The 57,524-nt window shown below is 71.5% G+C and carries 51 protein-coding genes (2 of these 51 running past the window's edge); 32 read left to right on the top strand and 19 right to left on the bottom strand.

Going from position 1 to position 57,524, the window contains the following annotated elements; all coding sequences use genetic code 11:
• The 5 genes from rimO to C1N81_RS16175 all read left to right on the top strand — a co-directional run.
• Positions 1–170, top strand: partial view of a 30S ribosomal protein S12 methylthiotransferase RimO gene (rimO, locus tag C1N81_RS16195; protein ID WP_394429714.1) — the final stretch only. It extends 1,291 nt beyond the left edge of the window; 170 of the gene's 1,461 nt are visible here — the last part of the coding sequence; its start codon lies beyond the left edge, outside the window; its stop codon occupies positions 168–170.
• Complete coding sequence (gene pgsA, locus C1N81_RS16190; protein ID WP_394429712.1) at positions 167–1,168, top strand: CDP-diacylglycerol--glycerol-3-phosphate 3-phosphatidyltransferase; 1,002 nt, start codon at positions 167–169, stop codon at positions 1,166–1,168. Before rimO ends, pgsA begins: the two co-directional genes overlap by 4 nt.
• The gene (locus C1N81_RS16185) at positions 1,165–1,734 is read left to right on the top strand and encodes a CinA family protein (protein WP_394429710.1); all 570 of its coding nucleotides are present in this window, start codon (positions 1,165–1,167) and stop codon (positions 1,732–1,734) included. The genes pgsA and C1N81_RS16185 overlap by 4 nt, the downstream gene beginning before the upstream one ends.
• Before the next feature lie 109 nt (positions 1,735–1,843).
• Positions 1,844–2,224, top strand: coding sequence for a helix-turn-helix domain-containing protein (locus C1N81_RS16180; protein WP_361076938.1), 381 nt, complete (start codon positions 1,844–1,846; stop codon positions 2,222–2,224).
• Positions 2,225–2,376: 152 nt separating this feature from the next.
• Positions 2,377–2,841: a Dps family protein gene (locus C1N81_RS16175; RefSeq protein WP_394429708.1), complete on the top strand. Its 465-nt coding sequence runs from the start codon at positions 2,377–2,379 to the stop codon at positions 2,839–2,841.
• 661 nt (positions 2,842–3,502) lie between these two features.
• Here the strand turns inward: C1N81_RS16175 and C1N81_RS16170 are convergent.
• From C1N81_RS16170 to C1N81_RS16160, 3 genes are all read right to left on the bottom strand, one after another.
• On the bottom strand, positions 3,503–4,279 hold the full coding sequence (locus tag C1N81_RS16170) for an SDR family NAD(P)-dependent oxidoreductase (protein ID WP_394429706.1): 777 nt from the start codon (positions 4,277–4,279) through the stop codon (positions 3,503–3,505).
• A gap of 50 nt (positions 4,280–4,329) precedes the next feature.
• The gene (locus C1N81_RS16165; protein ID WP_394429705.1) at positions 4,330–5,136 is read right to left on the bottom strand and encodes an Fpg/Nei family DNA glycosylase; all 807 of its coding nucleotides are present in this window, start codon (positions 5,134–5,136) and stop codon (positions 4,330–4,332) included.
• A gap of 71 nt (positions 5,137–5,207) precedes the next feature.
• Positions 5,208–9,962: an ATP-dependent helicase gene (locus C1N81_RS16160; protein ID WP_394429703.1), complete on the bottom strand. Its 4,755-nt coding sequence runs from the start codon at positions 9,960–9,962 to the stop codon at positions 5,208–5,210.
• Between the two features lie 88 nt (positions 9,963–10,050).
• On the opposite strand from C1N81_RS16160, the gene C1N81_RS16155 reads away from it, so the two are divergent.
• Genes C1N81_RS16155 through C1N81_RS16145 form a run of 3 tightly spaced genes read left to right on the top strand, consistent with a single transcriptional unit; the run spans position 10,051 to position 12,000 of the window.
• Positions 10,051–10,911, top strand: a complete 861-nt coding sequence (locus C1N81_RS16155; RefSeq protein ID WP_394429701.1) for an AraC family transcriptional regulator — start codon at positions 10,051–10,053, stop codon at positions 10,909–10,911.
• Positions 10,912–10,921: 10 nt separating this feature from the next.
• Complete coding sequence (locus C1N81_RS16150; protein ID WP_394429700.1) at positions 10,922–11,695, top strand: AzlC family ABC transporter permease; 774 nt, start codon at positions 10,922–10,924, stop codon at positions 11,693–11,695.
• A complete protein-coding gene (locus C1N81_RS16145; protein WP_394429698.1) occupies positions 11,692–12,000 on the top strand; it encodes an AzlD domain-containing protein in 309 nt (102 codons plus the stop codon). The genes C1N81_RS16150 and C1N81_RS16145 overlap by 4 nt, the downstream gene beginning before the upstream one ends.
• Here C1N81_RS16145 and C1N81_RS16140 read toward each other — a convergent pair whose 3' ends face one another.
• On the bottom strand, positions 12,001–12,951 hold the full coding sequence (locus C1N81_RS16140; protein WP_394429696.1) for a hypothetical protein: 951 nt from the start codon (positions 12,949–12,951) through the stop codon (positions 12,001–12,003).
• 80 nt (positions 12,952–13,031) lie between these two features.
• On the opposite strand from C1N81_RS16140, the gene C1N81_RS16135 reads away from it, so the two are divergent.
• The 4 genes from C1N81_RS16135 (at position 13,032) to recX (ending at position 16,653) form a co-directional block, all read left to right on the top strand.
• Entirely contained in the window at positions 13,032–13,226 is a 195-nt protein-coding gene (locus C1N81_RS16135; RefSeq protein WP_394429694.1) for a DUF3046 domain-containing protein, read from the top strand.
• Between the two features lie 60 nt (positions 13,227–13,286).
• Complete coding sequence (locus C1N81_RS16130; RefSeq protein ID WP_394429692.1) at positions 13,287–14,534, top strand: AI-2E family transporter; 1,248 nt, start codon at positions 13,287–13,289, stop codon at positions 14,532–14,534.
• 181 nt (positions 14,535–14,715) lie between these two features.
• Entirely contained in the window at positions 14,716–15,834 is a 1,119-nt protein-coding gene (gene recA, locus C1N81_RS16125; RefSeq protein ID WP_394429690.1) for a recombinase RecA, read from the top strand.
• A 3-nt stretch (positions 15,835–15,837) separates the two neighbouring features.
• Entirely contained in the window at positions 15,838–16,653 is an 816-nt protein-coding gene (gene recX, locus C1N81_RS16120; RefSeq protein ID WP_394429688.1) for a recombination regulator RecX, read from the top strand.
• Between the two features lie 48 nt (positions 16,654–16,701).
• Here recX and C1N81_RS16115 read toward each other — a convergent pair whose 3' ends face one another.
• From C1N81_RS16115 to C1N81_RS16080, 8 genes are all read right to left on the bottom strand, one after another.
• Positions 16,702–17,118, bottom strand: coding sequence for a rhodanese-like domain-containing protein (locus C1N81_RS16115; RefSeq protein ID WP_394429686.1), 417 nt, complete (start codon positions 17,116–17,118; stop codon positions 16,702–16,704).
• Positions 17,115–17,687 carry a cupin domain-containing protein gene (locus C1N81_RS16110; protein ID WP_394429684.1) on the bottom strand — a complete coding sequence of 191 codons (573 nt, stop codon included), beginning with the start codon at positions 17,685–17,687 and terminating at the stop codon, positions 17,115–17,117. Before C1N81_RS16110 ends, C1N81_RS16115 begins: the two co-directional genes overlap by 4 nt.
• 103 nt (positions 17,688–17,790) lie before the next feature.
• Entirely contained in the window at positions 17,791–17,862 is a 72-nt protein-coding gene (locus C1N81_RS16105) for a putative leader peptide (protein ID WP_355703528.1), read from the bottom strand.
• A 114-nt stretch (positions 17,863–17,976) separates the two neighbouring features.
• The gene (locus C1N81_RS16100) at positions 17,977–19,635 is read right to left on the bottom strand and encodes an FAD-dependent monooxygenase (protein WP_394429682.1); all 1,659 of its coding nucleotides are present in this window, start codon (positions 19,633–19,635) and stop codon (positions 17,977–17,979) included.
• A 216-nt stretch (positions 19,636–19,851) separates the two neighbouring features.
• Entirely contained in the window at positions 19,852–20,796 is a 945-nt protein-coding gene (locus tag C1N81_RS16095; protein ID WP_394429680.1) for an amino acid ABC transporter permease, read from the bottom strand.
• Entirely contained in the window at positions 20,793–21,440 is a 648-nt protein-coding gene (locus tag C1N81_RS16090; protein WP_356491110.1) for an amino acid ABC transporter permease, read from the bottom strand. The genes C1N81_RS16095 and C1N81_RS16090 overlap by 4 nt, the downstream gene beginning before the upstream one ends.
• Before the next feature lie 113 nt (positions 21,441–21,553).
• Entirely contained in the window at positions 21,554–22,471 is a 918-nt protein-coding gene (locus C1N81_RS16085; RefSeq protein ID WP_394429678.1) for a glutamate ABC transporter substrate-binding protein, read from the bottom strand.
• Positions 22,472–22,517: 46 nt separating this feature from the next.
• Positions 22,518–23,297, bottom strand: a complete 780-nt coding sequence (locus C1N81_RS16080; protein ID WP_394429676.1) for an amino acid ABC transporter ATP-binding protein — start codon at positions 23,295–23,297, stop codon at positions 22,518–22,520.
• Between the two features lie 263 nt (positions 23,298–23,560).
• Here C1N81_RS16080 and C1N81_RS16075 point away from each other — a divergent pair, with 263 nt between their 5' ends.
• Entirely contained in the window at positions 23,561–24,247 is a 687-nt protein-coding gene (locus C1N81_RS16075) for a response regulator transcription factor (protein WP_394429674.1), read from the top strand.
• Between the two features lie 21 nt (positions 24,248–24,268).
• Complete coding sequence (locus C1N81_RS16070) at positions 24,269–25,702, top strand: sensor histidine kinase (protein ID WP_394429672.1); 1,434 nt, start codon at positions 24,269–24,271, stop codon at positions 25,700–25,702.
• 13 nt (positions 25,703–25,715) lie between these two features.
• On the opposite strand, the gene C1N81_RS16065 is transcribed toward C1N81_RS16070, so the two are convergent.
• Positions 25,716–26,711 carry a TAXI family TRAP transporter solute-binding subunit gene (locus C1N81_RS16065; protein WP_394429670.1) on the bottom strand — a complete coding sequence of 332 codons (996 nt, stop codon included), beginning with the start codon at positions 26,709–26,711 and terminating at the stop codon, positions 25,716–25,718.
• A gap of 168 nt (positions 26,712–26,879) precedes the next feature.
• Here C1N81_RS16065 and miaB point away from each other — a divergent pair, with 168 nt between their 5' ends.
• Complete coding sequence (miaB, locus tag C1N81_RS16060) at positions 26,880–28,412, top strand: tRNA (N6-isopentenyl adenosine(37)-C2)-methylthiotransferase MiaB (protein WP_394429668.1); 1,533 nt, start codon at positions 26,880–26,882, stop codon at positions 28,410–28,412.
• A 47-nt stretch (positions 28,413–28,459) separates the two neighbouring features.
• Entirely contained in the window at positions 28,460–29,218 is a 759-nt protein-coding gene (locus C1N81_RS16055; protein WP_394429666.1) for a class III extradiol dioxygenase subunit B-like domain-containing protein, read from the top strand.
• 91 nt (positions 29,219–29,309) lie between these two features.
• On the opposite strand, the gene C1N81_RS16050 is transcribed toward C1N81_RS16055, so the two are convergent.
• Entirely contained in the window at positions 29,310–29,564 is a 255-nt protein-coding gene (locus C1N81_RS16050) for an antitoxin (RefSeq protein ID WP_394429665.1), read from the bottom strand.
• Positions 29,565–29,587: 23 nt separating this feature from the next.
• A complete protein-coding gene (locus tag C1N81_RS16045; protein WP_394429663.1) occupies positions 29,588–29,905 on the bottom strand; it encodes a hypothetical protein in 318 nt (105 codons plus the stop codon).
• Between the two features lie 197 nt (positions 29,906–30,102).
• Between C1N81_RS16045 and miaA the strand changes: the two genes are divergently transcribed.
• The 6 genes from miaA (at position 30,103) to hflX (ending at position 38,117) form a co-directional block, all read left to right on the top strand.
• Positions 30,103–31,041: a tRNA (adenosine(37)-N6)-dimethylallyltransferase MiaA gene (gene miaA, locus C1N81_RS16040; RefSeq protein ID WP_394429661.1), complete on the top strand. Its 939-nt coding sequence runs from the start codon at positions 30,103–30,105 to the stop codon at positions 31,039–31,041.
• Positions 31,042–31,148: 107 nt separating this feature from the next.
• Positions 31,149–31,616, top strand: a complete 468-nt coding sequence (locus tag C1N81_RS16035; RefSeq protein WP_394437987.1) for a hypothetical protein — start codon at positions 31,149–31,151, stop codon at positions 31,614–31,616.
• 43 nt (positions 31,617–31,659) lie between these two features.
• Positions 31,660–32,565 (top strand): diaminopimelate epimerase, encoded by a 906-nt coding sequence (dapF, locus tag C1N81_RS16030; protein ID WP_394429659.1) that lies wholly within the window; start codon positions 31,660–31,662, stop codon positions 32,563–32,565.
• 140 nt (positions 32,566–32,705) lie between these two features.
• The gene (locus C1N81_RS16025) at positions 32,706–34,838 is read left to right on the top strand and encodes a RelA/SpoT family protein (RefSeq protein ID WP_394429657.1); all 2,133 of its coding nucleotides are present in this window, start codon (positions 32,706–32,708) and stop codon (positions 34,836–34,838) included.
• A gap of 87 nt (positions 34,839–34,925) precedes the next feature.
• Positions 34,926–36,398, top strand: coding sequence for a M1 family metallopeptidase (locus tag C1N81_RS16020; RefSeq protein WP_394429655.1), 1,473 nt, complete (start codon positions 34,926–34,928; stop codon positions 36,396–36,398).
• 195 nt (positions 36,399–36,593) lie between these two features.
• Positions 36,594–38,117, top strand: a complete 1,524-nt coding sequence (gene hflX, locus C1N81_RS16015) for a GTPase HflX (RefSeq protein ID WP_394429653.1) — start codon at positions 36,594–36,596, stop codon at positions 38,115–38,117.
• Positions 38,118–38,247: 130 nt separating this feature from the next.
• On the opposite strand, the gene C1N81_RS16010 is transcribed toward hflX, so the two are convergent.
• Both C1N81_RS16010 and C1N81_RS16005 read right to left on the bottom strand, forming a co-directional pair.
• Complete coding sequence (locus C1N81_RS16010; RefSeq protein ID WP_394429651.1) at positions 38,248–39,462, bottom strand: trypsin-like serine peptidase; 1,215 nt, start codon at positions 39,460–39,462, stop codon at positions 38,248–38,250.
• Between the two features lie 200 nt (positions 39,463–39,662).
• The gene (locus C1N81_RS16005) at positions 39,663–40,886 is read right to left on the bottom strand and encodes a trypsin-like serine peptidase (RefSeq protein WP_394429649.1); all 1,224 of its coding nucleotides are present in this window, start codon (positions 40,884–40,886) and stop codon (positions 39,663–39,665) included.
• Between the two features lie 529 nt (positions 40,887–41,415).
• Here C1N81_RS16005 and C1N81_RS16000 point away from each other — a divergent pair.
• The 5 genes from C1N81_RS16000 to C1N81_RS15980 all read left to right on the top strand — a co-directional run bounded on the left by C1N81_RS16000 (position 41,416) and on the right by C1N81_RS15980 (position 50,296).
• Positions 41,416–42,894: a diaminobutyrate--2-oxoglutarate transaminase family protein gene (locus C1N81_RS16000; protein WP_394437985.1), complete on the top strand. Its 1,479-nt coding sequence runs from the start codon at positions 41,416–41,418 to the stop codon at positions 42,892–42,894.
• 105 nt (positions 42,895–42,999) lie between these two features.
• Positions 43,000–45,162 (top strand): IucA/IucC family protein, encoded by a 2,163-nt coding sequence (locus C1N81_RS15995; protein WP_394429647.1) that lies wholly within the window; start codon positions 43,000–43,002, stop codon positions 45,160–45,162.
• A gap of 76 nt (positions 45,163–45,238) precedes the next feature.
• Positions 45,239–46,090 (top strand): GNAT family N-acetyltransferase, encoded by an 852-nt coding sequence (locus C1N81_RS15990; protein ID WP_394429645.1) that lies wholly within the window; start codon positions 45,239–45,241, stop codon positions 46,088–46,090.
• Between the two features lie 56 nt (positions 46,091–46,146).
• Positions 46,147–48,258 carry an IucA/IucC family protein gene (locus C1N81_RS15985; RefSeq protein WP_394429643.1) on the top strand — a complete coding sequence of 704 codons (2,112 nt, stop codon included), beginning with the start codon at positions 46,147–46,149 and terminating at the stop codon, positions 48,256–48,258.
• Between the two features lie 40 nt (positions 48,259–48,298).
• Positions 48,299–50,296, top strand: a complete 1,998-nt coding sequence (locus C1N81_RS15980; protein WP_394429641.1) for an ATP-dependent DNA helicase — start codon at positions 48,299–48,301, stop codon at positions 50,294–50,296.
• A 124-nt stretch (positions 50,297–50,420) separates the two neighbouring features.
• Here the strand turns inward: C1N81_RS15980 and lexA are convergent, their stop codons facing one another.
• Complete coding sequence (lexA, locus tag C1N81_RS15975) at positions 50,421–51,206, bottom strand: transcriptional repressor LexA (protein WP_394429639.1); 786 nt, start codon at positions 51,204–51,206, stop codon at positions 50,421–50,423.
• Positions 51,207–51,756: 550 nt separating this feature from the next.
• Here lexA and nrdR point away from each other — a divergent pair.
• Both nrdR and C1N81_RS15965 read left to right on the top strand, forming a co-directional pair.
• On the top strand, positions 51,757–52,305 hold the full coding sequence (nrdR, locus tag C1N81_RS15970) for a transcriptional regulator NrdR (RefSeq protein ID WP_394429637.1): 549 nt from the start codon (positions 51,757–51,759) through the stop codon (positions 52,303–52,305).
• Between the two features lie 136 nt (positions 52,306–52,441).
• Complete coding sequence (locus tag C1N81_RS15965; protein WP_394429635.1) at positions 52,442–55,345, top strand: vitamin B12-dependent ribonucleotide reductase; 2,904 nt, start codon at positions 52,442–52,444, stop codon at positions 55,343–55,345.
• 115 nt (positions 55,346–55,460) lie between these two features.
• Here C1N81_RS15965 and C1N81_RS15960 read toward each other — a convergent pair whose 3' ends face one another.
• Positions 55,461–56,000: a TerD family protein gene (locus tag C1N81_RS15960; protein WP_394429633.1), complete on the bottom strand. Its 540-nt coding sequence runs from the start codon at positions 55,998–56,000 to the stop codon at positions 55,461–55,463.
• A 94-nt stretch (positions 56,001–56,094) separates the two neighbouring features.
• Between C1N81_RS15960 and C1N81_RS15955 the strand changes: the two genes are divergently transcribed.
• From C1N81_RS15955 to C1N81_RS15945, 3 genes are all read left to right on the top strand, one after another.
• Positions 56,095–56,292: a hypothetical protein gene (locus C1N81_RS15955; RefSeq protein ID WP_394429631.1), complete on the top strand. Its 198-nt coding sequence runs from the start codon at positions 56,095–56,097 to the stop codon at positions 56,290–56,292.
• Positions 56,293–56,326: 34 nt separating this feature from the next.
• On the top strand, positions 56,327–56,932 hold the full coding sequence (locus tag C1N81_RS15950; protein WP_394429629.1) for a YdbC family protein: 606 nt from the start codon (positions 56,327–56,329) through the stop codon (positions 56,930–56,932).
• Between the two features lie 88 nt (positions 56,933–57,020).
• Positions 57,021–57,524, top strand: the 5' portion of a protein-coding gene (locus tag C1N81_RS15945) for a histidine phosphatase family protein (RefSeq protein ID WP_394429627.1). Its footprint extends 156 nt past the window's final position; 504 of the gene's 660 nt are visible here — the first part of the coding sequence; it begins with the start codon at positions 57,021–57,023; the stop codon falls past the right edge of the window.

Here is a 57,524-nt window from a genome sequence, read left to right as displayed (position 1 = left end):
GGATCGTCGGCCGCGCCGCCCACCAGGCGCCCGAGACCGACGGGCAGGTGCGGCTCACGGGCGGCGCGGGACTGAGCGTCGGCCGTATGGTCGAGGCAAAGGTGGTCGGGACCGAGGGAGTGGACCTCGTCGCGGAGCCGTTCGACGGGCTTGAGGAGGCGGGCAGATGACCGGAGTCCCGGCATCCGCCACGGGCGGGACCGGCACGCCGGCGCCCGGCGGCAAGCTGGGCGCTGCGGCCGTCAACGAGGCCAGCCTGTGGAACATCGCCAACATCCTGACCATGGTGCGGCTGCTGCTCGTGCCCGGCTTCGTGGCGCTCATGCTCGCCGACGGCGGGTACGACCCCGCGTGGCGAGCCTGGGCCTGGGCGGCGTTCGCCGTCGCCATGATCACCGACATCTTCGACGGGCATCTGGCGCGGACGTACAACCTGGTCACGGACTTCGGGAAGATCGCCGACCCCATCGCCGACAAGGCGATCATGGGCGCGGCGCTGATCTGTCTCTCCTCCCTCGACGACCTGCCCTGGTGGGTGACGGGCGTCATCCTCGGGCGTGAGCTCGGGATCACCCTGCTGCGGTTCCTGGTGATCCGCTACGGGGTCATCCCGGCCAGCCGCGGCGGCAAGATGAAGACCTTGGCGCAGGGCACGGCCGTCGGCATGTACGTCCTGGCGCTGACCGGGCCGCTGGCCACGTTCCGGTTCTGGGTGATGGCGGTGGCGGTCGCCCTGACCGTGCTGACCGGGCTCGACTACGTACGCCAGGCGATCGTGCTGCGGCGGGCCGGTCTCGCGGAGGCGGCGGCCGCGGCCGCGGTCTCCCAGGCGGCTGTCGCGCAGGCGACCTCGGGGCACGCGGCCGGGGCGCCGGGCGCGGGGCCGGGGGTCGTGGACCCGGAGGCCGTCGAGCAGGCGGCTGTGGAGTCGGTGGTCGCGGATTCGGTGAGCGCGGAGTCGGTGAGCGCCGAGTCTGTGGGCGCCGGTCCGGCCGGTGGGCAGCAGGGGGCCGCTGAGGCGGGCGCGGCTGCTGTCGAGCCCGTCGCCGAGCCGGCCGTCGCCGAGTCGTCTGCCGCCGAGCCCTCTGCCGCCGTCGAGCCGTCGGCTGTCGCGGAAGTGCCGGCCGTCGCCGAGCCGGCTTCGTCGTCGGAGGCGGCCGAGAAGTGACGGACGAGGCTGTCGAGGCGCTGCGGCTGCTGACCGGGCGGGGGGAGACCCTCGCCGTGGCCGAGTCGCTGACCGGTGGCCTCGTCGCGGCGGAGCTGGTGGCGGTGCCCGGGGCGTCGAAGGCCCTGCGCGGCTCCGTCACGGCGTACGCGACGGAGCTGAAGCACCAGCTGCTCGGCGTCGAGGCGGACCTGCTGGCCGAGTACGGGGCCGTCCATCCGGACGTCGCGCTGCAGATGGCGGCCGGGGTGCGCGAGGCGCTCGGCGCGGACTGGGGGATCGCGACGACCGGCGTCGCCGGGCCCGAACCGCAGGACGGACAAGCCGTCGGCACCGTCTACGTGGCGGTCGTGGGGCCCGGAAAAAGCGGTGCGAAGGGCACACGGAATTTCGCTGGTAGCCGCAAAGTGCTGGAGCTGCGGTTGAACGGCGGGCGCATGGAAATCCGTAGGGAGAGTGTACGCAGCGTGCTCGGCCTGCTCACGGAAGAGCTGGTCGGAGGGCATTCCGGCGAACGTACTGAGAATGCGCGGGCACAGGATACGGAACAGAACGGGGGGTTTTGATGTTTGCAGCCCTGAGTGAACACGACATCGCTCCCCGCACGGCCGCGGCACGAGGCGGTACGGTGGGGCGTGAAGGATGCGGCTACGCGGTCCGAGGAGGGAGCCACCGATGATTCTGCTCCGTCGCCTGCTTGGTGACGTGCTGCGTCGGCAGCGCCAGCGCCAGGGCCGTACTCTGCGCGAAGTCTCCTCGTCCGCCCGAGTCTCGCTCGGCTATCTCTCCGAGGTGGAGCGGGGGCAGAAGGAGGCTTCCTCCGAGCTGCTTTCCGCTATCTGCGACGCGCTTGACGTACGGATGTCCGAGCTGATGCGCGAGGTGAGTGACGAGCTCGCTCTCGCGGAGCTGGCCGAGTCGGCAGCAGCGGTCCCGTCGGAGCCGGTGCGCGCACCGGTCCGTCCGATGCTCAATTCTGTCTCCGTGACCGGCGTCCCGCCGGAACGGGTGACGATCAAGGCGCCTGCGGAGGCGGTCGACGTCGTAGCGGCGTGACGTCTCGCGCTGCGCGCGGTGAACGGGGAAAGCCCCGGCCGGGAAACCGGCCGGGGCTTTCTTTTTTCGTCTCGTGTGTCCGTAATGGTGCATGTGTGCCATCGTGGACGGTGATCTCGTGAGGGTAGCCGCGAGAGTGACGGAGGTACACCGTGAAGAGTCCGCTGTCCGATGCCGACCTGACGACCGTGGCCGAGGCGTTGCAGGGCGCGCTCGTGGACCTGGTCGATCTCTCGCTCGTGGCGAAACAGGTCCACTGGAACGTGGTCGGGCCCCGGTTCCGTAGCGTGCACCTCCAGCTCGACGAGGTCGTGGACAGTGCGCGTCTGCACTCCGACACGGTGGCCGAGCGGGCCTCGACGCTGGGCGTCCCGCCGGACGGGCGGGCCACGACGGTCGCGGCGAGCAGCGGGATCGCCGCCGTCGCCGAGGGCTGGGTCAAGGACACGGACGCCGTCGGGACGCTCGTGGAGGCGCTCGGCGCGGTGATCACGCGGATGCGGGAGCGGATCCGGGCGACCGGTGAGGCGGACCCGGTGAGCCAGGACATGTTCATCGGCATCACAGCCGATCTTGAGAAGCACCACTGGATGTTCCAGGCGGAGAACCGCGGCTGAGACCGGCATGTCATTGGCCGCCCGCCGACGGCCCGGCGGGGCGATCGTCGGGCGCACGCTTGTGGGGCCCGGGGACAGGTGGAGGTGAGCGGTCGTGGTGAGGCGGCTGCCGCGGTGGATACCGGGCATAGTGCTCGGCGGGCTGTGGTGGTGGGCCGTCCTGCGACTGGCGCTCACACCGGACGCGGGGGTGTTCGAGGGGGCGGTCACCTTCGGCGGCTGGGGTCTCAGCCTGCTGCCGGTGCACGCGTTGCCCAAGGGGCGGGCGGCGGGGGTCGCGGGTGGTTCCGGGCGCCATGGGGCACGGTGGGTACGGGCGCGGGCCAGACGGGCGGGGCGTGACTTCCGGACGGGGGTACGGGGGCGGGGAGAGGGGGGAGCGGGGCGGGTCACCATGGGATTGCGGCGCGGCCGTTCGGGCGGGGGGTCTGGCTCGTCGTGAGGGGCTAGGCGTTCGGGGGCTGAGGGGAGGCCGGGGCGGGTCATCATGGGATTGCGGCGCGGCCGTTCGGGCGGGGGGTCTGGCTCGTCGTGAGGGGCTAGGTGTTCGAGGGCTGAGGGGAGGCCGGGGCGGGTCACCACATTCCGGCGCCGCCGTTCGGGCGGGGGTCCTGCTCGTTGTGAGGGGCGAGGTGGTTGAGGGTGGGGGGAGCGGGGCGGGTCACCATGGCATTGCTACGCCGCCGTTCGGGCGGAGGATCTGGCCCGTTGTGAAAGCCGAGGCGTCGGAGGCCAGGTGGAGCACCGCGTGGGCGATGTCGTCCGGGGCGCCGACCCGGCCGAGCGGCGCCATGCGCACCATCAGGGATTCCGTGTGGGCCTGGGCGCTCGCGTCGTGGCGGGTCGTCATCGGGGTGCGGATCCAGCCCGGCGCCACCGCGTTGACGCGGATGCCGTGCGGGCCCACCTCCGTGGCCAGCGTCTTGGTGAGCTGGACGACGGCTGCCTTGGCGGCGCCGTAGCAGAGCAGGCCCGGACCCCCGGTGTCGATCGCGCCGGAGGCCATGGTGACGAGGGAGCCGCGGGTGCCGGCCGCGATCATCGTGCGGGCCGCTGCCTGGCATGCGTACAGGACGCCCTTGAAGTTGACGGCCAGGACGCGGTCGAGGTCCTCGTCGCGGGTCTCCAGGACGGGGCTGGTGTGCATGATCCCGGCGACCGCGGCCAAGATGTCGAGCGTGCCGGTCGGGCTGGCCGCTGCCGCGACGGCCTCGGTCACCTGGGCGCGGTCGGACACATCCAGGGTGTGGGTGTGCGCCGCGCCGCCGTTCTCCTTGATGAGCGCGGCCGTCTCGTCCAGGCCCTGTGCGTCGCGGTCCGCGCAGTGCACCGTGGCTCCCGCCTCGGCGAGCAGCGCGGCCGACGCGCGGCCGATCCCGCTCGCCGCTCCGGTGACGAACGCGGTGCGGCCGGTGAAGTCGTACGCCTTTACGGGCATGAGGGGACCGTAGGAGCTGAGCTGACGGGTCGTCAATTGGCGTGCCGGAGTTACCTTGCGGGGTGCGGGCCCGGCTGGCAGGTGGGGCACCAGTAGGTGGGGCGTTCGCGCGAGCCGTCACCCTGTTCGGCCACGCGGATCCGGGTGCGGCAGCGCATGCAGGGGCGTGAGGCGCGGCCATAGACGTACAGGCGCTCGCCGGGGCGGGCGCGGCCGGTGGTGACGCGGTTGGGGCGGTCCCGGTTGAACTCCAGGAGCTTCTTGGAGAGCGGGACGATGCGCTCGACGGCTTCGGGGGGCAGCTCGCCGACCGGGAGCCATGGCGTGATCCCGAGAAGGAAGCAGATCTCGGACTTGAAGACATTGCCCACACCGGCGAGGTTGCGCTGGTCGAGGAGGGCCTCGCCGACGGCCCGGCCGGGATCTCGCAGAAGGTTGCCGAGCGCCTTGTCCGGGTCCCAGTCCGGGCCGAGCAGATCCGGGCCCAGATGGCCGACCGCCTTCTCCTCCTCGCTGGTGCGGAGCAGTTCGAGCACGGGGAGGCGATAGCCGACGGCCGCGTGCGACGCGTTGGCGAGGATCGCCCGGATCTGGAAGGCGGGGCCGCCGCGCCAGCTCTCGCCCGGTGCGTAGATCTTCCAGGAGCCGTCCATCCGCAGGTGGGAGTGGAGGGTGAGGTCGCCCTCGATGCGGGTCATCAGATGCTTGCCGCGCGAGACGACCTCCAGGACCGAGCGCCCCGTGAGATCCGCCGTGGCGAACCGGGGGACGCGCAGGTCGGAACGGATGAGGACCTGACCCGCGAGCGCGGTGTGCAGCCGCTTGGCGGCTTGCAGGACGGTGTCTCCTTCGGGCATGTGATCAGGGTAGGCCGCACACCGGCGCGGCGGCGGGCGCGCATGGTGCGGATGATCTCGTCGAAGTGGCCTCAGGCACGCAGACGCAGCCCCCTCGGTGTCGCATGGAAACCGGCTCCCTCCAGCAGCGGGGCGTACGGGGAGGTGAGCGCCGCCTCGCCGTTGATGCGCTCGACGGTGATCGTGCCCAGGGCGCCCGTACGGGCCGATTCGGCGAGGGAGCGGGCGGCGGCGGGCAGCCGGGGGTCGTCGGCGACCTGGGCCGCGGACGGTGCGGCGCTGTCGGACTCGGCGGCCGGCCAGGCCAGCAGGCTCTTGCCGCCGCGCTCCATGTAGAGCGTCAGCTCGCCGTCGACCAGGACGACCAGGGAGCCCGCCTTGCGGCCCGGCTTGTGGCCCGCGCGCGCGGGCGGCTCGGGCCAGGGCAGGGCCGCGCCGTAGGCGTTGGCGGGGTCGGCGGCGGCCAGGACCAGGGCGCGCGGGGCGGAGCCCTTGGCGGCCGGGGCGTCGGCCTGCGCGAACGGGTCGGGCGGGGGTGTGCCGCGCTCCTGGGCGCTGGCCGCCGCGCGGAGGCGGTCCACCGCGCCGTCCATGGCGAACTGGGCGGCGCCGAGCCCCTCCACCACATAGCCGCGCCGGGCCTGGCCGCTCTCCTCGAAGACGGACAGGATGCGGTACATCGCCGAGAAGCCGCCCTCCACGCCTTCGGCGGCGACCGCGCCGCGCGTGACGACGCCGTGCCGGTCCATGAGGGTGCGGGCCAGGGCGTGGGCGCGCACGGTCGGGTCGGGTTCCTGGGCGGGGAGCAGCGACCAGCGTCCGGCGACGGTGGGCGGGCCGGTGCGCGAGGTGGCCCGCGCGGCGGCCGTCAGGCTCCCGTAGCGGCCACGCGGGACGGATCTGCGCGCGCGGTGCGCGGTGGAGCCCGCGGTGCGGCCCGAGCCGAGGACGGCACGCATCGGGGCGAGCGTGTCGTTGGTGAGCCGGCCCGACCAGGCCAGATCCCACAGCGCGTCGGCCAACTGGGGGTCGGTGGCGGTGAGGGGGGCGCCTTCACGGCCCTCCGTGGACGCGCGGACCTGGTCCGCGATCTGGCGGAAGAACAACCCGTAGCCGCCGGACAGGCTGTCCAGGACCGCCTGGTGCAGCGGCGTCAGCTCCAGAGGGTGCGGGGGCGGCAGGAGGAGCGGGGCGGTGTCGGCGAGGTAGAGGGAGACCCAGCCGTCCTTGCCGGGGAGCGAACCCGCGCCCGCCCACAGCACCTCGCCCGACGAGGTGAGTTCGTCGAGGAGGGCCGGCGCGTAACCGGCGACACGGGACGGCAGGACCAGCTTCTCCAGGGCGGAGGCGGGGACCGAGGCGCCTTGCAGCTGCTCGACGGCGCGGACCAGGCCGTCGATACCGCGCAGCCCGTGTCCGCCCAGGTGCTGCCACTGGGGCAGGAACTGGGCGAGCGCGGCAGGGGGTACGGGTTCGAGCTCGTGCCGCAGCGCGGCGAGGGAGCGGCGGCGCAGGCGGCGAAGGACCGCGGCGTCGCACCACTCCTGGCCGATACCCGCGGGATGGAATTCGCCCTGCACCACCCTGCCGTTCGCCGCAAGGCGCTGCAGAGCGCCCTCCGTGACGGCGGCGCCCAGGCCGAACCGGGCCGCGGCCTGCATGGAGGTGAACGGCCCGTGCGTGCGCGCGTAGCGGGCGAGAAGGTCGCCGAGCGGGTCCTTGACGGGCTCCGTGAACGCCTCGGGGACACCGACGGGGAGCGCCGTGCCGAGCGCGTCGCGCAGGCGGCCCGCGTCCTCGATCGCCGCCCAGTGCTCGGTGCCCGCGATCCGGACCTGGATGGCGCGCCGCGCGGACGCCAGCTCCTCGGCCCAGCCGGGCTCGGCGCCGCGCTCCGCCAGCTCCGCGTCGGTCAGCGGGCCGAGGAGGCGCAGCAGGTCCGCGACGCCCTCGACGTCCTTGACGCGGCGGTCCTCGGTGCGCCACTGCAGCTCCTGCTCCAGCTCGGCCAGGACGTCCGCGTCGAGCAGTTCGCGCAGCTCGGCCTGGCCGAGGAGTTCGGCGAGGAGCCGGGAGTCCAGGGACAGCGCGGCCGCGCGGCGCTCGGCGAGCGGGGAGTCGCCCTCGTACAGGAACTGCGCGACATAGCCGAACAGGAGGGAGCGGGCGAAGGGGGACGCCTCGGGGGTGGTGACCTCCACGAGGCGGACCTTGCGGGACTCGATGTCACCCATCAGCTCGGCGAGGCCGGGTCCGTCGAAGACGTCCTGGAGGCACTCGCGCACCGCTTCCAGGACGATCGGGAAGGAACCGAACTCGCTGGCCACCTGGAGCAGCTGGGAGGCGCGCTGCCGCTGCTGCCACAGGGGCGTGCGCTTGCCGGGGTTGCGCTTGGGCAGGAGCAGCGCGCGGGCGGCGCACTCGCGGAAGCGGGAGGCGAACAGGGCCGAGCCGCCGACCTGGTCGGTGACGATCTGGTCGACGTCCCCCTTGTCGAAGGCGACGTCGGCCGCGCCGATGGGCGCCTGGTCGGAGTCGTACTCCAGGCCCGGCTTGGAGGGCTCCTGGTCGAGGAGGTCCAGGCCCATCAGGTCGGCGTCGGGCAGGCGCAGGACGATGCCGTCGTCGGCGTGCATGACCTGCGCGTCCATGCCGTACTTCTCGCTGAGCCGGGCGCCGAGGGCGAGCGCCCAGGGGGCGTGCACCTGGGCGCCGAAGGGGGAGTGCACGACGACGCGCCAGTCGCCCAGCTCGTCGCGGAAACGCTCGACGACGATGGTGCGGTCGTCCGGGATGTGGCCGCACGCCTCCCGCTGCTCGGCCAGGTACGACAGCACGTTCTCCGCGGCCCAGGTGTCCAGGCCCGCCTCGGCGAGGCGCACGCGCGCGTCGTCGGGCTTCTGCGAGCCGACCTCGCGCAGGAAGGCGCCGACCGCGCGCCCCAGCTCGAGCGGGCGGCCCAGCTGGTCGCCCTTCCAGAACGGGAGGCGGCCGGGGACGCCGGGCGCGGGCGAGACGAGGACGCGGTCGCGCGTGATGTCCTCGATGCGCCAGGAGCTGGTGCCGAGGGTGAAGACATCCCCGATGCGGGACTCGTAGACCATCTCCTCGTCCAGCTCGCCGACGCGGCCGCCGCCCTTCTTCGGGTCGGTGCCCGCCAGGAAGACGCCGAACAGGCCGCGGTCGGGGATGGTGCCGCCGGAGGTGACGGCCAGGCGCTGGGCCCCGGGCCGGCCCGTGACCGTACCGGCGACGCGGTCCCACACCACGCGCGGGCGCAGCTCGGCGAAGGCGTCGGACGGGTAGCGGCCCGCGAGCATGTCGAGGACGCCGGTGAACGCCGACTCGGGGAGCGAGGCGAAGGGGGCGGCCCTGCGGACGAGTGCCAGGAGGTCGTCGACCTGCCAGGCGTCCATGGCCGTCATCGCGACCAGCTGCTGGGCCAGGACGTCCAGCGGATTGCCTGGCACGCGCAGCGACTCGATGGCGCCCGAGCGCATCCGCTCGGTCACCACCGCCGACTGCACGAGGTCGCCCCGGTACTTCGGGAAGACGACCCCGGTGGAGATCGCGCCCACCTGGTGGCCCGCGCGCCCCACGCGCTGGAGTCCCGAGGCGACGGACGGCGGCGACTCCACTTGGATGACGAGGTCGACGGCGCCCATGTCGATGCCCAGTTCCAGGCTGGACGTGGCGACCACGGCGGGCAGCCGGCCGGCCTTCAGGTCCTCCTCGACGAGCGTGCGCTGCTCCTTGGAGACCGAGCCGTGGTGCGCGCGGGCCAGGATCTGCGGGGCGCCTGTCGCCGCGCCCGAGCCGCCCATCAGCTCGGCGGGGGAGTGGTCCTCGGGCAGGGCCTCGCCGGTGGCGCGCTCGTAGGCGATCTCGTTCAGCCTGTTGCACAGGCGCTCCGCAAGGCGCCGGGAGTTGGCGAAGACGATCGTGGAGCGGTGGCCCTCGATGAGGTCCGCGATGCGCTCCTCCACGGACGGCCAGATCGAGGGGCGCTCGGCCCCCTGGTCGGAGTCGGGCACCGGGGAGCCGCCCAGCTCGCCCAGGTCCTCGACCGGGACCACCACGGACAGGTCGAACCGCTTGCCGGACGGCGGCTGGACGATCTCCACCTTGCGCTGCGGCGACAGATAGCGCGCCACCTCGTCGACCGGGCGGACCGTCGCGGACAGGCCGATCCGGCGGGCCGGGCGCGGAAGCAGCTCGTCCAGGCGCTCCAGGGAGAGCGCCAGATGGGCGCCGCGCTTGGTGCCCGCCACCGCGTGCACCTCGTCCACGATCACCGTCTCGATGCCGGTCAGCGCGTCCCGCGTGGCCGACGTCAGCATGAGGAACAGCGATTCCGGCGTCGTGATCAGGATGTCCGGCGGGCGCGTGGCGAGGGCGCGGCGCTCGGCGGGCGGGGTGTCGCCGGAGCGGATGCCGACCTTCACCTCGGGCTCGGGCAGGCCGAGGCGCACCGCCTCCTGGCGGATGCCGGTCAGCGGGCTGCGCAGATTGCGCTCCACATCGACCGCGAGCGCCTTCATCGGTGACACGTACAGGACGCGGCAGCGCTTCTTCGGATCGGCCGGCGGAGGCGACGAGGCCAGCTGGTCGAGGGCGGCGAGGAACGCGGCGAGCGTCTTGCCGGAGCCGGTCGGCGCGACGACCAGCACGTCCGAACCCTCGCCGATCGCCTGCCACGCCCCGGCCTGGGCGGGGGTGGGCGCGGAGAAGGCCCCCGTGAACCAACCGCGGGTCGCGGGGGAGAACCCGTCTAGGGCGCTCGGGGAGCCGGAGCCGTCAGGGGCCCCTTGCCTGGACCTGACCATGCACCCATCCTGCACCTCACCACTGACAACCGCCCTTGACCTGCGGAAACGACTGGTTCATCGGGGTGACGTGACGCAGAATGAAGGGATGGCGGGGACGACGGGCGACGGCGAGTGGGCACGGCACTGGCGCTACGAGCGGCTGCCGGGGCTCGACCTGCTGCGGGCCCGTTATCTCCGGCACACGTTCCCGCGCCACAGCCACGACGGCTATGTCTTCGGCGCGGTGACCCGCGGGATCGAGGAGGTCGGGCTGCCGGACGGCACTTTGCGTGCCGGGCCCGGCACCGTCGTCATGATCAATCCCGAGGTCGCGCACACAGCGCGCGCGGGCGGGCCCGACGGCTGGTCGTACTACACGCTGTACCCCTCCGCGGAGGTCGTCGCCGAGATCGCGGCGGAGACGACCGCGGCGCGCGGAACGGTCAGCTTCGGCGAGACCATGATCACTGATCCGCGGGCCGCGCACCTGATCGCGGAGGTGCACCGGGCGGCCGAGCAGGGCAACGCGCTGGCCGCGGACAGCCTGCTGCGGGTCGTGCTCGCCCGGCTCCTGCGGGACCACGGAAGGGCACTCACCCCGCGACCGCGCCGGTCGGCCGGGGCGACAGCGGCAGCACGCGCGCGTGCGGTCCTGGAGGAGAACCTGGCCGATCCGCCGTCCCTTGAGGCCCTCGCGACGGACCTCGGCAGCAGCCCGTTCGCCCTCCTGCGCGCCTTCCGCGACGCCTACGGAATGCCGCCGCACGCCTGGCTCACCAACGCGCGCGTGCGCGTGGCGCGGCGTCTCCTCGAGAAGGGCCAGGCGCCCGCCGACGCCGCGGTGGCCGTCGGATTCACCGACCAGCCGCACCTCAACCGGCACTTCACCCGGATCGTCGGGGTCCCACCGGGGGCGTACCAGCGCGAGCGCAAGAACGTACAAGACCGCTCACAGGTGCCCTCGTAGGGTCCGGGGCGTGGCAGAACAGACAACACCCACCGACATACGCACCCCGGACGGGTCCCCGCCCGGGCACACCACCCCCGAGGGCACGTCCGACGGGGCCGTCGTCCGGGACGCGCTCGGCGTCGGCATCGCCGTAGGCCTGTCAGGATTCGCCTTCGGCGTGACCTCCGCGGGCGCGGGCCTCACCGTGCTCCAGACCTGCGCGCTCAGCCTTCTCGTCTTCACCGGGGCCTCGCAGTTCGCGCTCGTCGGCGCGCTCGCGGGCGGCGGCAACCCGTTCACCGCCGCCGCGGGCGCCTTCTTCCTCGGCGTGCGCAACGCGTTCTACGGGCTGCGCCTCTCCCAACTGCTCGCCCTGCCGCGCGCGGTGCGGCCGTTCGCCGCGCACTGGGTCATCGACGAGACGGCGGCCGTCGCCCTCGCCCAGCCCACACGGCGCAGCGTGCGCATGGGCTTCACTGTCACCGGACTGACCCTGTACGTCCTGTGGAACCTGACGACCCTGCTCGGCGCACTCGGCGCCGAGGCCATCGGCGACACCGATGCCTGGGGGCTCGACGCGGCAGGCCCCGCCGTCTTCCTGGCGCTCCTCGCGCCCATGGTGAAGAGCGCCAAGGAGCGCGCCGTGGCCGCCATCGCCGTCGTACTCGGCCTCGGACTGCTCCCCGTGCTGCCCGCAGGGGTGCCCGTCCTGGTGGCCGCGCTCGCCGCCCCCGCCGTGCTCTACGTGGAGGGGCGCCGCCGTGCCGACACGGACGACACCGCGCAAGGAGGAGACCGATGAACATCTGGATCGCCGTCGGCGTCACCGCCGTGGGCTGCTACGCCGTCAAGCTGATCGGCCTCCTCGTGCCCGCGGGCGCCCTGGAACGGCCCGCTGTGAAGCGACTGGCCGCCTTGCTGCCCGTCGCACTGCTCGCCGCGCTCACGGCGCAGCAGACGTTCGCGGAGGGGCGGGAGCTGATCCTGGACGCCAGGGCCGCCGGAGTGGCCGCGGCCGCCGTCGCGCTGCTGCTGCGCGCTCCGTTCCTTGTGGTCGTCGCCGCCGCGGTGGCCGTCACGGCAGGAGTGCGCGCGCTCACCGGGTGACTACAGGGGGCGCCCGTACGCGCGCAGGGTGCGCAGCGCCTCGATCGTCACCATGGGGCGCGCCTCCAGGGCCGCCGCGGGCGTCCACCGGCGCCAGTTGACCGGCCAGCCGCCGTCCTCCCGCTGCTCGCCCGCCAGATGGTCGAGCGCGCGCGTCATCTCCTCGTCGGTGAACCAGGAGCGGGCCAGCGACTCCGGGGCCCGCGCGTAGTCGTACGGGAAGTGGTGCTCGCCCGGCGCGTAACCAGGGGCGGGCGGACAGTCGTCCTTGCGCTCCGGGTCGAGCACCACGAGGCGCTGTTCCCGGACGAGGCGGCCGAGCCGGTCGGCCGCCGCACGCGCGCGTGGGCGGTCCGGCACCCCGTCCAGGAAGGCGACGGCCGCCTCGATCTCGTACGGATGGGACCGCGTCAGGGAGTCGACGGCCGCCCAGCAGAACTCGGTGGCCCGGAAGAGCCAGGCGTGCCACACCTCGTTGCGGTGCAGCACGCCCACCACCGGGCCCGTGGCGAGCAGCTCGCCCGGAGGGTCGTCCAGCACCGGCACGAACGGGGCGTGCGGATAGCCGCGCTGGCTGGGAAGCACCGCCGGAAGGGCGCCCTCCGGGGTGGAGGCGACGGTCAGATAGCGGCACACCCGCTCCGCCCGCTGCCCCGCGCACCGCCCGATCGTGTCCAGGACGCGCAGCGCGTACCCGGCGTGCAGGGGCTGGGGCGCGGGGCCGCGCAGATCGGGTTCGAGGGCGTGGCCGTAGCCGTCGTCCGCGGTGCGGTAGGCGGCCAGGGCGGTCTCGACGGCGTCCGCCGCGACGGGCGAGGTCTCCAGGAAGTGGTAGGCGAAACGGCGCTGCTCCAGGACGCGCGCGGTCAGCCAGACGAACGATCCGGCGCGGGAGAGCGGTGAGGGCGCCGACGGCGATGAGGGGAGTGGGGAAGCTCCGGTTTCGGCCATGCGTCGACCGTAGGACCCGGCGGCGCCCACGGAACGCCGCTCCGGGCGGGCCCCACTCTCAGGGGCGGGATACTGGATGCATGCGGTTGACGGTCTTTTGGCAGCGGATGGCGGATCACTTCGGACCCGGGTACGCGGACTCCTTCGCGCGCGACCACGTGATGACGGGGCTCGGCGGGCGCACCGTGAACGAGGCGCTCGACGCCGGGTGGGAGGCGAAGGACGTCTGGCGCGTGGTGTGCACGGCGATGGACGTGCCCGCCGAGAAGCGCTGATCCATGGTGCGGATTCCGGGGCGGTCACCGATCGCCCGCGGGGTGGGCGAGACTGGCCCCGTGGCAGCAACAGACGAGACCCTTCCGCCGGCGGCCGACGCGGCACCGCCCGGCACGACGCCTCCCGAACAACCACCGGGACCGGCGCCGCTCCCGCGCGCGGGGATGCCGCGCTGGCTGCCCCGCGCCATGGTGCTCGCCCTGACCCTCATCGCCTGTTTCCGGCTCGGCACGTGGGCCTTCCACCAGGTCACCGGGTTACTGATCAACGTACTGATCGCGTTCTTCCTGGCGCTCGCCGTGGAGCCCGCGGTGAGCTGGATGTCGGCGCGCGGCCTGCGCCGCGGCCTCGCCACCGGCATCGTCTTCTTCGCCGTGATGATCGCGAGCGCGGGCTTCGTCGTGCTGATGGGGTCGATGCTCGCGGGCCAGATCGTCGACATGGTCGAGGACTTCCCGAAATATCTCGACCAGGTCATCAGCTGGGTCAACTCCACGTTCCACACCGAGCTCAACCGCGTCGAGGTCCAGGACAGCCTGCTGCACTCGGACTGGCTGCAGAAGTACGTCCAGAACAGCGCGACCGGCGTCCTCGACGTCTCCGCCCAGGTGCTCGGCGGCCTCTTCCAGCTCCTGACGATCACCCTGTTCTCGTTCTACTTCGCCGCCGACGGGCCGCGGCTGCGGCGCGCGCTCTGCTCCGTGCTGCCGCCCGCCAAGCAGGCCGAGGTGCTGCGCGCCTGGGAGATCGCCGTCGACAAGACGGGCGGCTACCTGTACTCGCGCGGCCTGATGGCGCTGATCTCCGGGATCGCCCACTACATCCTGCTGCAGGCGCTCGGGGTGCCGTACGCGCCGGTGCTCGCCGTGTGGGTGGGGCTCGTCTCGCAGTTCATCCCGACCATCGGCACCTATCTGGCGGGCGCGCTGCCGATGCTGATCGCCTTCACCGTGGACCCCTGGTACACGCTGTGGGTGTTCATCTTCGTCGTCGTGTACCAGCAGTTCGAGAACTACATGCTGCAGCCGAAGCTGACGGCGAAGACCGTGGACATCCACCCCGCGGTCGCCTTCGGTTCCGTCATCGCGGGCACGGCGCTCCTCGGCGCCGTGGGCGCGCTGATCGCGATCCCCGCCGTGGCGACGCTCCAGGCGTTCCTCGGCGCGTACGTGAAGCGGTACGACGTCACCGACGACCCCCGGGTGCACGGCCACCGCCGGCGGGGCGGGGCGTCGGTCCTGGCCCGCGCCCGGCGCGCCCTGCGGGGCCCGAACGAGCCGAACGCCGAGGATCGAAACGCGCCCTAGTCACCTCCGGGGGCGGGCGGCGCGCCCCCGCGTGGTGCGCTTGACACCAAAATCGAACATCCATTCTCATGGGTGTGCCTCGAGTTATCCACAGGCGGACGGGCGTCGAGGCCGATTGTCAGTGGCAGGCGTTAGCGTCTTTGACGTGAAGCGATCGACACAAGCAAACCGGGTGGAACCCATGGCAGGAACCGACCGCGAGAAGGCGCTCGACGCCGCGCTCGCACAGATTGAACGGCAATTCGGCAAGGGCGCAGTGATGCGCATGGGCGAGCGGCCGAACGAGCCCATCGAGGTCATCCCCACCGGGTCGACCGCCCTCGACGTCGCGCTCGGCGTCGGCGGCATCCCCCGCGGCCGCGTGGTGGAGGTGTACGGCCCGGAGTCCTCCGGCAAGACGACCCTCACCCTGCACGCCGTGGCCAACGCCCAGCGGGCGGGCGGCGCGGTGGCCTTCGTGGACGCCGAGCACGCCCTCGATCCCGAGTACGCGAAGAAGCTCGGCGTCGACATCGACAACCTGATCCTGTCCCAGCCGGACAACGGCGAGCAGGCTCTGGAGATCGTCGACATGCTGGTCCGCTCCGGCGCCCTCGACCTCATCGTCATCGACTCCGTCGCCGCGCTCGTGCCGCGTGCGGAGATCGAGGGCGAGATGGGCGACTCGCACGTGGGTCTGCAGGCCCGTCTGATGAGCCAGGCCCTGCGCAAGATCACCAGCGCGCTCAACCAGTCGAAGACCACCGCGATCTTCATCAACCAGCTCCGCGAGAAGATCGGTGTGATGTTCGGCTCGCCGGAGACCACGACCGGTGGCCGGGCGCTGAAGTTCTACGCCTCGGTGCGCATGGACATCCGTCGCATCGAGACCCTCAAGGACGGCACGGACGCGGTGGGCAACCGCACCCGCGTGAAGGTCGTCAAGAACAAGGTCGCGCCGCCCTTCAAGCAGGCCGAGTTCGACATCCTCTACGGCCAGGGCATCTCCCGCGAGGGCGGCCTCATCGACATGGGCGTGGAGCACGGCTTCGTCCGCAAGGCCGGCGCCTGGTACACGTACGAGGGCGACCAGCTCGGCCAGGGCAAGGAGAACGCGCGCAACTTCCTGAAGGACAACCCCGACCTGGCCAACGAGATCGAGAAGAAGATCAAGGAGAAGCTGGGCGTCGGGGTCCGCCCGGAGGAGCCCTCCGCCGAGCCCGCGGCGGACGCGGTGACCGCGGCCCCGGCCGAGGACGCCGCCAAGACGGTGCCCGCGCCCAAGGCCGCCAAGTCCAAGGCCGCCGCGGCCAAGAGCTAGTCCGTGACGCGACGAACCGACTGGGCCGAGTACGACGCCCGTCCCGCCGCTCCCCGGGGCCGGGGACGCGGGGGCGACGAGACGTACGACGACACCGCGCACGACACTGCCGCGTACGGGGAGGCAGGGTACGGCGAGGACGGGTACGGAGCCGGGACGGGGGACGGTGCGGCGGACGGGCCGCCGCGCGGGGGAGGGCGTTCGCGCGGCGGGGCCGGGCCCCGCGGACGCCGGCGCCGGAGCGGGTTCGGGGACCCGTCCGGCACCGCACAGGACGACGGACCTCCCGACCCGTCGAGGGCCGGGCGGGGGGAACCGTCAGGGGACCCGGCGGAGCGGGCACGGAACATCTGTCTGCGCCTGCTCACCGGGGCCCCGCGCACGCGCAAGCAGCTGGCCGACGCCCTGCGCAAGCGGGACATCCCGGACGAGGTGGCGCAGGAGGTGCTGTCCCGGTTCGAGGAGGTCGGGCTGATCAACGACAGCGCCTTCGCGGACGCCTGGGTGGAGTCCCGCCACCACGGCAGGGGCCTCGCCCGCCGGGCGCTCGCCCGTGAGCTGCGCACCAAGGGGGTGGACTCCACGGTGATCGACGAGGCGGTCGGTCAGCTCGACGCCGAGCGCGAGGAGGAGACCGCCCGCGAACTCGTCGCCCGCAAGCTGCGCTCCACGCGCGGCCTCGACCGCGACAAGCGGCTGCGCCGGCTCGCGGGGATGCTGGCCCGCAAGGGGTACTCCGAGGGCATGGCGCTGCGGGTGGTGCGCCAGGCGCTGGAGGAGGAGGGGGAGGAGACGGAGGATCTGGGGTTCGGGGAGTAGAGGGGCACTGTTTCCAGCGCCCCTCCTTGACGGCCCCGCTCCCTCAGGTCACTCGGCGCCGGTCCCCGGCTGGACCGGGAGGCCCGCCGCTCGCCATGCCTGGAAGCCGCCCACCAGATCCGTCGCCCGGTGCAGGCCGAGCTGGTGGAGGGAGGCGGCCGCGAGGCTGGAGGCGTAACCCTCGTTGCAGACGACCACCACGCGGAGATCGTGGTGGGTCGCCTCAGGGGCGCGGTGGCTGCCGTACGGATCGAGGCGCCACTCCAGCTCGTTGCGCTCGACGACCAGCGCGCCCGGGATCAGACCGTCGCGGCGGCGCAGTGCCTCGTACCGGATGTCGACGAGGAGCGCCTCGCCGCGCGATGCCGCCTCGAAGGCGTCCCGCGCCTCGACCCGGTCGAACCCGGACCGCACCTGTTCCAGGTGTGCGTCGATGCCGACCCGGCGCCGGCTCTCCGTGCTCACTGCCAGTCCTGCGGGCGCTCGACCGACTCCAGGCGCAGCACCGGGCCGGTGCGGCTGTAGCGGCGGATCTGTGGAAGTGGCGGGTAGTAGGCGTGGACCGAGACGGCGTGCTCCGTGCGGGACTCGTTCAGCACCTCGTGCACATGGTGGCGGCCGAAGGCGCGGCCCTGACCGGCCGTCAGGCGGCGCTCTCGGTCGACCCCTTCGTCCAGTTCCAGGGTCTTCCAGCCGTCGGCGGGCAACCGGGCGGCCAGCGCGTTCTCCTTCAGCTCGCCCGACGCGGTGAGGAAGGCGCCGACGGACTCGGCGTGGTCGTGCCAGCCCGTGCCGGTGCCGGGCGGCCAGCCGATGAGCCAGGCCTCGCTTCCGCCGGGGCCTTCGAGCCGCACCCACGTACGGCCCTCCGGATCGAGGGGCAGGGAGGCGACGAGGTCACGGTCCGCGGCGACGCGGCGTACGAAGGCGAGCAGGTCGGCCTGGTTGGGTCCGGCCGCCTCCGGGGCCACCGGGTCCGGCGCGGTCGGTTCGGTCGAGACGAGGGAGGGCGTGGCTGGGATCGGAGAAGACATGGGGCACCGTCCTGGAGTTCGCGAAGGACGCGTGCCGCGGGGGCCGACGGGTGTGGGTCGGCAGCGCGCCGCGGGCACGCGGAAAAGGTCGTGATCGGCGAATTCAGCAGGACCGGCGACACACGCAGCCCGCATAGCGGACGAGGTCCATATGGACTCTCCGCCACAGGCGCACATCGGTGTCGATCGTCACGCTCCGGAGTACACCATGGTGACGGATCCGGGTCAACCGACGTCCAAAGCGGCCCCGGAAAGCCGACAGCAAGACACCAGGGCCGCTCAAGAAGGGTCAGGAAGAGCGCGCCCCTGTCGTCTTCAGCGGCTCCCCCTCGGCCTCCTCCACCGGACCGCCGAGCGCCGTCTGCGCCGCCTCGTACAGCTCGGCGGGGCGCACCCCGCTCAGGGCGGTGACCAGATGCCCGTCGGGCCGGATGAGGAGCACCGTGTGCGCGGCGGCGTCCGGGTAGCTCTCCGCGACCAGCAGTTCGGCCTCGTGCGGCAGCGCGGCGATGGCCGCGGCGAGGCGGGGCATGAGCCCGGCCGACATCCAGTGCTTGCGCTCCCACACCCCGGTGCCGGGGGCGACGAGGAGGACGATCAGGCGCCCGCGGCCGAGACGGTCCCTGAGCTGTACGAAGGTGCCGTCCGGCGCGGTCACCCGGACGTCGGTGACCGGCGCGCCCGGCGCCGTCCCCACCACCGTGAGCGAGTCGGAGGGCGGCGGCGCGAGCGGTGAGTCGGCGTAGGTCCCGGGGGCGCCGAGCGGGCCGAGGCCCAGATGACCGTCGGTGAGCAGGGCGTCATGGCCCCGGGCGCCGCCGGGCACGTAGGAGCGCAGACCCCTGGGGCCCTTGCCGCCGCGCAGTATCGGCAGGGCCTGGTCGGCGGCGCGGAGCCGGGCGGCGACCACGGTGCGGCGCTCGCTCTGGTAGCTGTCGAGCAGGGCGGCGGAGACGGGGTGGGGGCCGTCGTGCCAGGTCAGGGCCAGTTTCCAGGCGAGGTTGTCGGCGTCGCGCAGCCCCTCGTCGAGGCCCTGGGTGCCGAGTGCGCCGAGGAGGTGCGCGGCATCCCCCGCGACGAAGGCGCAGCCCACGCGCCAGCGGCGGGCGAGGCGGTGGTGGACGGTGTGGACACCGGTGTCGAGCAGCTCGTATGGCGGGGTGGAGCCGCCGCACCAGCCCGCGAGGGTCTCCCGGATGCGCGCCACCAGGACGTCCGGGGTGACCAGGTCGCTGCGGGGCGGCAGCAGCCAGTCCAGGCGCCAGACACCGTCGGCGAGGGGGCGGCCGACGATCTCCGGGCCCGCCGGACCCGAGGTCCGCCACGGAGGGCTCCGATGGAGCAACGCCTCGCCGGGCCACGGAAGTTCCGTGCGCAGGGCGGCGACCGCGTACCGCTCGACGGCGGTGCGGCCGGGGAAGCGGATGTCGAGGAGTTTGCGGACCGTGGAGCGGGGCCCGTCGCAGCCCACCAGGTAACTGCCGCGCCACCAGGTGCCGTTGGGGCCACGGGTGTGTGCGGTCAGCCCGGACCGCTCCTGCTCGATCGCGTCGAGCCGGCTGTCGACGGAGATCTTGACGAGCCGCTCCCGGGCGGCGGCCGCGCGCAGGGCGCCGGTCAGCTCGTGCTGGGCGATGTGGAGCGGGGCCGCGAGTGCCTGCCCGGCGGACTCGGAAGGATCCTCACCGAAGGTGATCGTCCGCATCTCCTGCTTGCGGCGCATGGAGCGCCAGCCCGTCCACCGCGACCCGGCCCTGTCGAAGGAGGTTTCCGCGAGCCGTTCGACCAGCGCGGCGGTGTCCTCGCGCAGGACGACCGTACGGGCGGGACGGGGTTCGTCCTTGCCGGGCCCCTCGTCGAGGACCACGGACGGGACGCCGTGGCGGGCGAGGGCGAGCGACAGCGTGAGCCCGACGGGGCCCGCGCCGACGACGATCACCGGATCCACGGCGCGGCCCCTCCTGCCCCGCGAAGTGCGCCGGAAAGCGTCCCGCGCGGGGCGGGCGGCGTACTGGACGTACAAGAAGGGGCAGTTGGAGCGGGGTGCACGTTCACAGAGCGTATGCAACCCATTGCCGGTGCTTGCGTCAAGTGACGGAGGCAGTGGCGATCACGCCACTGCCTCCGTGACACCGGAACGGTCCATGAGGGACCGTCATCTCGGTCAGGCGCCGCCTGTGCCGGCTCCGCCGCCGGGACCCTTGCCGAATACCTGGTCGATCTCGGACAGCTCCACGATCGGCTCGCCCGCCGGGGCCACGGCCACACCCTTCCTGGTGCTGCGCCGCCCGCGCCGCTCGATCCAGGTGGCGAGGCCCGACAGGGACAGACACATGGCGATGTAGATCGCGCCGACGACGATGACGACGGCGGTGATCGGGTTCTCCCCGTTGACGATGATGTTGTTGGCCATCGTGCGGGCCGCGAACAGCAGCTCGTCGTACGTGATGATGTAGCCGAGCGAGGTGTCCTTCAGGGTCACCACGAGCTGGCTGATCATCGTCGGCAGCATCGCGCGGACGGCCTGCGGCAGCTGCAGCATCGTCATCACCTGGGGCTTGCGCAGCCCCAGCGCGTACGCCGCCTCGACCTGGCCGCGCGGTACGGCGTTGATGCCCGCGCGGATGATCTCGGCCTGGACGCAGCCGTTGTAGACGGTCAGGCCGATGACGAGGGCCCAGAAGGCGGAGTTGTCGCCGACGACCCCGAGGTTCTCCTTGTAGGTGAGGAAGAGCACCCACAGGGCGTAGATGGTGATCAGCAGCGGAATCGCGCGGAACAGCTCGATGAAGCCGGTCGCGAACCAGCTGACCGCCTTGTGGTCCGAGAGCCGGGCCACCGCGAGGAGCAGGCCGAGCACCAGGGAGAGCACACCGGCGACGGCGAACACCTTGAGGGTGGTGAGGACACCGTCACGGATGTTGGCGCGGACACCCGCGTTGTTGAAGATGTTCCAGACCTCGGGCTCCAGCTGGCCCGTGACGTTCATCCGGTACAGAGTGAACGCGATGACGCCGAGCACCGCGACGGAGCCGACGATCGTGTAGATCCGGTTGCGCACCTGGGCCTTGGGGCCGGGTGCGTCGTACAGGACGCTCGAACCACTCATCGTGCGACCCCCATGCGGCGCTCGAGCAGCCGGAAGAGACCGCTGATGGCGAAGGTGATGATCAGGTAGCCGAGGGCCACCCACAGGAAGATCCAGCCGATCGCGAAGCCCTTGTCGCTCAGCAGCTTCTGGACGCCGAAGAGTTCGGCGACGCTGAAGGCGCCCGCGATGGCCGAGTTCTTGGTCAGCGCGATGAAGATCGAGCTGAGCGGCGGCAGGACGGTCCGCGTGGCCTGCGGCAGGATGATCATGCGCAGGGTCTGCGAGAAGGTCATGCCGATCGAGCGCGCGGCCTCGGCCTGGCCGAGCGGCACCGTGTTGATGCCGGAGCGGACGGCTTCACAGACGAACGCCGAGGTGTAGCAGCCGAGAGCGAGCAGCGCCTTGGTCCACGGGTTCAGGCCCGGCAGGAAGATGACCGGGATGACGAACCAGACGACCAGGAAGAGCAGCGTCAGGGGCGTGTTGCGGAACAGCGTGACCCACGCGGTGCCGAACAGGCGCAGGGGCGGTACGGGGGAGACACGGAAACCGGCGATGATCACGCCGAGGACCATCGCCAGAAGTCCGCTGGCCAGGGTCAGCAGGACGGTGCCTATGAACCCCTCGCGGAACTCCGGGAGATAGTCGAGCAATACGTTCACGGGGATGTCCTCGTGGGCGGCGGACGGGCGACGGGGGAACGGGCGACAAGGGTCCGCGCGGCGGGCGCGTCGCAAGGACGCGCCCGCCGCGGCTACGGAACCTCAGGCGCTGATCAGTAACGCTCCAGGGCCGGCGGCTCGGTGTACGCGGAGCCGGACAGGCCGAGCGTCGCGTCGTACGCCTTCTTGTAGTCGCCGTTCTTCTGGTGCGCCTCGATGGCGTCGTTGACCGCGTCGCGCAGCGCCTTGTCGTTCTTGCCCATGCCGACGCCGTACGGCTCCTTGGTGAAGGGCTTGCCGACGACCTTCAGCTTCTCCGGGCGCTGGGCGGCGTAGCCCTTGAGGATGGCGTCGTCGGTGGTGACGGCGTCGACCTCGTTGTTGAGCAGCTGCTGCACGCACTCGGAGTACTTGGACAGCTCGATGGTCTTCGCGCCGTACTTGGGCTTCTTGATCTCCTGGAGCGGGGTCGAGCCCTTGATGGAGCAGACCGTCTTGCCCTTGAGCGAGTCCGGCCCGGTGATGGCCTTCTCGTCCTTGCGCACGAGGAGGTCCGCGCCGGCCAGGAAGTACGGGCCGGCGAAACCGACCTGCTTCTTGCGCTCGTCGTTGATCGTGTAGGTGCCGACGTAGAGGTCGACCTCGCCCTTGGAGATGGTGGTCTCGCGGACGTTGGAGTCGACCGTCTTGAACTCGACCTGGGACGGCTTGAAGCCGAGGTCGGCGGCGACCATCTTGGCGATCTCGATGTCGAAGCCGGAACGCTTGCCGTCCGTGTCCTCGAAGCCGAGGTAGGGCTGGTCGTTCTTGGCGCCGACGACGAGCTTGCCGGCCTTCTGCGCCTTGGTCAGGGTCGCCGAGTCGACCTTGACGTCCGTCTTGACCTCGTAAGTGGGCAGCTTCGGCTGGTTCTTGCCGCCGGTGGTGCCGGCGGGCTTGTCACCGGCGTTGCCGGACTCGCCGCCACAGGCGGTCGCGGTCAGGGCGAGCACGGCCAGGGTCGCCACCGCGGCGGATTTGCGGAGCTTCATGGTGAACATCCTTAATGTCGGCAGATTCGGCAGGGGGCCAGGAGAACTAGTGGTGCAGGATCTTCGACAGGAAGTCCTTGGCCCGGTCGCTGCGCGGGTTGCTGAAGAACTGGTCGGGGGCCGACTCCTCGACGATCCGGCCGTCCGCCATGAAGACGACGCGGTTGGCGGCCGAGCGGGCGAAGCCCATCTCGTGCGTGACCACCACCATCGTCATGCCGTCCCGGGCGAGTTGCTGCATCACCTCGAGGACCTCGTTGATCATCTCCGGGTCGAGCGCCGAGGTCGGCTCGTCGAAGAGCATCACCTTCGGGTCCATCGCCAGCGCCCGCGCGATGGCGACACGTTGCTGCTGGCCGCCGGAGAGCTGCGCGGGGTACTTGTCCGCCTGCGCGCCGACACCGACCCGGTCCAGAAGGGCCCGGGCCTTGTCCTCGGCCGTCTTCTTGTCCGCCTTGCGGACCTTGATCTGGCCGAGCGTCACGTTCTCGAGCACCGTCTTGTGCGCGAAGAGGTTGAAGGACTGGAACACCATGCCCACGTCCGCACGGAGCCTGGCCAGTTCCTTGCCCTCCTGGGGCAGTGGCTTGCCGTCGATCGTGATGGCGCCGGAGTCGATCGTCTCCAGGCGGTTGATCGTGCGGCACAGGGTCGACTTGCCCGAGCCCGAGGGGCCGATGACGACGACGACCTCACCTCGCGCGACGGTCAGGTCGATGTCCTGGAGCACGTGCAACGCTCCGAAGTGCTTGTTCACTTCGCGCAGCGCGACCAGCGCGTCGCCCGCAGGGGGAGTGGCGTCCTTGGTCACCGAAACTTCGGTCATCGGGGTCTTGCTCCATCCTCCTCGGTTGGGAGGACAGTAAAACGCCATGCGACCAGCGTCATTACATCTGAGGGGAAATTGAGCATAACGATCCGGCCGCAAGCGGACACTATGGGTGAAGGGGACGCGGCGCCGCGTACCGGCTGCATAACGGAACCCGGCCGGGGCCGGGAAGCCCTTGACGGCGTCCGCGTGTATCGGCGTGGATGCCCTGGTGAACCCGGAGGGGCCGGGGAGTGACCGGGGTGCGGAAGGGGGCCGGAATGAAACTGTTGCTCGTCGAGGACGACGACCATGTGGCCGCGGCCCTGTCCGCCGTCCTGGCCAGGCACGGCTTCACGGTGCGCCATGCGCGCAACGGCGAGGAGGCGCTGCAGGCGCTCGTCCCCGAGCCGGACGTCTTCGGCGTCGTGCTGCTCGATCTCGGCCTGCCCGACCAGGACGGCTACGAGGTCTGCGGCAAGATCCGCAAGCGCACCGCCACCCCGGTGATCATGGTGACCGCGCGCGCGGACGTGCGCTCCCGCATCCACGGCCTCAACCTGGGCGCCGACGACTACGTGGTCAAGCCGTACGACACGGGTGAACTCCTGGCCCGTATCCACGCGGTGAGCCGGCGCACCGCGGCCGGGGAGAGCGCGCCCGCGGCCGAGACCGGGCTGCGCCTCGGCGGTGTCCACATCGAACTGCCCACCCGGCAGGTGACGGTGGAGGGCACGGTCGTCCAGCTCACCCGCAAGGAGTTCGACCTGCTCGCCCTGCTCGCGCAGCGGCCGGGCGTGGTCTTCCGGCGGGAGCAGATCATCAGCGAGGTGTGGCGCACGAGTTGGGAGGGGACGGGGCGCACCCTGGAGGTGCACGTCGCCTCCCTGCGCTCCAAGCTCCGTATGCCCGCCCTCATCGAGACCGTGCGCGGCGTCGGCTACCGGCTCGTCGCGCCGGTCGCCTAGCGGACCCCGGAGAGTCCCCGGGTGCGCGCCCGTCTGCTTCCGCTGCTCATCGTCCTCATGGCGGGCGTCCTGCTCGCGCTGGGTTTCCCGCTCGCCGTGAGCGTGGCCTCCGCCCAGCAGCAGAAGGTCGTCGTCGACCGCATCGACGACACGGCCCGGTTCGCCTCGCTCGCGCAGTTCGTCACCACCCGCTCCGACGAGGAGCGGACGGCCGACGGGAGCGAGGCGGACGTGGAGATGGGGGCGGACGAGCGGCAGCAGACGCTCCAGAAGGAGATCACCCGCTACTACGACGTGTACGGCATACGGGCGGGCGTCTTCTACCGCGACCGGAAACCGATGGGCCGGGCGCCCACCGACTTCCGCGTGCCCCTGACGGGCCAGGTGCGCGCCGCGTTCGACGAGGCGCTGTACTCGCGCGGCAGCCACGATCCGCCCCAGGTGTGGCCCTGGCAGCGGGGCCGCATCGTCGTCGCCTCGCCGGTCATCCGCGACGGCGACGTGGTCGCGGTCGTCGTCACCGACTCACCGACCGGCGCCATGCGCTCCGCGACGCTGCGCGGCTGGCTGATCATCGCGGCGGGCGAGATCGCCGCGATGCTCCTCGCGGTGGGCGCCGCCCTGCGCCTGACCGGCTGGGTGCTCCGCCCCGTACGCATCCTGGACGCGACCACGCACGACATCGCGACCGGGCGGCTGAAGTCACGGGTCGCGGCGGCCGGCGGCCCGCCGGAACTCCGGCGCCTGTCCCGTTCGTTCAACGAGATGGCGGACAACGTCGAGGACGTGCTCGAACAGCAGCGCGCCTTCGTCGCCGACGCCTCGCACCAACTGCGCAACCCGCTGGCCGCCCTGCTGCTGCGCATCGAGGTCCTGTCCTACGAACTGCCGGAGGGGAACGAGGAGATCGCGTCCGTACGGGCCGAGGGCAAGCGCCTCGCCCGGGTCCTCGACGACCTGCTCGACCTGGCCCTGGCCGAGCACGCCGCCGCCGACCTCCAGCTGACCGACATCGGGGAGCTGGCCGCCGAGCGCGTCGAGGCGTGGCGCCGGGCCGCCGACGAGAAGGGGGTGCGGCTCGTCGCCGAGTGCCCCGCGGCGACCGGCTGGGCCGACCCGATCGCGCTGTCCAGCGCCCTGGACGCGGTGGTCGACAACGCTCTGAAGTTCACGCCCCCGGGCGAGACCGTCACCGTCACGGTCGCGGCCAACGGGGAGACGACCGCCGTCGAGGTCGCCGACGGCGGCCCCGGTCTGCGCGAGGAGGAGCTGGCGCGGATCGGCGACCGGTTCTGGCGCAGCGGACGGCACCAGAACATCAAGGGCTCGGGCCTCGGCCTGTCCATCTCCCGGGCGCTGCTCACGGCGGGCGGCGGCTCGATCGCGTACGCGCCCCGCGAACCGCACGGGCTCCGGGTGACGGTGCGCGTACCGCGCTCGGCGCCGCCCCGGTGAGCCCGCCCCGGGGTCAGGGCTTGACGGAGCGGTAGTAGCGGCGTGCGCCCTCGTGCAGCGGGAGCGGGTCCGTGTAGACGGCGGTCCTGAGATCGACGAGCTGGGCGGCGTGCACCTGGGTGCCGATGTGGTCGCGGCTGTCGATGACCGTGCGCGTCACCGCCTCGGTCAGCTCGGGGCTGGTGCGGTCGGTGGTCACCAGGAGGTTCGCGACGGCCAGCGTGGTGACGGCCTCGCCCCGCTGGGCGTCCGGATAGGCGTCGGCGGGCATCACGGCCGCCCGGTAGTAGCGGGAGGACTCGCCCTGCTTGTGCAGCGCCTTGACGAGGCTGCCCATCTCGACAAGGCGGACCGGGAACTCCTCGGACAGGGTGCCGACGTGGCCGGTGGGCAGGCCGCCGGACCAGAAGAACGCGTCGATCTGCCCCGCCTTGAGCGCCTTGGGCATGGCGTCTATGCCGATGCCGACGGGCGTGATGTCCCGGTTGATGTCCAGGCCGGCCGCGCGCAGCACCTTGTCGGCGATCAGGCGCACCCCGGACCGGTCGCCGCCCACGGCGACCTTCAGGCCGCGCAGGTCGGCGACCTTCTTCACGGGCGACGAGCGGGCCACCACGAGCTGCATGTAGTCGTCGTAGAGGCGGGCGCAGCCGCGCAGCCGCAGGGCGCCGGGCCGGTCCTCGTACTGGTACTTGGCGACCGCGTCGGCGGCGGCGATGGTGAAGTCCGCCTTGCCGGTGGCCACCCGCTCCACGTTGTCCCAGGACCCCTCGCTGCCGGTCAGGTTCACATCCAGCCGGGGAAGGTCGCGGGAGAGGGCCGTCTTGAGCAGGTTGCCGTACTTCTCGTAGACGCCGGTACGGGCGCCGGTGCTGATCGTGACGCGTCCGCTCTGCCCCGAACCGCCCAGCGGCAGGAGCCACCACAGCAGCAGCGCGGACACCACGATCCCCGCGGCGGCGCCCATCAGGGCGTGGCGGCGGGTGACACGGGTCAGCGAGGGCGGCATGGCGCGATCCTGCCAGGTCGGCCCCGGACTGACCAGGCCCGGCGGCCGGGCCCGCGCCCCGGTCCCGTCCCCTCCCGCCCCGGGTGCGGTGAGCGTCGGCCCGCACCCCGCGGGCACCCTTTCGCACCCTGTGAGGAACCGTCCCGCGTACCCCATACCCTTGTTGTCATGAGCAGCAGTGACCCGCGTCCGGCCGTGGACGGCCGTTCAACCGAAGCCCCCAAGACTTACGAGGTGCGCACCTACGGGTGCCAGATGAACGTCCACGACTCCGAGCGCTTGTCCGGCCTCCTGGAGGGCGCGGGCTACGTCCGCGCCCCCGAGGGCTCCGACGGCGACGCCGACGTGGTGGTCTTCAACACCTGCGCCGTCCGCGAGAACGCCGACAACAAGCTCTACGGCAACCTCGGCCGCCTCGCGCCCCGCAAGACGCAGCGCCCCGGGATGCAGATCGCCGTCGGCGGCTGCCTCGCCCAGAAGGACCGCGACACCATCGTCAAGAAGGCGCCCTGGGTGGACGTCGTCTTCGGCACGCACAACATCGGCAAGCTGCCCGTCCTCCTGGAGCGCGCCCGCGTCCAGGAGGAGGCGCAGGTCGAGATCGCCGAGTCCCTGGAGGCGTTCCCCTCCACGCTGCCCACCCGCCGCGAGAGCGCGTACGCGGCCTGGGTGTCGATCTCCGTCGGCTGCAACAACACCTGCACCTTCTGCATCGTCCCCGCCCTGCGCGGCAAGGAGAAGGACCGCAGGACCGGCGACATCCTCGCCGAGATCGAGGCCCTGGTCGCCGAGGGCGTCAGCGAGATCACCCTGCTCGGCCAGAACGTGAACGCGTACGGCAGCGACATCGGCGACCGCGAGGCGTTCAGCAAGCTGCTGCGCGCCTGCGGGCAGATCGAGGGCCTGGAGCGGGTGCGCTTCACCTCCCCGCACCCGCGCGACTTCACCGACGACGTGATCGCCGCCATGGCCGAGACGCCGAACGTGATGCCGCAGCTGCACATGCCGATGCAGTCCGGCTCGGACACCGTCCTCAAGGCGATGCGCCGCTCGTACCGCCAGGAGCGCTTCCTGGGCATCATCGAGAAGGTCCGCGCCGCCATGCCGCACGCGGCGATCTCGACCGACATCATCGTGGGCTTCCCCGGCGAGACCGAGGAGGACTTCGAGCAGACGATGCACGCCGTGCGCGAGGCCCGCTTCGCCAACGCCTTCACCTTCCAGTACTCCAAGCGCCCCGGCACCCCGGCCGCGACCATGGAGGGCCAGGTCCCCAAGGAGGTCGTCCAGGAGCGCTACGAGCGCCTCGTCGCCCTCCAGGAGGAGATCTCCTGGGAGGAGAACAAGAAGCAGGTCGGCCGCGTCCTGGAGCTCATGGTCGCCGAGGGCGAGGGCCGCAAGGACGGCTCCACGCACCGCCTCTCCGGCCGCGCCCCCGACAACCGCCTCGTCCACTTCACCAAGCCCGACGGGGAGGTCCGCCCCGGCGACGTCGTCACCGTGGAGATCACCTACGCGGCCCCGCACCATCTGCTCGCCGAGGGCCCGGTCCTGAACGTGCGTCCCACGCGCGCGGGCGACGCCTGGGAGCGCCGCACCAAGGAGCAGCAGGACAAGAAGGCGGGCGTCCTGCTCGGCCTGCCCAAGATCGGCGTGCCCGAGCCGCTCCCGGCGGTCACCGGGGGCTGCGCTGTCGACTGAGCGCACGGCACGGCGCGCGCGACGGGCCGCCCAGTAAGCTGCTGATCATGCTTGTCGCCGCAGCCGTGTGCCCCTGTCCTCCCGTGCTCGTCCCCGAGGTCGCGGCAGGTGCCGCGCCCGAGCTGGACGCCGCGCGGGAGGCGTGCGACGAGGCGCTGAGCGCGCTTCTCGCGGCCGCCCCGCAGCGGGTCGTGGTCGTCGGCCAGGGCACGCGTGACGCGCGCCACGAGGCGGGCTCCCGCGGCTCCTTCCGCCCCTTCGGCGTCGACGTCGAGGTGGCTCTCGGCGCCGCACCGGGGTCCGGAGCTCCCGTGCTGCCCCCGTCCCTGAGCGTCGGCGCGTGGCTGCTCGCGCGGGTGGGCTGGGAAGGCCCCGTGCTGGGCCTGGAGGTGGCACCGGACCGCTCCGGGCCCGCCACCGACGTCACGGACCTCGCCTCCCCGGCCGACCGCGTCGGCCTGCTCGTCATGGGCGACGGCACCGCCTGCCGCAGCGTGAAGGCCCCCGGCTACCTGGACGAGCGGGCCGAAGGCGTCGACGCGCGGATCGCCGAGGCCCTGCGCACGGGCGACCGGGACGGCTACCTGGCCCGCCTCGACGCCGGTCTCGCCGCCGAGCTGAAGATCTCCGGCCGCGCACCCTGGCAACTGCTCTCCGCGGCCTGGGCGGCGGGCCACGACGCGGCCTGGGGAGCGGGCCACGACGCGACCTTGGCGGCGGACCGCGACGGCGACAAGGGCACGAGCCGCCTCCTGTACGAGGACGCGCCCTACGGCGTCGGCTACTTCGTGGCCTCCTGGACATAGCCCGCTCTGGGCCATGAGAAAACGGCGACGGCCGCGAAGCTCCCCTGGCTTCGCGGCCGTCGCCGTGCGCGGTGAACAGCAGGGGGCGGCGTCAGGACGCCTTCGGGGGAGAGGGCGGAGCGCCGCCGTCCTTGCCGTCCGGCGCGGAAAGCCGGTCCAGAGCGTCCTTCGCCTTGCTCGTGCCCTGCTGGATCTGGTCGCTGTACTTGCCCTTGGTCCTGTCGTCGACCGCCTTGGCGGCCTTGTCCAGGCCCTGGTCGATCTTGTCCCCGTGCTGCTGCGCGAGTCCGGAGACCTTGTCCTTGGCAGGACCGAGCTTGGCTTTCAGGGTGTCCAGGAAGCCCATGGATCCACCTTTCTTCGCGGAACCTACTTGCGGGCGCTCTCGCCGGCCGTCTCACTGTCGGCGGCCTGCTCCGCGGACTGCTGCTGCGGAATCTCCACGTTCTCCGGCGAGGCCGCCTCGGCGGCCCTGTCGTCACCGGCCTCCGAGGGCTCCGCGGCCTTCTGCTCGGCCGCGGCGGCCTCGGAGGCGCCGGTGGCGCCGGTGGCGCCGGACGGAGCCGCGGCGCCCTCCGCGCCCGGCTCGCCCTCCGTACCGTCCGCTTCCGGCTCGTCGGTCACCGTGGCCGTCGGCTCCTCGGCGGCCTGCGCCGCGTCACTGTCCTTGGCTTTCCGACGAAACATGGAAAAAACGCCCATTTCAACTCCATACGTTACTCGTGTGGGCGAAATCCCGCCCAGCCCGGTGCGTCCCATTGCGTCGCCCGGGTCACCGGTCCTGGAAACCGGCGGGTGGGACCTCGCAACAGGCAACGACCCCGGACCCGTGGCGTCACGTAGCTCGTTCGAGAAGCAGGCCCCGAGTTTGCGAGACTGGGGCGGTGAGTAGCGCAGCTCCCGCCCCGCGGGTCATCGCCGTCGTCGGTCCGACCGCGGCCGGAAAGTCAGATCTCGGCGTCTTCCTCGCCAAGGAGCTCGGCGGCGAAGTCGTCAACGCCGACTCCATGCAGCTCTACCGTGGGATGGACATCGGCACCGCCAAGCTGACGCCCGAGGAGCGCGCGGGAATCCCGCACCACCTCCTGGACATCTGGGACGTCACGGAGGCCGCGAGCGTCGCCGAGTACCAGCGGCTCGCCCGCGCCGAGATCGACCGCCTGCTCGCCGAGGGCCGCTGGCCGATCCTCGTCGGCGGCTCCGGGCTCTACGTCCGCGGCGCCGTCGACAAGATGGAGTTCCCCGGCACCGACCCCGCGATCCGCGCCCGCCTGGAGGAGGAGCTGGCGCTGCGCGGCTCCGGCGCCCTGCACGCCCGGCTCGCCGCCGCCGACCCCGAGGCCGGCGCCGCAATCCTGCCGAGCAACGGCCGCCGTGTCGTGCGCGCCCTCGAAGTCATCGAGATCACCGGAAAGCCGTTCACGGCCAACCTGCCCGGACACGACTCGGTCTACGACACCGTCCAGATCGGTGTCGACGTCGCGCGCCCCGAACTCGACGCACGCATCGCCACGCGCGTGGACCACATGTGGGAGGCCGGTCTCGTCGACGAGGTGCGCGCGCTCGCCGGGCGCGGCCTGCGCGAAGGACGTACGGCCTCGCGCGCCCTCGGCTACCAGCAGGTACTCGCCGCGCTCGCCGGTGAGTGCACCGAGGACGAGGCGCGCGCGGAGACCGTCCGCGCCACCAAACGCTTCGCGCGCCGCCAGGACTCATGGTTCCGCCGCGACCCGCGCGTGCACTGGTTGAACGGGGCCGTGGCCGAACGCGGGGAACTCAGGGGCCGTGCCATGGCGTTGGTCGAACGACCGGTCACAGCCTGATCACGTGATGGCATCGGGACGCTCCGGCCGTCATCCTGGCCTTCCCGGCCGTGCCATCATCGACCAACGATCGACCAGTGGAGTCCGAAGTAGGAGGGCGCGTGGCGATGGAGGCCGGCCCTCGTGACACCGCACCGGGCGGGGAACAGTTGAGCCCCGACGGTCCAGAGGCGACCCCGGACGGCGTGATCGCCGACGGGCCCACCGCCGACGAACTGGCCGCGCAGGACGAGGCGGCGGAAGTCGAGATCGAGCTGCGCCCGCAGCGCAGACTGCGCATCTGGCAGCTCGCCCCGATCGTGATGCTCGCCACCATCGGCTCGCTGATGTTCGCGTTCCCGCTCTTCTTCGAGTTCGGCGACGGCGGCGCGGTCGTCGCCATGCTGGGCCTGCTGATCAGCTCGTGCGCGGCCGGCTGGGGCATGATGGCCGCCCGCCGGGTGGGCTACACCCTGCCGGGCCTCCCGCCCCGCGGCTCGGGCCGCTGGCCGGACTGGCGCGTGGTCGGCGCCTATGTCGTCGTGGTCGCGGCGGTGGCGGTCCTGGCCGTCTGGCGCGTGGCCCGGCTGCGCTGACCGCGCCGCCCGGAGTGCCGGACCGATCTCGTACGATCGTGAGATGACCACCTTCCTCAAGGGCCATGGGACGCAGAACGACTTCGTGATCATCCCGGACGCGGAGAACGGCATCGAGCTGTCCCCCGCCGCGGTGGCCGCGCTGTGCGACCGCCGCGCCGGTATCGGCGCCGACGGTGTGCTGCACGTGGTGCGCTCCGCCGCCCACCCCGAGGCGCGGGCGATGGCGGCCGAGGCCGAGTGGTTCATGGACTACCGCAACGGGGACGGCTCGGTCGCCGAGATGTGCGGCAACGGGGTGCGGGTCTTCGCCCGCTACCTCCAGCGCGCCGGACATGTGGGCGAGGGCGATGTCGCCGTGGCCACGCGCGGCGGCGTCAAGCACGTCCACATCGACAAGGAAGGCCTGATCACGGTCGGGATGGGCAAGGCGGAGCTGCCCGCGGGCGACGTCACCGTCTCCGTCGGCGAGCGCACCTGGCCCGCGACGAACGTGAACATGGGCAATCCGCACGCCGTCGCCTTCGTCGGCGATCTGGCGCACGCGGGCACGCTGTACGACGCGCCCCCGTTCGCCCCGGCGAGCGCCTACCCGCACGGGGTCAATGTCGAGTTCGTCGTCGACCGGGGCCCCCGGCACGTCGCCATGCGCGTGCACGAGCGCGGCTCCGGCGAGACCCGTTCCTGCGGCACCGGCGCCTGCGCGGTGGCCGTCGCGACGGCCCGAAGAGACGGCCTGGACCCCGCTGTGACCGGGGCCCCGGTGACATACGAGGTCGATCTGCCCGGCGGCCGGCTCACCATCACCGAGCGGCCGGGCGGCGAGATCGAGATGACCGGGCCCGCGGAGATCGTGGCCGAGGGGGTGCTCGACGCGGACTGGTTCGCGTCGCTCTCCGCCCCCGCGGTCGAACAAGCAGGCCGACAAGGCGAAACCGTAAACCTGTGAACTGTCGCTCGAATGGGTGATCCGTTTCACGCTGGGCGAGAGCTGGACTGTGGCACGTGATGGGCTCGGTAGCATCAAGCACCGGTCCGGACGGGTGCCCCCGCCAGCCCGCCGCCGGGTCGAGAAAGCCGGAGGTGCTCATGAGTGCGGAGGCGACCAACCCCGCCATGCCAGGGGCGATCACGCCCGGAGCACCCCGCAGGCGTGGCCGGCCCCGGATCGATCTGCGCCGCATCGGGCGCGCCGCGCTCCTCGGCCCCACCGGCCGTGACCGGCTCCCCGACGCGATCGGGCACGTCGTCGAGGCGCACCGCGCGCACTATCCGGACGCCGACCTCGACGCCCTGCACCGTGCCTACGTCCTCGCCGAGTCCTCGCACCGCGGCCAGATGCGCAAGAGCGGCGAGCCCTACATCACGCACCCGCTCGCGGTCACGCTGATCCTCGCCGAACTCGGCGCGGAGAACACCACCTTGACCGCCTCGCTGCTGCACGACACCGTCGAGGACACGGACGTCACCCTCGACCAGGTGCGCACGGAGTTCGGCGAGGAGGTCGCCTACCTCGTCGACGGCGTCACCAAGCTGGAGAAGGTCGACTACGGCGCCGCCGCCGAGCCCGAGACCTTCCGCAAGATGCTGGTCGCCACCGGCAACGACGTACGCGTCATGTCGATCAAGCTCGCCGACCGCCTGCACAACATGCGCACCCTCGGCGTCATGCGCCAGGAGAAGCAGGAACGGATCGCCAAGGTCACCCGCGACGTCCTCATCCCGCTCGCCGAGCGCCTGGGCGTCCAGGCGCTCAAGACCGAACTCGAGGACCTTGTCTTCGCGATCCTCCACCCTGAGGAGTACGCGCGCACCCGCACCCTCATGGCGGAGAACGCGGTACGCGCGGACGACCCGCTCGCCGCGATCGCCGAAGAGGTGCGCGGTGTGCTGCGCGAGGCGGGCCTGAGCGCGGAAGTGCTTATCCGGCCGCGCCACTTCGTCTCCGTGCACCGCGTCAGCCGCAAACGCGGTGAGCTGCGCGGCTCCGACTTCGGCCGCCTTCTCGTCCTCGTCCAGGAGGACGCGGACTGCTACGGCGTCCTCGGCGAACTGCACACCTGTTTCACGCCGGTGGTCTCGGAGTTCAAGGACTTCATCGCCGTCCCGAAGTTCAACCTGTACCAATCGCTGCACACCGCCGTGGCCCGCGGCGACGGCGAGGTCGCCGAGGTCCTCATCCGCACGCACCAGATGCACAAGGTGGCGGAGGCGGGCGTCGTCGCCCTCGGCAATCCGTACACGCCGTCCGGCGAGGAGCAGAGCGACCCCGCCGACGAGGGCGCCGAGCGCTCCGACCCCACCCGGCCCGGCTGGCTCTCCCGCCTCCTCGACTGGCAGGAGTCGGCGCCCGACGCCGACATGTTCTGGTCGACCTTGCGCGAGGACCTCGCCCAGGACCGCGAGATCACCGTCTTCCGGCCCGACGGCGGCACCATCGGCCTGCCCGCGGGCGCCAGCTGCGTCGACGCCGCCTACGCCCAGTACGGGGAGGACGCGCACGCCTGCATCGGGGCACGTGTCAACGGCCGCCTGGCGACCCTCGGCACGGTCCTCGTCGACGGCGACACCGTGCAGCTCCTCATGGCCCGCGCGGAAGGCGCCGCCGCCTCCGAACCGTCCCGCGACTGGCTCGACCACGCCCGTACGCCCGCCGCCCGCATCGCCATCAGGCGCTGGCTGGCCGCCCACCCCGAGGGGCCCAGCGCCCCCGAGGCGGCGCCACGCGCCCCGTACAGCGGCCCCTCCGCGCGCCCCTCGACGGCCAACGCCGTGGTCGACCAGCCCGGCGCCACCGTGCGCCTGGCGGGCTGCTGCACGCCCGTGCCGCCCGACGAGATCACCGCGTTCGCCGTCCGCGGCGGCGTCGTCACCGTGCACCGGGTCGAGTGTCCCGGCGTGACCCGGATGAAGGACGCCGGGCGCGCGGAGGTCGGCGTGCGCTGGGCGGACGCGGCGACGTCCGAGTACCGGGTCACGCTCGTCGCCGAGTCGTTCAGCCGCCCCCACCTCCTCGCCGACCTCACCGAAGCCATAGCGCTCGAGGGCGTCGCCATCATCTCGGCGAACGTCGAACCGCCCACCCAGGGCGGCGTCCGGCACACGTACACCCTCCAACTCCCCGACGCCGCCCACCTCCCTGGCCTCATGCGGGCGATGCGGAACGTGCCGGGGGTGTACGACGTGGGGCGCGCCCAGCACACCGCCGCGGGGGCCGTCTGACCTCGCCCGGCGCCCCCGGGGACCTCGTTCGGGTGGCAGTGGCGTGTGCCGCCCGTACGCGCGCCCGCGCGCTGATAGCCGTAGTCCATGCTGCTCAGCTCCCGAAAGCCCCGCACCGCCGCGCTCGTCACCACCGGTGTCTGCGTCGCCCTGCTCGCGGCCTCCGCTCCGCAGGCGGCCACCCCGCTCGGTATCGGTGACCGCCTCTTCCCGCACCTGGGGAACCCCGGCTACGACGTCGAGTCGTACGACATCGCCTTCACCTACGGCGGCGACAACAGCAGACCGCTCGACACCGTCACCAAGATCACTGCCCGTGCGACGGCCCCGCTCGACCGGATCAACCTCGACTTCTCCCACGGAACGGTGCGCTCCGTGGAGGTCAACGGGGCCCCCGCCTCCTTCGCGACCAGCGACGAGGACCTGATCGTCACCCCGGGCCTGCCGGTGGTCCAGGGACAGCCGCTGCGCATCACCGTCCGCCACACCAGCAACCCCATGCCCGCCAAGAAGACCGACGTCGGCTGGATCCGCACCAAGGACGGGCTCGCCATGGCGAACCAGGCGGACGCCGCGCACCGCGTGTTCCCCAGCAACGACCACCCGTCCGACAAGGCGTACTTCACCTTCCGCATCACCGCGCCCAAGAAGCTCAAGGCGGTCGCCAACGGACGTCTCCTCAAGGAGCAGCGCGCCAAGGCCGCCACGAGCTGGGTGTACCGCACCGCCCACCCCATGGCCACCGAGCTGGCACAGGTCTCCATCGGCAGCTCGACCGTTCTGCACGGCAAGGGCCCGCACGGCCTCCCCGTGCGCGATGTCGTGCCCACCAAGGACGTCAAGGCGCTGCGCCCCTGGCTCGCCAGGACGCCTGGCCAGATCGCCTGGATGGAGAGCAAGGTCGGCCGTTATCCCTTCGAGAACTACGGCCTGCTCGTCGCCGAGGCGAACACCGGCTTCGAACTGGAGACGCAGACCCTCTCCCTCTTCGAGAGGGACGTCTTCGTGCGCCCCGAGTACCCGAAGTGGTACGTCGAGTCGATCATGGTCCATGAGCTGGCGCACCAGTGGTTCGGCGACAGTGTCAGCCCCCGCACCTGGTCCGACCTCTGGCTCAACGAGGGCCACGCCACCTGGTACGAAGCCCTGCACACCGAGGAGAAGTTCCACTACGCCCTCGACAAGCGGATGCACAACGCCTACAAAAGCTCCGACGGCTGGCGCGCCAGTGGCGGCCCGCCCGCCGCGCCCAAGGGGCCCAGGCACGGCGAGAAGATCAGCATCTTCCGCCCGGTCGTCTACGACGGCAGCGCCCTGGTGCTCTACGCACTGCGCCAGGAGATCGGCAAGGAGGCCTTCGAGCGCCTGGAGCGCGCGTGGGTGAGCGACCACGCCGATCAGAGCCGCACCACGACCGACTTCGTCGCCCTCGCCTCCCGGGTCGCCGGACGCGACCTGACCGGCTTCTTCCAGGGCTGGCTTTACGCGAAGAAGACCCCGGCGATGCCCGGACACCCGGACTGGAAGTCCGACGCGGTGCCGAAGGCGGCGAAGAAGTAGACCGCCGGGCGGGGCTTCGGCCCAGCTTTCACGGGAAATAACCCGGATGACGAGACGGCCCGTCCCGTGCGACCATCTTCAGGTCGGGAATCCCCGGGGCGGGCCGAGCGTTGTGTCTTCTGCCGGGACACCTGGGCGCTCGGACATCCAGGTCCCCGACCTTCGAACAACATCCTCCAGCGACGTAAGGATCCAATGACCTCCTCTTCTTCCCCTTCCCAGGACGCGCAGAGCTTCGCCCGGAGCCTTGCGCCGAACACCACCGAAGGTCTTCGGGCCGATGCCCTGATGGAAGAGGACGTCGCCTGGAGCCATGAGATCGACACCGCTCGGGACGGTGACCAGTTCGACCGCAGCGAGCGCGCGGCCCTGCGCCGCGTGGTGGGCCTCTCCACCGAGCTCGAGGACGTCACCGAGGTCGAGTACCGCCAGCTCCGCCTGGAGCGCGTGGTCCTCGTCGGCGTCTGGACGTCCGGCACGGTCGACGACGCGGAGAACTCCCTCGCGGAGCTAGCCGCCCTCGCCGAGACCGCGGGCGCGCTGGTCCTCGACGGCGTCATCCAGCGCCGCGACAAGCCGGACGCGGCCACGTACATCGGCTCGGGCAAGGCGCAGGAGCTGCGGGACATCGTCCTGGAGACCGGCGCCGACACGGTCGTCTGCGACGGTGAGCTGAGCCCCGGCCAGCTGATCCACCTGGAAGACGTCGTCAAGGTCAAGGTGGTCGACAGGACCGCGCTGATCCTCGACATCTTCGCCCAGCACGCCAAGTCCCGTGAGGGCAAGGCGCAGGTCGCCCTCGCGCAGATGCAGTACATGCTGCCGCGCCTGCGCGGCTGGGGTCAGTCGCTCTCCCGGCAGATGGGTGGCGGTGGCTCCTCCGGTTCCGGTGGCGGCATGGCCACGCGTGGTCCCGGTGAGACCAAGATCGAGACGGACCGGCGCCGGATCCGCGAGAAGATGGCGAAGATGCGCCGTGAGATCGCGGAGATGAAGACCGGCCGCGAGATCAAGCGCCAGGAGCGCCGTCGCAACAAGGTGCCCTCGGTCGCCATCGCCGGTTACACGAACGCGGGCAAGTCGTCCCTGCTCAACCGCCTCACGGGCGCGGGCGTCCTGGTGGAGAACGCACTGTTCGCCACCCTCGACCCGACCGTGCGCCGGGCCGAGACCCCGAGCGGCCGCCTCTACACGCTGGCCGACACGGTCGGTTTCGTACGGCACCTGCCGCACCACCTCGTCGAGGCGTTCCGCTCCACGATGGAGGAGGTCGGCGACGCCGACCTGATCCTGCACGTGGTCGACGGTTCGCACCCCGCGCCGGAGGAGCAGCTCGCCGCCGTGCGCGAGGTCGTCCGCGACGTCGGGGCCACCAAGGTCCCCGAGATCGTGGTGATCAACAAGGCGGACGCGGCCGACCCGCTGGTCCTCCAGCGGCTGATGCGCCAGGAGAAGCGCTCGATCGCCGTCTCGGCCCGTACGGGCGCGGGGATCGAGGAGCTGCTCGCGCTCATCGACGTCGAGCTGCCGCGGCCCGAGGTCGAGATCGAGGCGCTCGTGCCGTACACGCACGGCAAGCTGGTCGCGCGGGCGCACACCGAGGGCGAGGTGATCTCCGAGGAGCACACCCCGGAAGGCACGCTGCTCAAGGCCCGCGTCCACGAGGAACTGGCGGCGGACCTCGCGCCGTACGTCCCGACGGCGGCGGGCACCCGCTGACCGGCACCGACCGCATGTGAGAGCGGCCGCACGTGAGAGCGGCCGCACGAGAGCGGCCGCACGTAAAGGAGCCCCGCCCGGGTCCACCCGGGCGGGGCTCCTTGCTGCGCGTTCAGCTCGCGTTCAGCTCCTACTGGTTGCCGTGCTTCTCGCTCATCATGTCGAAGACCTGCTGAGCCTCACGGCCCAACTGCGGTCCGGCGAGCCAGGTGTTGCCGGCCGGGCCGATCGACGTGTTCGACACCAGGACGGTCTTGCCGCCCCGCACCCGGAACCAGCCGCCGCCCGACGAGCCGCCCGTCATCGTGCAGCCGATCCGGTACATCGTCGGCTGCTCGGGGCTGAGCGAGAGGCGGCCGGGCCGGTCGAGGCACTTGTTCATCAGCAGGCCGTCGAACGGGGGAGCGGCCGGGTAGCCCCACGCGCCCATCGAGCCGACCGACTGCGCGGACGGCGCCGAGAAGTCCACCTCAAGGGCGTTCCCGACGGTCTCCTCAAGGGACTTGGTGCCCTGCTCGGGCTTCACGTGCAGCAAGGCGAAGTCGTACGGCGCGCCCGCGCCGCCCGACTCGGCGCCCTGGTCGATCCACTCCTGCGAGGTCGAGGCCCAGTCGGCCCAGTAGGTGCCGTACGGGGCGATCTCCGGCTGCGTCGCATTGCGCAGCGCGCTCGCCGACTTGCCCTTGTCGTTGTAGGAGGGCACGAACGCGATGTTGCGGTACCAGCCGCCCGCCGACCCGGCGTGCACACAGTGGCCCGCGGTCCAGACGAGGTTCGACCTGCCGGGGTTGCGCGGGTCCTTCACGACGGTGCCGGAGCAGACCATCGAGCCCTCGGGGGAGTCGAAGAAGACCTTGCCGACCGGTGCCGCGTTCTCGTGGTACGGCGTCTTCTCGGCCCGCGCCGGAACCGGCTCGGGCTCCGGGTCGGTGACGCCCTGGTCGCTCGCGTAGTCCTTCGCCGCGATCGTCTTCTTCGGCTCGTCGGCGGACTTCATCCGCTCGGGCTTCCACAGGCCCTGGATGACCGGGTTGACGAAGTCGTCGGCCTCGCGCAGCCAGTCGTCCTTGGACCAGTTCTTCCAGGCCCCGTTCTTCCACTTGTCGGGGTCGATGCCGTGCTTCTTCAGCCGGTCGGCGAGGCCGGCCGCCAGCTCGCCGCCGCCCTCGGAACCGCCTGACGCCTGGGACGAGGCACTGGCCGTGCTCCCTGCCGCGCCCTCCTTGTCGTCCGAGCCGTCGTTGCAGGCGGTGGCGGTGAGCGCCAGGGTGGCGGCGACCGCGGTCGCGGCGACGACGGTGCGCCTTCTGCGGCCGCGCACGACGGACGGACGTGTGAAACGCATGGTGCGATTACCCCCGTGAGAAACGCAAGATCAATTCGATGTGTCTGTCATGAGCGTGTCAGTGAGGGCGTCGCGGTCTCCGCGCGTGCCCGGACCGACACAGCACCCCACTATGCCTGGGGACTTGAGGACGAACGGCGGCGGGGCGGTGAAGGTTTCCGCCCCCGGGCACCGTTCGTTCCCCGCACCGCGGAACCGGGTTACCGCCCGGCGTACTTCTTGCTCACGGCGTCATAGATGCCCTTGGCCTCCTTGCCGAGGCGCGGACCGGCGAGCCACCCCGCCGTCACCGGACCGATCGAGGTGTTGGAGAGCAGCGCCGGCTTGCCGTCGGACCCCTCGCCGACCCAGCCGCCACCGGACGAACCACCGGTCATGGTGCAGCCGATCCGGTACATCGTCGGGTCCGTCGTGTTCAGCGAAAGGCGCCCCGGCCTGTCCGCGCACTGGAACAGCTGCTGCCCGTCGTAGGGCGGCGCCGCCGGGTACCCCTTGGCCGTCAGCTGGGAGATCTTCGGCACGGCCGGAGCGTCGAAGTCCACCGGGAGCGACGCCCCCACCGTCTCCTCCAGGGACTTGCCCGACCCGCCCTTCTCCGGCGTCACATGGATCACGGCGAAGTCGAACGGCGCGCCCGCGCCGCCGGTCGGCCCGCCCCGCTCGATCCACTGGTCGGACGTCTGCGCCCAGTTGCCCCACCACACACCGTACGGAGCGACCTCGCTCTTCGGGGCGCCCTGCAGCTCGGCGGCCGACTTGCCCGCGTCGTTGTACGAGGGCACGAAGGCGATGTTGCGGTACCAGCCGCCCTTCGCGCCCGCGTGCACGCAGTGACCGGCCGTCCAGATCATGTCGGACTTGCCGGGGTGGGCGGGGTCGGAGACCACGGTGGCCGAACAGACCATCGACCCCTCGGGGCCGTCGAAGAACAACTTGCCCGCGTACGGCGCACTGTCGTGGTACGGGGTCGAGGCGGCCGCCGCCTTCACCGGACGCGGCGTCGGGTCGGTCACGCCCTGGTCGCCGGAGATGTCGTTCTCGTCGACCTCGCCACCGGGGTTCTTGTCGGCGTCCCGCATGCGGTCCGAGTCCCACAGACCCTCGATGATCGGGTTGACGAAGTCCTGCGCCTCACGCAGCCACTTGTCCCGGTCCCAGTTCTTCCACTCGCCGTTCTTCCACTTGTCCGGGTCGATCCCGTGTTCCTTGAGCTTCTCCTTGATGTGGTCCGGGATCTGGAACGAGCCGCCGCCCGCGCTCGCGGAGGACGACGCCTTGTCGCTCGCGTCGTCCTCGCTCGGGCCGCACGCGGTCGTGGTGAGGGCGAGCACCGCGCCGAGAGCGACGGCCGCCGCCACGGGGGACGTTCTGCCGCGCACGCTCCTGGCGCGGCGGTCGGCGGACAGCGGGCGTATGGATCGCATGGTGGGACTCCCCCTGGGCTTCGAGATCGTTGCACTGTCGAACACGCGCGGTGGACGGGCCGCTTCGCCCCTCCCCGAACGGCAACCCACACTATGCCGGTGCCGTCGGGGACGACCGACGGAACAGCAACGGTTCCGTCACGGAGGGATCTTGCGCGTGCCACGCCGTCGCCCGTGCCCTCATCCCCGTTCCCGGTCCCCCTTTCCAAGCGGAAACGGAAACGGAATCGGAAGGGGGAGGGGAAGGGGAAACGGAAACACGGAGACGGAAGCGGAAACGGATGATCTGTGGCGCAGGTCTCTTCACGAGTCTTCGGACGGGCCGTGTTTCCGCCGCCCCCTCGTCGTTAGGGCCTACGGGGGTCCTCGGTCGGCACTTCAGCCCTCGAACCGTCCTGGCGCGCTGCCGGGACGGCCCTTCGATGCGGCACCCGCCGACCCGGTCCGCCCTTCGGTGAGCCGACGAGCCCAGTCGGCCGTCTACGCAGCGGGAGGACCAGCAGCCGTGGCCTTGACCGGAGAGGCCCCCTTGGAAGGGGATGCGCGCGGGACGTCCGCGCGCGAAAGCGCCCTGCACGACGGCATCCTGCGCCGCCAGTCCGCGCGGGAGTCGGCCGCGCGCACCTACGCGCGCGCCCTGCCGATCGTGCCGGTCCGGGCCCGGGGCCTCACCATCGAGGGGGCGGACGGCCGCCGGTACCTGGACTGCCTCTCCGGCGCGGGCACCCTGGCCCTCGGCCACAACCACCCGGTCGTCCTCGAAGCCATCCGCAAGGTGCTCGACTCCGGGGCGCCGCTGCACATCCTCGACCTGGCCACGCCCGTCAAGGACGCCTTCACCACCGAGCTGTTCCAGACCCTGCCATCCGCCCTCGCCGACCGGGCCCGCATCCAGTTCTGCGGCCCGGCCGGGACGGACGCCGTCGAAGCCGCCCTGAAACTGGTGCGCACCGCCACCGGCCGCTCCGGCCTCCTCGCCTTCGCGGGCGCCTACCACGGCATGACCGCCGGGGCCCTCGACGTGTCCGGCGGCGCCCAGGACGTCCGGGTCGCCCGCCTGCCCTATCCGCAGGACTACCGCTGCCCGTTCGGCATCGGCGGCCCGCGCGGGGCCGAACTCGCCGCCCGCTGGACCGAGACGGTCCTCGACGACACCAAGTCGGGGGTGCCGCTCCCGGCCGGCATGATCCTCGAACCGGTGCAGGGGGAGGGCGGCGTCAACCCCGCCCCCGACACCTGGCTGCGCCGTATGCGGACGATCACCGAGTCCCGCGGGATCCCGCTGATCGCCGACGAGGTGCAGACCGGGGTCGGCAGGACCGGCGCCTTCTGGGCCGTGGACCACAGCGGCGTCGTGCCGGACGTGATGGTCCTCTCCAAGGCGATCGGCGGCAGCCTTCCGCTCGCCGTGCTCGTCTACCGCGACGACCTCGACGTCTGGGGCCCCGGCGCCCACGCGGGCACCTTCCGCGGCAACCAGCTCGCCATGGCCGCCGGCACCGCGACCCTCGCCTACGTACGGGAGAACGGGCTCGCCGAACGGGCCGCCGCGCTCGGCACCCGCATGATGGACCAACTCCGCTCTCTGGCCCGAGAGTTCCCCTGCATCGGTGACGTGCGCGGGCGGGGTCTCATGATCGGCGTCGAGCTGGTCGACCCGGACGGGGGCGCGAGTGCTTCCGCGGCCGCTGCTGTGCCGGGGGTCGCGTCCCCCGCGGTTGCCGTGCCGGGGGCCGCGTCCCCGAGCGGCGATGCCTTGCGCGCCGACGACTTCCCGGCCGAACCCCTGCTCGACGGAGCTGCGGCCACGCCGCTCCCCGCCGCCCCCGTGCTGGCCGCGGCCGTCCGCGACGCCTGCCTGGACCGCGGCCTCATCGTCGAACTCGGCGGCCGCCACTCCAGCGTCGTACGCCTCCTGCCGCCCCTCACCATCACCGACGAACAGGCGGCGGCGATCGTCGACCGGCTCGCGGACGCCCTGGCCGCGGTTGCCGGGGCGCATTCCTAGCCACCTCAGCACACGGCGGCACGCCCTGCCCCAGCGACAGCCGCGGTAACCGGAACAGCCGGCCCACCGCCCCACGGAGCCTCTCACCCACGCAAGGAAGCCCTCTTGAACGCCACCCCCGCATCCGACGGCCGCCCCCGCCCTCTCGCCGCAGTAAGCCGCGAGCCGCAGACCGCGAGCGATCCGGAGCACGAAGCGGTGCCCCGGCAGAAGGGCGGCGTCCAAGAGGCCGAACGTTTGGGTGACTCACTTGTCGATGCCATGAGTGGTGCTGTGGACGTTGTCGGTGCTGGTGCTGGTGCTGGTGCTGGTGCTGGTGCTGTCGGTGCCGGTGGTGCCTGTGCTGCCGGTGCCGTCGATCTGCTCGAACACCCCGATGCCGCCACCGCCGCCCAGCTCGCGGCCGTCGAGAACCTGCTGCGTTGCTGGGTCCGCGAGAACGACATCAGCCCGCCTCCCGTCGGCGCCCTCCGCATCGCCCTCCCCGCGAGCGGCACCGCCCTCCTCGTCCCGATCCACTACTGGTCCCTCACCGGCTGGCACCGCTTCGGCCTGCCCTACCTGGAGGACGGCCCGCAAGGCGCCCCCTGCGTGGACGCGGTGTCGCTCGCGGCCCTTCTGAGCCGGGAATCCGCGCCGCCGGAGGGCACGGAGCCCGGCGGAACAGCGGCCGTGACCGGGGCCGATGGCGGGGCCGGCGACGAGATCCATGTCAGGTCCGGCGACGGGAATCATGCCGGGGCCGGCGACGAGAACCGTGCCGGGGCCGATGCCAAGACCCGTACAGACGGTGCCCCCGCGTCCTCGGGCGATGGCGGTGACCTGGTCGCCCGCGTCGCCGACTCCGCACGCCGCACGGCCGAGTTCATCGCCGACCGACGGGAACGGCGTGCGGACGACCCCGATCGCTTCCTCGCCGGGGAACAGGCCCTGCTCCTCGGCCACCCGCTGCACCCCACACCGAAGAGCCGCGAGGGGCTGTCCGAGGCCGAGACCCGCCTGTACTCACCGGAGACGCGCGGCTCCTTCCCCCTGCAATGGGTCGCCGTCGCGCCCGACGTCCTCGCCCACGACTCGGCCTGGACCGAACGCGGCCGCACCGTCCCCGCCCCCCACCTCACCTCCCAGCTCGCCGGACCCGGCCTGCCCCTGCCGGACGGCTTCGCCGCCCTGCCGCTGCACCCCTGGCAACTTCGCGAGCTGCGGAACCGTCCGAGCACCGCCGCCCTCCTGGACTCCGGTCTCCTGCGCGAACTGGGCACGCACGGCGAGCCCTGGTTCCCGACCTCCTCCGTCCGCACGTTGTACCGGCCCGGCACCCAAGCCATGCTGAAGCTCTCCCTCGGCCTGCGGATCACCAACTCCCGGCGCGAGAACCTTCGCAAGGAACTGCACCGGGGCGTCGAAGTCCACCGGCTGCTCAGGGGCGGCCTCGCCGCGCAGTGGCACGCCGCCCACCCCGGCTTCGACATCGTCCGCGACCCGGCCTGGCTCGCCGTCGACGACGCCGCGGGCGAGCCCGTCCCCGGGATCGACGTCATGATCCGCCACAACCCCTTCCGGCCCGGCGACGACGTCTCCTGCATCGCCGGGTTCGTCTCGCCCCGGCCCCCGCACGACCCGGCGGGCCAGCTGGACCGCACCCCGATGAGCTCCCGCCTCGCCGAGACGATCACGCGCCTCACGACCCGGACCGGACGAGCGCGCGGCGCCGTGGCGACCGAGTGGTTCCTGCGCTACCTGGAGCACGTGGTGCGCCCCGTGCTCTGGCTCGACAGCGAAGCCGGCGTCGCCCTCGAAGCGCACCAGCAGAACACCCTCCTCCTGCTCGACGCCGACGGATGGCCCGTCGGCGGCCGCTACCGCGACAACCAGGGCTACTACTTCCGCGAGTCCCACCGCGCCGCGCTCGACAAGCGGCTCCCCGGCATCGGCGCGCTGAGCGACACCTTCGTCTCCGACGACGTCACCGACGAGCGCTTCGCCTATTACCTCGCGATCAACAACGTCTTCGGCCTCATCGGCGCCTTCGGCTCCCAACGGCTGGCCGACGAGCGCCTGTTGCTCGCCGCGTTCCGCCGCTTCCTCGTCGAGGCCGCCACCGGGCCCCGCCGCCTGCGCAGCCCGCTGCCGAGCCGGCTCCTCGACGCGCCGAAGCTGCGCTGCAAAGCGAACCTCCTGACCCGGCTGCAAGGCCTCGACGAACTCGTCGGCCCCGTCGACACCCAGTCCGTCTACATCACCCTCACCAACCCCCTGCACATCTAGCCCTTGAGTCCCTGAGTCCCTGAGTCCCTGAGTCCCTGAGCCCTTGAGTCCTCAAGTCCTTGAGAGGAGCGCTGCCGTGCCCCCTGCCGATGCGAGCACCGACGCCGAGGCCGACCCGGACGAGGGCGCCGCGCCGCCGCCGGACCCGGACTCCCAGGACACGCTCGACCTGCACCTGCCCGACGAAGTGATGGCGCTCATCGCAGAGCAGGACGGGCGGACCGAGCGGGACGGGGAGACCGCGCGGGACGGGCGGCCCGGGCAGGGCGAGCGGCCCGGTCAGGACGGGAGGCATCCCCTGCGCCGGGCGGACAGCGGGCCATGGAGCGCCCCCGCCTTCACCCCCGCGCCCCGGCACGACCTGCTCGACCACGTGGAGGAGTGGGGGCCGGCCACCACTCCCTCCGGCGTGCTCCAGCTCGTCCCGGTCCGCCTCGAACGGGACCTCGAACTCGTCAGCCGCTGGATGAACGACCCCGCCGTGGCCGCCTTCTGGGAACTCGCGGGACCCGACAGCGTCACCGCGGACCACCTGCGCCCGCAACTCGACGGCGACGGTCGCAGCGTGCCCTGCCTCGGCGTCCTCGACGGCACCCCCATGAGCTACTGGGAGCTCTACCGCGCCGACCTGGACCCGCTCGCCCGCCACTACCCGGCCCGCCCGCACGACACCGGGGTCCACCTGCTCATCGGCGGCGTCGCCAACCGCGGCCGGGGGCTCGGCACCACGCTGCTCAAAGCCGTGGCCGACCTCGTACTCGACCACCGTCCGCAGTGCGGGCGCGTCGTCGCGGAACCCGACCTGCGCAACACCCCCTCCGTCTCCGCCTTCATGAGCGCCGGCTTCCGCTTCTCCGCCGAGGTGGACCTCCCCGACAAACGGGCCGCGCTCATGGTCCGTGACCGGGCCCTGCGCACCCTGCTCTGACCTGGTCACTCCTGTTCACCGCTCGACCCGATCCGGTTCCCTCGCGAGGAGTCCCCGTGCCGAATCCGCCCGTCGTCCCGAACCCGGCAGAGCCGCCCGTGCTGTACGACCCGCCCGAGCTCAGGCGCGAGAACTGGGACCGGGCGGGGGCACGTCTGCTGGCCAAGCTGATCGGCGAATTCGCGTACGAGGAGATCCTCCGGCCCCGGCCCGTCCACCCCGACGCGGCGACCACCCCCGGCCACCACCCGTACCTCCTGACCGTCCCGGGCCGGGACAGGCTGCTGGAGAAGGCGTCGGAGACGGGCCTGAACGATCACGGAGTTCCGCCGAACCCGGGCGGCGACACGCTCCGCTTCCGGGCCCGCCGCGGCGCCTATGGCAGCTGGCAGGTGGACCCGACCAGCATCGAGTGGCTCGCGGGACCGGGCGCGGAGGGCGAGGACGCGGCGGAGTCGGCCAGGCCGGCGGTTGGCGGCGCGCCGGATCTGACCAGGTCAGCACCGGATCCGACCAGGTCAGCACCGGATCCCATCAGGTCAGCACCGGATCTGACCAGGTCAGCACCGGATCCGACCAAGTCAGCGGGGAGCGCCCCCGCCCCATTCATCACCCCCACCTCACCCCACACCCCCGAACCCCTCACCGACCCCCTCCTCTTCCTCCTCCGCATCAGCAACCTCATCGGCCTCGACGGCACCACCCTCGGCCACCTCATCCGCGAGCTCTCCCTCACCCAGGCCGCCGACGCCCGCCTCGACCACACCGCGGAGACCGCACGGCACCTCGCCGACCTCGGGTACGCCGAGCTCGAAGGCCACCAGACCGGCCACCCCTGGATCGTCCTCAACAAGGGACGTCTCGGTTTCTCGGCGACCGACACCTCCCGCTGGGCGCCGGAGGCACGCCGCCCCACCAGCCTCCCCTGGATCGCCGTCCACACCAGCCTCGCCACGTACCGCGGCGCCGCGGGTCTGGAGTCCGCCGACCGCCTCTACGCCCGCGAACTCGACGCGCCGACCCGCCACTTGTTCGCGGAGCGCCTGCGCGCACGGGGCCTGGACCCGGACACGTACCTCTATCTGCCGGTGCACCCCTGGCAGTGGGACGAGACGGTGCTGCCGCTCTTCGCCCCTTCCATCGCCACGGACATGATCGTTCCGCTCCCCACGGACGGCGACGTCCGGCTGCCGCAGCAATCGATCCGAACGTTCCTCAACACCAGCCGCCCGGACCGGCACACCGTCAAACTGCCGCTGTCGGTGCTCAACACCCTGGTGTGGCGCGGGCTGCCGACAGAGCGCACCGTCGCCGCCCCCGCCGTCACCACCTGGATGCACGCCTTGCGCGACGGCGATCACTTCCTCAAGGACGAGTGCGGAGTCATCCTGCTGGGGGAGGTGGCATCCGTGGCGGTGCAGCATCCCCTGTACGGCGGCCTCGACGAAGTCCCGTACCAGTACAAGGAATTGCTCGGCGCCATCTGGCGTGAGCCGGTGACCCGTTATCTCGCTCCCGGTGAGCGGGCCCGCACTTTGGCCTCCTTGTTACTCGTCGACCCCCACGGACGCGCGTTCACGACAGAACTTATTGCGCGCTCCGGACTCGACGCGCGGACCTGGCTGCGCCACCTCTTCGCCGCCGTACTCCCACCCTTGCTGCGCTTTCTGTACCGCTACGGAACCGTGTTCTCGCCCCACGGAGAGAACGCGATCATCGTCTTCGACGAGCACGACGTACCGGTGCGCCTCGCGGTCAAGGACTTCGTGGACGACGTCAACGTCAGTGCGCACCCGCTCCCGGAACACGACTCCATGCCGGACGACGTCCGGGCCGTCCTGCTCACGGAGAGTCCCGCTTTCCTGACGCAGTTCATTCATTCCGGCCTTTTTGTCGGCGTCTTTCGCTACCTTGCGCCCCTGTGCGAGGCACAACTCGACGTGCCGGAGGCGGAGTTCTGGTCCCTGGTGCGCGCCGAGATCCTGCGCCACCACGCCCGCTTCCCCGAGCTGAAGGAGCGGTACGAGATGTTCGACCTGCTCACGCCTCGTATCGAGCGGCTGTGTCTCAACCGGAACCGCCTCCACCTCGACGGCTACCGCGACCGGGCCCACCGCCCCCACGCCGCCGTGCACGGCACCGTCGCCAACCCCCTCCATCACCCGTGATCGCCGGATTGTCAGTGGGGCCGTTTAGGGTGGTCGAGCTATGACGAAGCCCTCACTCCCCGAGCTCCTGCACGCCGCCGTCACCGCTGTCGGCGGCACGGAGCGGCCTGGCCAGGTGACCATGGCCGAGACGGTCGCCCAGGCGATCGACGACGGTTCCCATCTGCTGGTCCAGGCGGGCACCGGCACCGGTAAGTCCCTCGGCTACCTGGTTCCGGCGCTGGCCCACGGGGAGCGCGTCGTGGTCGCCACGGCCACGCTGGCCCTGCAGCGTCAGCTCGTCGAGCGGGACCTGCCGCGCACGGTGGAGGCGCTGCACCCCCTGCTGCGCCGTCGCCCCACCTTCGCCATGCTGAAGGGCCGGTCGAACTATCTCTGCCTGCACCGCCTCCACGAAGGTATGCCGCAGGACGAGGAGGAAGGCCTCTTCGACCAGTTCGAGGCGGCCGCGCCGACCAGCAAGCTCGGACAGGACCTGCTGCGCATGCGGGACTGGGCGGACGAGACGGAGACGGGCGACCGGGACGACCTGACGCCGGGCGTCTCGGACCGCGCCTGGTCCCAGGTCTCCGTGTCGTCCCGGGAGTGCCTGGGCGCGTCGAAATGCGCGTACGGGCAGGAGTGCTTCGCGGAGATGTCCCGGGAGCGCGCCAAGCTCTCCGACGTCGTCGTCACCAACCACGCGCTGCTCGCGATCGACGCCATCGAGGGCGCCCCGGTCCTGCCGGAGCACGAGGTCCTGATCGTGGACGAGGCGCACGAGCTGGTGTCCCGGGTGACCGGGGTCGCGACCGGCGAGCTCACGCCCGGCCAGGTCAACCGTGCCGTGCGCCGTGCCGCGAAGCTGGTGAACGAGAAGGCGGCCGACCAGCTCCAGACCGCCGCCGAGGGCTTCGAGCGGCTCATGGAGCTGGCTCTGCCGGGCCGCCTGGAGGAGATCCCCGAGGACCTCGGCTATGCGCTGATGGCGCTGCGCGACGCCGCCCGTACGGTTATCTCCGCCATCGGCGCCACCCGTGACAAGTCCGTCCAGGACGAGGACGCCGTACGCAAGCAGGCGCTCGCCTCGGTGGAGACGATCCACGACGTCGCGGAGCGGATCACGAACGGTTCGGAGTGGGACGTCGTCTGGTACGAGCGGAACGAGCCCCGGGCGGGCTCCTCGTTCCGCCAGAGCGGGGCGTCCTTGCGGGTGGCCCCCATGTCCGTGTCCGGCCTGTTGCGCGAGAAGCTCTTCACCGACCGCTCGGTGACCCTGACGTCGGCGACCCTGAAGCTCGGCGGGGACTTCAACGGCGTAGGGGCGTCGCTCGGCCTCGCGCCCGAGGGCACCCAGGGCGATGAGCTGCCGGTATGGCAGGGGGTCGACGTCGGCTCGCCGTTCGACTACCCGAAGCAGGGCATTCTCTACGTCGCCAAGCACCTGGCCCGTCCGGCCCGCGAGGGCACGCGGACCGACATGATGGACGAGCTGACGGAGCTGCTCCAGGCGGCCGGCGGGCGGACGCTCGGGCTCTTCTCCTCCATGCGCGCCGCTCAGGCGGCGGCCGAGGAGCTGCGGACCCGGGTGCCCGAATATCCGATCCTGCTCCAGGGCGAGGACACTCTCGGCGAGCTGATCAAGAACTTTGCCGCGGATCCGAAGACCTGCCTCTTCGGCACCCTGTCGCTGTGGCAGGGCGTGGACGTGCCCGGTGCCGGCTGCCAGCTGGTCGTCATGGACAAGATCCCGTTCCCCCGTCCCGACGACCCGCTGATGAGCGCCCGCCAGAAGGCGGTCGAGGAGGCGGGGGGCAACGGTTTCATGGCGGTGGCGGCGACACATGCCGCGCTGCTGATGGCGCAGGGAGCGGGCCGTCTCGTACGCGCGACCGGGGACCGCGGCGTCGTCGCCGTGCTCGACCCCCGCCTGGCGACCGCCCGCTACGGCAGCTATCTGCGGGCCTCGATGCCCGACTTCTGGTACACGACGGACCGGAACCAGGCGCGGCGCTCGCTCGCGGCGATCGACGCGGCGGCAAAGGCGGAGGGGAAGTAGCGCGCCCAAGGCAGGGCGGGATGGAAGTCCGGACAGCCCCGCCGGTGGTGGGCCGGGTCGGAAGTCCGGACAGCCCTGGGCCCCGGAACCGGCGCAGTTGGTTCCGGGGCCCGGTCAGGGAGAGTCAGACTCGGCGGAGGACCGCCACCACCTTGCCGAGGATCGTCGCCTCGTCGCCGGGGATCGGCTGGTACGCCGCGTTGTGCGGGAGGAGCCATACGTGGCCGTCCTCGCGCTTGAAACGCTTGACGGTGGCTTCGCCGTCGAGCATCGCCGCGACGATGTCGCCGTTCTCCGCGACGGGCTGACGGCGGACCGTGACCCAGTCGCCGTCGCAGATCGCGGCTTCGATCATCGAGTCGCCGACGACCTTGAGCACGAACAGCTCACCGTCACCGACGAGCTGCCGGGGGAGGGGGAAGACATCCTCGACCGACTCCTCGGCGAGGATCGGGCCACCCGCGGCGATCCGGCCGACGAGCGGCACGTACGAGGCCGCCGGCTTGCCCGTCGTGTCCGTGGGCTGCGTGCTGGGCTGGTCCGAGCCGCGCACCTCGTAGGCGCGCGGGCGGTGCGGGTCACGGCGCAGGAAGCCCTTGCGCTCGAGAGCCATCAGCTGGTGGGCCACCGACGACGTGCTGGACAGGCCGACGGCCTGGCCGATCTCCCGCATCGACGGCGGGTACCCGCGACGCTGCACCGAGTCCCGGATGACCTCGATCACGCGGCGCTGGCGGTCCGTGAGCCCTGAGCTGTCGGCGCGGATGCCTGGAGGTCGGCCGGGCAAGGAGCGGCCGGGCTTGGGCCCCTCCTGGGTCATGGCTGCGTCATTCATGGCATGCACCGGCTCGAGTCGTCCCTGGGCGCGGCCCTGGGCAGTGATCGTGGCACTGTCTGCGGTGGTGGTCACGTCGGTCGGCCCCTCTCGAGAATGTCTCCCTAGCTAGCCAACGGTAGTTCCTTTCGAAAGGTTGCGCCAAACACACGTTCGAGTGAAAAACCGTAGTTTGCTTGTCGTGATCATGCGCCTGGGTGTATGGCTAGCCATCAGGAAGAGCGGCATTTCGGTTCAATCCGGTACGCTTCACCGCCGAGGCCGAGACCCGCTCCGAGGGCCGCCCCAGTCTGCCATTGGCGGCCTCGCCCTCCGGGCACCGCCCCCTCCTCGCGTGCGTCGCCCCGGTCGGAATCCGATCGGGGCCCTGCCGGGAGCCGGCCGGGGCCTGTGGCCTGTGGTGTTTCCGGGCCGTGTGCGGACGACTCCGCTTCCCACGACACGCTCTAGGCCCCCAAAGGCAGCCGAACCCCACATCTAGTGGTTGGATGGCATCAGCAGCCCAGGGGTTGTGGTCCCGGTGGTTTCGCGACCTGGGCCATCACCTATGCTGGGGGCTGCTTCGAGGGGCGGAAAAAGCCTCTTGGGGCTAGTGAGGCGTGCCATGAAGGAGGGTTGGGAGTAAATGCACTGTCCCTTCTGCAGGCATCCCGACAGCCGTGTCGTCGACAGTCGCACCACCGACGACGGCACCTCGATCCGCCGTCGCCGTCAGTGCCCGGACTGCTCCCGTCGTTTCACGACGGTGGAGACGTGCTCGCTGATGGTCGTCAAGCGGAGCGGGGTCACCGAACCCTTCAGCCGCACCAAGGTCATCAATGGTGTGCGCAAGGCGTGCCAGGGGCGGCCGGTGACCGAGGACGCGCTGGCTCTGCTCGGTCAGCGGGTCGAGGAAGCGGTGCGGGCCACCGGAAGCGCCGAACTGACGACTCACGACGTGGGCCTGGCCATACTGGGTCCGCTCCAAGAGCTTGATCTCGTCGCCTACCTGCGCTTCGCGTCCGTGTACCGGGCGTTCGATTCGCTGGAGGACTTCGAGTCTGCGATCGCGGAACTGAGGGAACAGGTGCTCGACACGGCGGCGTCGGGCTGCGCGGGCGGAGAGCGCGTAGAGAGTGACGGCGGGAGCGGCGGGGCCCTCGGGGTTCCCGTGCCCGCCCAAGCCGCCGACTGACCGGTTCCGGTACAGCGGCGGTATCCACGGACCTGTCGCGGGCGGCATGAGCGGCGTCCGCGACACAAGACACACACCGTGCCACGGGAATTACGCGGCACTTTTGGGCGTTTTAGCCCGGTATATGGGAGGCGGCATGACAGAGACGGCGAGCGGCCCGGCACGAGGTTCCCGCACCAAGGGTTCCAAGGCCACCAAGGGTCTGCGTATCGAGCGCATCCACACCACCCCCGGCGTGCACCCGTACGACGAGGTGGAGTGGGCGAGCCGTGACGTCGTCATGACCAATTGGCGCGACGGCTCGATCAACTTCGAGCAGCGTGGCGTCGAGTTCCCCGAGTTCTGGTCGGTGAACGCGGTCAACATCGTCACCAGCAAGTACTTCCGGGGTGCCGTCGGCACCCCGCAGCGCGAGGTGAGCCTCAAGCAGCTCATCGACCGCATCGTGAAGACCTATCGGAAGGCCGGCGAGGACTACAAGTACTTCGCTTCCCCCGCCGACGCCGAGATCTTCGAGCACGAGCTGGCGTACGCCCTCCTGCACCAGATCTTCAGCTTCAACTCGCCGGTGTGGTTCAACGTGGGCACGCCGCAGCCTCAGCAGGTCTCCGCCTGCTTCATCCTGTCCGTCGACGACTCCATGGAGTCGATCCTCGACTGGTACAAGGAAGAGGGCATGATCTTCAAGGGCGGCTCCGGCGCCGGCCTGAACCTCTCCCGTATCCGCTCCTCCAAGGAGCTGCTCTCCTCGGGCGGCAACGCCTCGGGTCCCGTCTCCTTCATGCGCGGTGCCGACGCCTCCGCAGGAACGATCAAGTCGGGTGGCGCCACGCGCCGCGCGGCCAAGATGGTCATCCTCGACGTCGACCACCCCGACATCGAGGGCTTCATCGAGACCAAGGTGAAGGAAGAGGAGAAGATCCGCGCCCTGCGTGACGCGGGCTTCGACATGGACCTGGGCGGCGACGACATCACGTCCGTCCAGTACCAGAACGCCAACAACTCGGTCCGTGTGAACGACACGTTCATGAAGGCGGTCGAGCAGGGCGGCAAGTTCGGTCTGACGTCCCGCATGACCGGCGAGGTCATCGAGGAGGTCGACGCCAAGTCGCTCTTCCGCAAGATGGCCGAGGCCGCCTGGGCCTGCGCCGACCCCGGCATCCAGTACGACGACACCATCAACCAGTGGCACACGTGCCCGGAGTCCGGCCGCATCAACGGCTCGAACCCGTGCAGCGAGTACATGCACCTGGACAACACGTCCTGCAACCTCGCCTCGCTGAACCTGATGAAGTTCCTCAAGGACGACGGCCTGGGCAACCAGTCCTTCGACGTCGAGCGCTTCTCCAAGGTCGTCGAGCTGGTCATCACCGCGATGGACATCTCGATCTGCTTCGCGGACTTCCCGACGGAGAAGATCGGCGAGAACACCCGCGCCTTCCGCCAGCTCGGCATCGGCTACGCGAACCTGGGCGCCCTGCTCATGGCGACCGGCCACGCCTACGACTCGGACGGCGGCCGCGCCCTCGCCGGCGCCATCACCTCGCTGATGACGGGTACGTCGTACAAGCGCTCGGCCGAGCTCGCGGCGGTCGTCGGCCCCTACGACGGCTACGCCAAGAACGCCACGCCGCACCAGCGCGTCATGAAGCAGCACGCCGACGCCAACACCGTGGCCGTCCGCATGGACGACCTGGACACCCCGATCTGGGCCGCCGCCACGGAGGCCTGGCAGGACGTGGTCCGCCTCGGCGAGAAGAACGGTTTCCGTAACTCGCAGGCGTCCGTCATCGCCCCGACCGGCACCATCGGTCTCGCGATGTCCTGTGACACCACCGGCCTCGAGCCCGACCTCGCCCTGGTCAAGTTCAAGAAGCTGGTCGGCGGCGGCTCGATGCAGATTGTCAACGGCACCGTCCCGCAGGCCCTGCGCCGCCTGGGCTACCAGGAGGAGCAGATCGAGGCGATCGTCGCCCACATCGCCGACCACGGCAATGTGATCGACGCCCCCGGCCTCAAGCCCGAGCACTACGAGGTCTTCGACTGCGCCATGGGCGAGCGCTCCATCTCCGCGATGGGCCACGTCCGCATGATGGCCGCCATCCAGCCGTGGATCTCCGGCGCCCTCTCCAAGACCGTCAACCTGCCGGAGACGGCGACGGTCGAGGACGTCGAGGAGGTCTACTTCGAGGCCTGGAAGATGGGCGTCAAGGCGCTCGCCATCTACCGCGACAACTGCAAGGTCGGCCAGCCCCTCTCCGCGAAGACCAAGGAGAAGGAGAAGGTCGAGGTCACGGAGAAGGCCGAGGCGGAGATCCGCAAGGCGGTCGAGAAGGTCGTCGAGTACCGCCCGGTCCGCAAGCGCCTCCCGAAGGGCCGTCCCGGCATCACCACCTCCTTCACGGTCGGCGGCGCTGAGGGCTACATGACCGCGAACTCCTACCCGGACGACGGTCTCGGCGAGGTCTTCCTGAAGATGTCCAAGCAGGGCTCGACCCTCGCGGGCATGATGGACGCCTTCTCCATCGCCGTCTCGGTGGGTCTGCAGTACGGCGTGCCGCTGGAGACCTACGTCTCGAAGTTCACGAACATGCGCTTCGAGCCGGCCGGTATGACGGACGACCCGGACGTGCGGATGGCGCAGTCGATCGTCGACTACATCTTCCGCCGCCTGGCGCTCGACTTCCTGCCCTTCGAGACCCGCTCCGCGCTCGGCATCCACTCCGCCGAGGAGCGCCAGCGTCACCTGGAGACCGGCTCGTACGAGCCCTCCGAGGACGAGGTCGACGTCGAGGGTCTCGCGCAGTCGGCGCCCGTCCAGGCGCAGACCGAGTCCCTGAAGGCCGTCGAGACGCCGAAGGCCGAGGCCGCCGCCGTGCAGTCCGTCCCGCAGCAGGCGCACACCAGCGCCGAGCTCGTCGAGATGCAGCTGGGCATCCAGGCCGACGCCCCGCTCTGCTTCTCCTGCGGTACGAAGATGCAGCGCGCCGGCTCCTGCTACATCTGCGAGGGCTGCGGCTCCACCAGCGGCTGCAGCTGATCGTCTGATCCGGAGTCGCCTGATCCGGAGTCGTCTGACCCGAAGTCGCCTGATCCGGAGGGGCGGCGGGACCACCACGGTCCCGCCGCCCCTCCGGCGTGTGCGCTACAGCTCGCTACAGCTCCAGGGCGCCCATCGCGGCGGCGAACGTGGTGAGGTCACCGTCGAAGCCGCGTATCGCCTCGCGGAACGACCACTCGCCGTCGGCGCCCCGGACGAACTCGCCGAGCGTGGCCGCCGGACTGCCGGCCACCGCCGAGAGGTCGTGCTCCGACAGATCGGTGTAGTCCTGGCGGATCCGCACTCCGGTGTTCGCCACGTCGCCGAAGACCAGCGTCCGGTCCTGCGGCTCGTTCTGCTGGACGACGGCACCGACCAGCACGCGCGCGTACGCGGGCGAGAGCCGCTCCAGCTCCAGGCTCATCACCTCGTCGAACCCGAAGCCCTGGCCCGTTCTGCTGTCCCGGTCGAGATGGATGGTCCCGTCGGGGGAGCGGCTGTCGAAGTGGACCAGATAGGCGGGACTGCCGTGCGGGTCCTCAGCGGTGTACGTCCCGGCGACGAGATCCAGGTCGTGCGGGGGCGAGCCCAACGGGCTGGGGTCCCACTTCAGGCCGACCTCGACCCGCTCGATCCCCTTACGGAGACTGCTCACCTAACTCCCCCTCCATGGTGCGATGTTGCTTGCTACGAACACGCTACGTCCTCCCACTGACACAGCGTGGCCGGTGCTGTCCGAAAACGGATCTGTGCCAGCGGCCGACGGCGCCCTGGAGCGCATCGGGTTGTCCGCCCGGGGGCTCGTCATCGCCCGCGCGGACACCCGACGGGTCGAACGGGCCGCGCGGGCAACAGAGTTGCGTACGGTGCTCGACCAGGAGTTCGGCGTGGAGCTCGGCGACGACGGCCTCGCCGCATCGGTGCGCACCCACTGCATCGGAGAGTGACCTCAGGCCACCTACCGCGCCGTACGATGGCGCGGTGCTGGTCAAGTGGATTCGCTGCGCTGTGGTGGACCGTCGGGGGTTCGAGCGGGGGCAGCGGAAATGGGCGGGGCTCCTGGGGGAGCCGGGGTTCCGGGGGCAGGGCGGGGGCTGGAGCACGAGACAGCCCGACGTGGCGCACGTCTTCGGTTTCTGGGAGAGCCGTGCCTTCTACGACTCCTTCATGGCGCGCTCCCACGACCGGCTCGCCGCAGGCCAGACGGGCACCTACCGCGACATGCGGGCCAAGCTGTTCGACCACCTCTTCGACGTGAAGACGGGTTTCGAACCCCGTTTCACGGACGCCGATGTCGTTCGCGTCGCCCATTGCAAGGTGCGGGGGGAGCGGGCCGAGCACTTCGCGTTGATGCAGCAGAAGATCTGGAACCCGGCGATGGCCGGTTCGCCCGGCATGGTCCGGGGCCTGTTCGGGGAGGCGCCGGGCGACGAATTCCTGGTCCTGTCCATGTGGCTGTCGGCGGCCGAACGCGGCAAGTACCAGGTCCAGCGGGTGGAGCGGCTGTCCGTGCGCGCCGAGACGGAGGCCGACATCGAGGCCATCGACGGCGACATCGTGCAGCTCGAGCCGACCTGGACGGTGTAGCTCCGAGAACGTTGAGAACACCGTCACATCCGCCGGATGGAGCCCGTACGAGTGCTCGAAACCGGCCGAACCGATCTAGTGTTTGGGCATGGCACGACCGCGGCGCATCGTTCTTGTCCGACACGGCGAATCCGAAGGCAATGCCGACGACACCGTGTACGAGCGTGAGCCCGACCATGCCCTGGCGCTCACCGAGGCCGGTTGGGAGCAGGCCGAGGAGACCGGCAAGGAGCTGCGGGAACTGTTCGGCCGAGAGCGGGTGAGTGTCTACGTCTCGCCCTACCGGCGCACCCACGAGACGTTCCAGGCGTTCCGGCTCGACCCCGATCTCGTCAGGGTGCGCGAGGAACCTCGCCTCAGGGAGCAGGACTGGGGCAACTGGCAGGACCGCGACGACGTACGGCTCCAGAAGGCGTACCGCGACGCCTACGGGCACTTCTTCTACCGCTTCGCCCAGGGGGAGTCCGGGGCGGACGTGTACGACCGCGTCGGCGCCTTCCTGGAGAGCCTGTACCGCAGCTTCGAGCAGCCGGACCATCCGCCGAACGTGCTGCTCGTGACGCACGGCCTGACAATGCGGCTGTTCTGCATG

This window comes from Streptomyces sp. SGAir0957 (genome assembly GCF_043523415.1).
Note: the sequence above shows the minus strand (reverse complement) of the source record. Positions and strands in the feature narration are given on the sequence as shown.

What these genes read in the sequence shown, in the direction of transcription:
- pgsA (WP_394429712.1), top strand. Translation starts at nt 167, where the DNA reads ATGACCGGAGTCCCGGCATCCGCCACGGGCGGGACCGGCACGCCGGCG.
- C1N81_RS16180 (WP_361076938.1), top strand. Translation starts at nt 1,844, where the DNA reads ATGATTCTGCTCCGTCGCCTGCTTGGTGACGTGCTGCGTCGGCAGCGC.
- C1N81_RS16170 (WP_394429706.1), bottom strand. Translation starts at nt 4,279, where the DNA reads ATGCCCGTAAAGGCGTACGACTTCACCGGCCGCACCGCGTTCGTCACC.
- C1N81_RS16165 (WP_394429705.1), bottom strand. Translation starts at nt 5,136, where the DNA reads ATGCCCGAAGGAGACACCGTCCTGCAAGCCGCCAAGCGGCTGCACACC.
- C1N81_RS16160 (WP_394429703.1), bottom strand. Translation starts at nt 9,962, where the DNA reads ATGGTCAGGTCCAGGCAAGGGGCCCCTGACGGCTCCGGCTCCCCGAGC.
- C1N81_RS16155 (WP_394429701.1), top strand. Translation starts at nt 10,051, where the DNA reads ATGGCGGGGACGACGGGCGACGGCGAGTGGGCACGGCACTGGCGCTAC.
- C1N81_RS16145 (WP_394429698.1), top strand. Translation starts at nt 11,692, where the DNA reads ATGAACATCTGGATCGCCGTCGGCGTCACCGCCGTGGGCTGCTACGCC.
- C1N81_RS16140 (WP_394429696.1), bottom strand. Translation starts at nt 12,951, where the DNA reads ATGGCCGAAACCGGAGCTTCCCCACTCCCCTCATCGCCGTCGGCGCCC.
- C1N81_RS16135 (WP_394429694.1), top strand. Translation starts at nt 13,032, where the DNA reads ATGCGGTTGACGGTCTTTTGGCAGCGGATGGCGGATCACTTCGGACCC.
- recA (WP_394429690.1), top strand. Translation starts at nt 14,716, where the DNA reads ATGGCAGGAACCGACCGCGAGAAGGCGCTCGACGCCGCGCTCGCACAG.
- C1N81_RS16110 (WP_394429684.1), bottom strand. Translation starts at nt 17,687, where the DNA reads ATGTCTTCTCCGATCCCAGCCACGCCCTCCCTCGTCTCGACCGAACCG.
- C1N81_RS16095 (WP_394429680.1), bottom strand. Translation starts at nt 20,796, where the DNA reads ATGAGTGGTTCGAGCGTCCTGTACGACGCACCCGGCCCCAAGGCCCAG.
- C1N81_RS16085 (WP_394429678.1), bottom strand. Translation starts at nt 22,471, where the DNA reads ATGAAGCTCCGCAAATCCGCCGCGGTGGCGACCCTGGCCGTGCTCGCC.
- C1N81_RS16080 (WP_394429676.1), bottom strand. Translation starts at nt 23,297, where the DNA reads ATGACCGAAGTTTCGGTGACCAAGGACGCCACTCCCCCTGCGGGCGAC.
- C1N81_RS16075 (WP_394429674.1), top strand. Translation starts at nt 23,561, where the DNA reads ATGAAACTGTTGCTCGTCGAGGACGACGACCATGTGGCCGCGGCCCTG.
- C1N81_RS16065 (WP_394429670.1), bottom strand. Translation starts at nt 26,711, where the DNA reads ATGCCGCCCTCGCTGACCCGTGTCACCCGCCGCCACGCCCTGATGGGC.
- miaB (WP_394429668.1), top strand. Translation starts at nt 26,880, where the DNA reads ATGAGCAGCAGTGACCCGCGTCCGGCCGTGGACGGCCGTTCAACCGAA.
- C1N81_RS16055 (WP_394429666.1), top strand. Translation starts at nt 28,460, where the DNA reads ATGCTTGTCGCCGCAGCCGTGTGCCCCTGTCCTCCCGTGCTCGTCCCC.
- C1N81_RS16050 (WP_394429665.1), bottom strand. Translation starts at nt 29,564, where the DNA reads ATGGGCTTCCTGGACACCCTGAAAGCCAAGCTCGGTCCTGCCAAGGAC.
- C1N81_RS16045 (WP_394429663.1), bottom strand. Translation starts at nt 29,905, where the DNA reads ATGTTTCGTCGGAAAGCCAAGGACAGTGACGCGGCGCAGGCCGCCGAG.
- C1N81_RS16035 (WP_394437987.1), top strand. Translation starts at nt 31,149, where the DNA reads ATGGAGGCCGGCCCTCGTGACACCGCACCGGGCGGGGAACAGTTGAGC.
- dapF (WP_394429659.1), top strand. Translation starts at nt 31,660, where the DNA reads ATGACCACCTTCCTCAAGGGCCATGGGACGCAGAACGACTTCGTGATC.
- C1N81_RS16025 (WP_394429657.1), top strand. Translation starts at nt 32,706, where the DNA reads ATGAGTGCGGAGGCGACCAACCCCGCCATGCCAGGGGCGATCACGCCC.
- C1N81_RS16020 (WP_394429655.1), top strand. Translation starts at nt 34,926, where the DNA reads ATGCTGCTCAGCTCCCGAAAGCCCCGCACCGCCGCGCTCGTCACCACC.
- hflX (WP_394429653.1), top strand. Translation starts at nt 36,594, where the DNA reads ATGACCTCCTCTTCTTCCCCTTCCCAGGACGCGCAGAGCTTCGCCCGG.
- C1N81_RS16010 (WP_394429651.1), bottom strand. Translation starts at nt 39,462, where the DNA reads ATGCGTTTCACACGTCCGTCCGTCGTGCGCGGCCGCAGAAGGCGCACC.
- C1N81_RS16005 (WP_394429649.1), bottom strand. Translation starts at nt 40,886, where the DNA reads ATGCGATCCATACGCCCGCTGTCCGCCGACCGCCGCGCCAGGAGCGTG.
- C1N81_RS15980 (WP_394429641.1), top strand. Translation starts at nt 48,299, where the DNA reads ATGACGAAGCCCTCACTCCCCGAGCTCCTGCACGCCGCCGTCACCGCT.
- nrdR (WP_394429637.1), top strand. Translation starts at nt 51,757, where the DNA reads ATGCACTGTCCCTTCTGCAGGCATCCCGACAGCCGTGTCGTCGACAGT.
- C1N81_RS15965 (WP_394429635.1), top strand. Translation starts at nt 52,442, where the DNA reads ATGACAGAGACGGCGAGCGGCCCGGCACGAGGTTCCCGCACCAAGGGT.